Raw genomic sequence first — 56146 nt, 5'->3', positions numbered from 1 at the left:
CCGCCGGGCAGAAGTACGACCGGGCCGGCCTGCTCAAGGTGGTCGAGTCGGCCGCCACCACCGACCTGCGCGGCGCCGAGGTCCTCGACGACGTGCTGCGCGTCATCGACACCGCCCCGGTGACCGACGCCGCCCAGGCGGCCGCGATCGCCAAGCTGCGCGCCTGGCGCACCGCCGGCTCCCACCGGGAGGAGACGGCCGCCGACAGCGAGGTGTACAAGGACGCCGACGCCATCCGCATCATGGACGCCTGGTGGCCGAAGCTGGTCGTCGCGCAGTTCTCCACCGGGCTCGGCGACGGCCTGTTCGACTCGCTCGTCGACGCCCTCCAGATCAACGAGTCACCCTCGGGCGGGCAGACCGGCCCCGTCTCCGACCTGCCCAGCTCGGCCAACGAGTCGCAGGCCCACAAGGGCTCCTCCTTCCAGTACGGCTGGTGGGGCTGGGTCTCCAAGGATCTGCGGGCCACCCTGGGCGACGCCGTGCCGAACTGGTCGCAGAAGTACTGCGGCGGTGGCACGCTCAGCGCCTGCCGCACGGCCCTGCTGAGCAGCCTCACTGCCGCCCTGGCCGAGCCGGCGACCACCACCTATCCCGGCGACGAGCACTGCGCCGCGGGGAACATCTGGTGTGCTGATGCGATTTTGCACAGCCCTCTGGGCGGCATCGAGCACGACCTCATCTCGTGGCAGAACCGGCCCACGTATCAGCAGGTCGTCTCCTTCCCGGCGGCCCGGGGCGACGACGTCTCCAACCTGGCCGCCGGCCGCGCGGTCACCGCGTCCAGCACCCAGTTGGGCTACCCGGCCGGCAACGCCGTCGACGGCAACCGGAGCAGCCGCTGGGCCAGTTCCTGGTCGGACAACCAATGGCTGCGGGTCGACCTGGGCTCGTCCCGCCCGGTCGCCCGCGCCGTTCTGCACTGGGAGAGCGCGTACGCCTCGGCCTATCGGATCGAAACCTCGGCCGACGGCACCACCTGGACCACCGCGGCCACCGTGACCGGCGGCAACGGTGGCACCGATGTGGTCGGCTTCCCCACTACAAACGCCCGCTACCTGCGTGTGGTGGGGCAGACCCGCGCCACCTCGTACGGCATCTCGCTCTACGAGTTGGAGGTCTTCGCGCACTGAGCCTGCAGCCAGCGGTAGGAGTCACGCGGCGTGCGCTCCTGGGTGTCGAAGTCGACGTGCACGAGGCCGAACCGCTGCGAGTAGCCCTCGGCCCACTCGAAGTTGTCGAGCAGCGACCACACGAAATAGCCGCGCACGTCGACGCCGGCCTCGATCGCCGCCCGTACGGCATCAAGGTGTGACTTCAGATAGTCGATCCGGAAGGTGTCGGCGACGCCCTCCTCCGTCGAACAGCCGTTCTCGGTGATGTAGATCGGAGGCAGGGCGTCGCCGTACGTCTGCCGGAGCCCCGTCAGCAGCTCGGTGAGCCCGGCCGGCACCACCGGCCACCCGAACGCCGTCGCCGGATAGCCCTCGATCGGCCGGATCTCGAACGGCAGATCGCCCTCCTCGGTCGCCGGGCCGACCAGCGTCGGGTTGTAGTAGTTCACCCCGAGCGCGTCGATCGGCGTGCGGATGATGTCGAGATCGCCGTCCTGGATGTGTGGTGCCAGGCCGCCCATCAGGAAATCCGGATATGACCCCGACAACACCGGATCGTTGAACAGCCGGTTGTGGAAGCCGTCGTAAACCAGGGCCGCGGTCTCGTCACCCGCCGACCACACCGGCGTGCAGTTGTTGGTGATCCACACTTCGCGCGCGCCCGCGGCCCTCAGCGCCCGCACCGCCAGACCGTGCCCGAGCAGTTGGTGGTGGGCCACCGGCAGCGCGCCCAGGCCGAGCTGCCGCCCCGGCGCGTGCGTGCCCCACGCGTACCCCTGAGCCATGTGCACGACCGGCTCGTTCAGCGTGATGAACCTTCCGACGCGGTCCCCGAGCCGGGCCGCCACGTGTCCCGCGTACTCCGCGAAGCGGTACGCCGTCTCCCGGTTGAGCCAGCCGCCCTCGTCCTCCAGGGCCTGCGGCAGATCCCAGTGGAACAGCGTCGGCACCGGCTCGATGCCGCGCTCCAGCAGCCCGTCCACGAGCCGGTCGTAGAAGCCGAGCCCCTTGTCGTTGACGGCTCCCGCGCCGGTCGGCTGCACCCGCGGCCAGGCGATGGAGAACCGGTAGGCCCCCACACCCAGGTCGGCCAGCAGCGCAACATCCTCGGCCCAGCGGTGGTAGTGGTCGCACGCCACATCGCCGGTGTCACCGTTGCGCACCCGGCCCGGCGTGTGCGCGAACGTGTCCCAGATGGACGGTCCGCGCCCGTCCTCGCGCGCCGCGCCCTCGATCTGGTAGGACGCCGTCGAAGCCCCGTACAGGAAACCCGCCATCGTCTCAGGCTATAGCCTGCGGAGGTGATCGAGGAGCGCGAGCTCACCGCCGAGGTCGACCTCTGCCGCCCCGACGGCCGCCTGAACCCGGACGCCGTCGGCTGGACCCGCCGCCCGTTGCACCGCGCCAACCTGCGCGGCTGGGGCCGCGGAAAACGCTGGGAATACTGGGGAATCGTCACCCCCAGCCACATCGTGGGAGTGGTCGTCTCCTCCCTCGACTACGCCGGCGTCCACGGCATCTATGTGCTCGACCGGGTCAGCGGCCGCGAGACCCGGGCCGACGCCACGGTCCTGCTCGACCGAGCGACGGTCCTGCCCGACCGCAGCGGGTCCGGCCGGGTGTCGGCCCACGCCGGCGACCTGCGCATCGAGATCGACCCGGCGCACCTGAAGGCGTCCGCCCCCGGCATCGAGCTCGATCTGGTCATCGAGAAGGGTGGCGAGTCGCTCGGCGTGGTCGTCCCGTTCAGCGACCGCCTGTTCCAGTACACGGTCAAGGACGTCGGCCGCCCGGTGAGCGGCACGCTGCGCTTGTCCGGCACCGAATACCCCGTACCCCGGGAACGCTCTTTCGCCGTCCTCGACCACGGCCGGGGCCGCTGGCCCTACGCGGTGACCTGGAATTGGGCCGCCGGCGCCGGACCCGGCCGAGCGATCCAGCTGGGCGGCCGCTGGACCGACGGCACCGGCTCCACCGAGAACGCCGTCTTCGTCGACGGCCGCCTCCACAAAATCAGCGAGGACCTCACCTGGGAGTACTCGGATTGGCTCGGCCCGTGGCGCATCCACGGCGAGCGGGCCGACGTCCGCTTCGAGCCCTTCCACGAACGCGTGGCCCGCACCAACCTCGCCGTCCTGTCCTCCGAGACCCACCAGTGCTTCGGCCACTTCACAGGTTGGGCCCTGGACGACCACGACAAGAAGGTCGACCTCGACGGCCTCACAGGTTGGGCCGAGGAGGCCCGAAACCGATGGTGAGCCTGCGTCCGCTGACCGCCTCCGACTACCCAGCGGTCCACAGCTGGGCCCAATTGCCCGAGGTCTGCCGCTTCCAGACGTGGGGCCCCAACACCCTCGCCGAGTCACAGAGTTTCACCACGATCGCCGCGCGGGCTTGGGCCCAAACCCCACAAACGCGTTTCCCGTACGCCGTGAAAGCCGCCGGCCACACAGTAGGCACCGCTGAGCTCAAGCTCCGAGACCCCCACCAGGCCGAGATCTCCTACCTGATCCACCCAGCGCACCAGGGCCAGGGCTTGGCCACAGCCGCCGCCACCCGCCTGCTGAACCTGGCCTTCCACACGTTCGGCCGCCACCGCGTCTACGCGACCTGCGACCCGAGAAACGCCGCCTCGGCCCGGGTCCTCACCAAGCTGGGCATGACCCACGAGGGCCGCCTCCGAGAAACCCTCCTCCTGCGAGACGGCTGGCGAGACTCAGACCTCTACGCCATCCTCACCCACGAGTGGCCCGCCCGGACCTGACCCCGCGCCACGCAGGACGGACAAGCCGACGGCGGCGCGGGTCCGGGCCCAATGATTGGTGTCGGTGAGCAGACTCCGCAGGGCCTCGGCGGCGGCGTCGTGGGACTCGGGTCTCGGTGCGGCCAGGCGGACGATCGCCTCGCCCACGATCGAGCGGACCGCGCTCGACGGGTCGGCGGCCATCGGAATCAGGAGATCCAGCATCGACGCCGGGCCGGACCAGCCCAGGCGGATCACGGCCTCGCGGCGGACCCACTCGTCTGAGTCGCGCAGCGCCTCGACCGCGATCTCTCTCAGGGCCGCGTCGTCGGACAATCCGGTGAGGGTCTGCCGCCGGGTCGACGGGTCAGGGCCGGCCATGCCCTGACGGATCAGACCGAGATCGTCCGGGCCGGCGATGGCGCCGAGCGCCCACAGGCCGGCTCGGTGCAGGTCCGGGTCGGAACTGGCGACGGCGGCGAGAACCGTGGAGCGGCAACCCGCCGGATCCTCGGAGAGCGCACGGCCCACACTCAGCCGGAGCATCTCCGGGTCCTCGAAGTGCTCGTCTCGGAGGACCGGAGCCAGGATGGCCAGCAGCAGCGGAACGGCCTGTGAGCCCTCGACGCCGACCAGAATTCGCGCCATCAGGCCGGCCCCATGCCAGTCGGAGGCGTCGGCGAAGCGCTGCGCCGCCGCGCGCGCCGGGGCGATCAGGGAACGGTCGCCGCTGGCTGCCAGCTCCAGCACGTGGGGGTATGGGTCGTCGTGGGCGAGGACCTCGTCGAGGGTCAGCACGGCCACACTCTGGCCGGTCGCCCGCGCGGCGGCAACCCTGACGTGATCATGATGGTGGGGATGACCCGTACCCGTCTGCTCGCCGTCGCCTCCGCCCTTGCCGTCACCGGGGGTGCCGTCACCATGCTGGTCGCCCTCGTCGCCGCGCCCGGATCCTGGCTGCTCGGCTACGTCAGTGAGGCCGGCACCGCCGGTGTGCCCTTCGCGATCCCGTATCGCATCGGCCTGGTCACCCTCGCCGCCGGCGTCGCTCTCCTCGGCGCCGCCGTCCGGGTCCCGCTGGCCTCGCCGGCCCTCTTCGCCGCCGCCGGTCTCGCCGCCGTCTCCGGCGTCGTGCCCTGCACCAACCGATGCCCACTGCCGCCCTACGAGCCGACCACGCCCGCCGATGTCGTCCACGCGTCCGCCACGATCCTCGGCATGCTCACGCTCGCTGCCGCCATGGCTTCGATTTGGTGGTACGCCAGTGAGCGCACCCTGAAACACCTGGCCGCCGTCGGCGTCGCGCTGACCGTCCCGCTCGGCGGCGCCCTCGGCCTCACCATGCTCCTCGCCGGCCGCGGCACCCTCGGCGCCACCCTGGAACGCCTCCTGCTGGCCGAGGCGGTCGTCTGGCTGGTCGGCACCGCGCTGGTGTCAATGCGCCCCAAGAGCACATAGACTGATTGCACTTTGCAAGCGGTCCCCACGGATGGAGCACCGGGCATGGGCAAGCTGATCTATTCGATGATCACCTCGGTCGACGGCTACGTCAGCGACCGGAACGGCGACTTCGGCTGGAGCGCCCCGGACGAGGAGTCCCACCGCTTCATCGGCGAGCGCACCCGCGCCGTCGGCACCTATCTCATGGGCCGCCGCATGTATGAGGTGATGTCCTACTGGGAGGCCATCGACCCGGCCGAGCCCGAGGTCATGCACGAGTTCGCCGGCGTGTGGCAGGCCGCCGGCCTGGTCGACGAGTATCAGCTCATCCTTGCCCCGGCCCTGGTCGGCGGCGGAACCGCCTTCTTCCCGCCGCAGGTGCGCGCCGGCCTGGAGCTGCTCGAGAGTCACGTGTTCGGCAACGGCGTGGTCTTCCTCCGGTACGCCGTCCGCACATGACACGCCCGGTGACGGCGGGTGCCGTCACCGGGCGTACCCCCGATGGGTGAAAAGCTCAGTTGGTGGTGGTGCTGCTCGGCTTGGCGGGCGTGTTGGAGGTCTTGCCGCCGTCGGGCTTGATGGCGAACCACTTGCCGTTGAGGCCCTGGCCGTTGAGGTCGCCGGGCTTGGCGTCGGCGACGAAGTAGTAGACCGGCCAGCCGTTGATCGTCACCTGGCAGTGGCCGTCGGCGCGCTCGACGTAGCCGACGATCTGCGGGTCGACGCCGTCCGGGAAGATCTTGCCGGGCGACTTGATGAGCAGGGGCGGCCAGGCGGTCGCGCAGTCGCCGTTGCAGTTGGACTTCGGCGGCTTGTTGGTGTCGTTGTCGAAGCGGTAGAGCGTGCGGCCGGCGCCGTCGGTCACGTGCGGGCCGATGCCGCCGTCCTCGGTCACGTTGAGCTCGACGGTCTTGCTGCCGGCCGTGCGCGACTTGGGCGGGGTGATGTCCTGCTGGGACGGACCACTGAAGATCTTGACCCACTTCTGCGTCTTCGCCACCGTGGGGGAGGGAGCGGGGGTGGGCTGCTCGGCCGTGTCTGAATCAGCGGCGCCCGAATTGTCGGCATCGGAGTCGGCGGCGCCGGAATCGTCGGCGTTGGGGTCGGAGGCGTTCTCATCGGCCGCGCCCGCGCTGGTCGCATCCGACGGGGAAGGGTCGGCCTGCTCGACGCCCGCACCGGGAAGGTCCTCCTGCTGCGGATCCGGGCCCTGCGGGTTCAGCGGCGCCTCGGAACCCGTCACCGCCACCGGCACCGCGTCCGCCGCCGCCGGGGGCGCGGAGTTGCCGGCCTGGTTGCCGCAGGCCGCCACGCTCGCCAGCCCGGCGATCATGGCGGCGACGTAGATCGTCCTGCTCCGCTTCATCATGGCTGTCTCCCGTGTAGAGAACCGTCGAATGCCCTCCACACGTCACCGCCGCGGGGAGCGGTTCACCGGGTTGTGCCACTTCTTAGAAAATCTTGATCCGGGGAGCCACCCGCCGCGTACTCCCGGTAGCCGCGGCACAGTACTTTCATCGATGTCGTCTTCGACTTCAGACCCGTACGAAGCGGCGCGAGAAGGTGCCGCGGGGAGAGAGACGGATGCCGTCCAGCAGAACCAGACCACACCGGGAGGTGGCCGATGAAGCACTGGTCAGATCACTGTTCCAGGAACACGGCCGGGCCATGCTCGCGTACGCCACGCAGCTGACCAGAGACCGCGCCGCCGCCGAGGACGTGGTCCAGGAGGCGCTCGTGCGCGCCTGGCGGCACCCGGACAGCCTGAACAACGGGAAGGGCTCCGTGCGCGGCTGGCTGCTCACGGTCGTACGCAATATCGTGCTGGACCAGATCCGGGCCCGGAACCGTCGTCCCCCCGAGGTGGGCGAAAGCCCGCCGGACGCCGCGGTCGAGGGCGACCACGCCGACCAGGTCGTCACGTCGATGGTCGTGGTGGACGCGCTGAGCAAGCTCTCCAACGAGCATCGTGAAGTGCTCGAACAGGTCTATCTCCGCGGTAACACGGTGGCCGAGGCCGCCGAGGCGCTCGGCATCCCCCCGGGCACAGTGAAATCTCGCTCCTTCTACGCGTTGCGGGCCCTGCGCGAGGCCGGCACGGAACGGTTGGCATCATGACGGCGCCGGAGAGCGCGAACCCCCCGACCAACGACCACGTCGACCTGGCCGGATATCTGATGGAGATGCTCACGCCGGAGCAGAAGGCGGCGGCCGACGAGCATCTGGCCGCGTGCGCCGAGTGCCGCGAGGAGATCGAGTCGCTGCGCGAGTGGTCGGCCCAGCTCGGCGAGGTGCCCGAGGCGATGCTGCTCGACGGCCCGCCCGACGACGCCGACCTGCTGCTGCAAAGGACGCTTCGGCAGGTACGGACGGAGAGCGCGGGCAGGCGCCATCGGCGGTGGGCCTCGGTGACGTCCATCGCGGCCGTCGCCGTGGCCATCGCGGTGGCCGGCGGCCTGGTGGTGGGCCGGCAGACCGCGCCCTCGGCGGAGCCGATCGCGCAGGCCACGACCTCGGCCCCGGCCGGTGCGCGCACGGGCTCGGCGACCGACGCCACGACCGGCGCGAAGATGGACGCGACGGTGCTCCCGGCGGCCGGCTGGGTGCGAGTGAGCGCGACGGTCGGCGGCATCCCCGCGGGCGAGAAATGCGTGCTCGAGGTCGTCGGCAAGGACGGCACCCCCGCGGTCGCGGGCAGCTGGCTGGTGTCGCCCGCCGGCGAGGCCGACGGGACGACCCTGAGTGGGAGCGCTCTGATCGACCCCGCCGACGTTGCTTCCGTACGGGTGGTGAACACCACCGGAAAGCAGTTCGTGACCGTGCCGGTCTAGCGCAGGACGGTCATCGCTTCCGCGAGAGCATCGGTCGCGTCGAAGATGTCGACCGGGTTGTGCTGCAGAGGCCCGCCCGGCTCGGTGAGCCGGGCGGTGCCGGCGCCGCCCGCGTAGAACGGCGCGAAGCCCATGTCCCGGATGAGCAGCGTGGTCGCCTTGCGGGCGTCCGTGTGGTCGGTGCAGACGAACTCGGCCAGCAGCGGATCGTGGCCCCGGCGGTCACTGAGCACCGAGGTGGGCAGCGTGTTGAGCGCCTTGGCCCAGTGCGCCTCGGGCGCCCAGGAGATGAGCTGCTCGAAGCCGCTCGGTGCCCCGTCCAGGACGGGGACGACCGGGTTCGTCACGTCGATGATGATCTTGCCGTTGAGGGTGCCTCCGGCCAGATCGATCGCCTCATGTGCGGTTTCCCATGGAGGGGCGAAAAGGACGATGTCGGCGAACGACACCGCTTCCGCGACCGGCATGGCGACGCCGTGGCCGCCGAGATGGTCGACCACGTCGCCCAGCCGCTCCGGATGCCGTGACGTGACCGCTACGTCGTGGCCGCTCTCCGCGCACCACTCGGCGAGCGTTGCGCCGAGCTGACCTGCCCCGATGACGCCGATGTGCATGAAGACAGGGTGCCTCGCCGAATCGACGCAGGAGAGGAGAACCGGCAATTTCAGCGGTACAGCCGCCGGATGCCGGCCCCGGCCGCCACGAGCACCGGCACGGCCCAGGCCGGGTCGAGGCGAGGGCGCAGCGTGGGGGTCCAGCCCGCGTCGGGGCTCAGGTCCGGGTCGTACGCCTCGTTGTAGGCCCCTATGAGGTCGACCGGCTTGGGCGTACGGCCGGAAATCTGCACCAGGTTTCCCCGCGTGGTGATGCGGGTGCCCTTCCAGTACGCGATGACGTCGGCCGGCGTGATGTCGGCGCTGAGCCGGAAGTAGTTGTTCTCGGCGTAGATGCTCGACTCGACGCCGACCCCGAGCGAGTAGATGTACTCCTCGTCGGTGGCCACGTAGAGGTTGTCGTAGACGTCGACCTGACCGAAGCGCACCCGCGGGGCCCGCTGGATGACGTTGCCGAACCGGTTGTGGTGCACGGTGACGCGCAGCTTGCCGACGTCGACGCCCGGGGTGTCGGTCGAGCCGATCAGCATGGTCTTGTCGTGGTCGTAGTAGTCGTTCCACGAGACGGTGATCAGGTCGGAGCCCCGGATGAAGTCGGTGGCGCCGTCGTGCACCTGGTAGGGCCGCCCGAAGTGCAGGGGCTGGTCGGCGTCGTGGTTGTTGCCGTCGCTGAACGTGTTGTGGTCGATCCAGACGTTGCTGGCGCCGCTGAGCGAGACCAGGTCGTAGAGCGAGTTCCAGTTGCCGGCCGACCCGTCGGTCGGATCCCAGGCTGGGAAGCAGTCGGCGGCGTCGGTGACCTCCAGGTTGCGGACGATCACGTTGCTCACGTTGGTGAGCACCAGGCTGCCGTGCTCGAGCCGGGCCCCGTTGACCCCGACGATGGTCGTGTTGCTGCCGACGTTGATTTTGACCTGTTCACCCTGCACACGGGCCGACCGGACCCGGGCGTCCTCGAGCGGCCCGGACGGCTTGGTGGCCCGCCCCCAGACCGCGGGGTCATAGGCGGCGAGGAACGCGTCGAGGTCGTACGCCGGATCGGCGAAGTCGTCGCAGCTCTTGCCCTCGCGCAGATCGATCCGCCCACTGACGACCACGATCTTCGGCGTGGCGTTCTGCCCGTTCGTGGCCGCGTCACCGCCCAGGGCCGCGATGAGCTCGGCCCGGTTGCGCACCACCGCGACGTGCGCGTCATCGGCGGCCGACCCGCCGCTGGTCCCGGCCCCGGCGGCCGCCCAGCCGTCGTCGGCGGGCAGCGTCTGCCGGGCCAGTTGCAGCGCGTTCTTGGGCACGGCGCCGCCGCTGTGCGCGGCGGCGGGCGGCGCGGCGGCGAGAGAGACGAGGATGGCGAGGCCGGCGACGGCAGCGAATCTGGGCATGACAACTCCGCGTTGAGGTGCAGGAAAGCGCTTGCCAGCGACGCTCCCACGGGTGGTGAAGGTCGTCAATGGATCGGGCAACGCAGGTTATTTGCAAAGATCGGGTGCCCAGCCGTCGGTGCCTCGGAGGAAGGCGGCCGGCGTGGCGGCGGCGGCCTCCGCGTGAGTGAGCTGAGGACGATCCGCGCTGACGATCGCGCCCGGTCCGTAGTTGCGGAATTCGGCGAAACGGGCGTCGCGCCACGGCCACGTGCCGAAGTCGCTCCATGCCGTGGCCCCGATGTGGGCGCCGATGTACGACTCGCGGATCACGGTCTGCCCGATCGCCGCCGGGTCGTTGCTCGGATGCCACGGCCGCCCGAGGAAGACCGACCCGTCGGGCGCGTCCGAGGTGAACCGGGTACGGGTGAAGAGCAACCCGTGCGGGTTGGTGATCGAGGTGCTCGGCGCGGTCACGTAGCCGGCCGGCGTCGAGGCGCGGTCGAGCGAGTGGACGCGGCAGCGTTCGAAGACCGCCGTGGCCCGCCCGAAGATGAAGTCGACGTCCCCTTCCACGTAGCAGTCCCGGAAATAGGCGCGGGCGATCGTCGCGGCGTCGGCGCTGTTGACGTAGAGCGTGTCCTGGTTACCGAGGAACCGCACATCACGAAACTCGACCCGGTCGGCCCGGGTCAGCACGGCGACCGCCTGCCGGTTGGTGATCTCCGGATGGGCGGCCTCGTCGAACAGGTTGGCGAACGTCAGATTCCGCGCCCGAAAGCCGGCCCCGTCGATCGTCACCGAGGCGCTGCCGGTCGTCCCCCAGGTGCCCCCGTCCGGCTTGGGCGTGCCGTTCGCCCGATCGTCGGCGATCACCACATCCCGCGGCCGCCGCCCCAGCCCGTACAGCGTGATCCCCGGCTTGCCGGCCGGAACCACCACCTGCCCGTGATAGACCCCGGGCCGCACCCCGATGACCACGTCCCCGCCCGCCGAGGCATCGATGGCCGCCTGAACCGAGACGAAGTCCCCGCTCCCGTCGGCCGCCACGACGACACGCTGTTGTGCGTCGTGGTGCGGTGTGCCGCTTGTTGAAGGTGCGGCAAACGCACCACTCGGCTCGGTGGCGACCACCCCGGCCGAGGTGACCGTGATCGCACCGGCCGAGAGCCGAAGAAACGTCCGTCTGCGCATGCCGCACCGTCCAAACTGCCTGAGGTAAGGGCTTTCCTGTCGGCACGCTAGGCAAGTCGATAGGCGAACGTCAATGAGTAACGGCATTCCTGCAAACGATCCGTTCGGCCTCACCGGATCACCCCAGATGAGAGCCATGATCTGCAACAAGCCCTCACCCGGCTGAAACGGCCACCCAAATCGCCGGCTGGCCGCCCGAAGCCCTCCGGCGATGCTCAACCCGTTCGGCGACACTGGACATTTCGCCTGTGGACAGCGCGCGGCCGGGTCGTCGGCTCGAAGGGCACCCCAGGAGGACGCTCTCGGGCGAGGGGCGAGGGGCGAGGGGCGAGGGGCGAGGGGCGAGGGGCGAGGGGCGAGGGGCGAGGGGCGAGGGGCCGTGGAAGGTGGCTGGTCAGCGTTTCTCTTGCTGGAGTCGGTACTCCCAGCCTTCGCGCCAGTTGAAGTCGGTGGTGGCCAGTTTCTCCAGTGGGATGCCGTCGAGCAGGTGGTCCAAGGCCCAGCGGGTGGCCACGTGGCCTATGACGAGGATGCGGGTGTTGTTCCAGCGGGTCGGTACGTCGGTCAGGAAGCGGCCGGCTCGTTCCACCGCCTGGCGCCAGCTCTCGCCGCCCGGGAACGGGACGTCGATGTGGTTCTGCTTGTGCAGGTCGGCGGCTGGAGTGCCGTTCAAAGAGCCGTAGTCGCACTCTCGAAGGCGCCAGTCGTGCAGGATCGGGATCGGGCTGCCGGCGAAGGCGATCTCGGCCGTCTCCACGGCGCGGCGCAGGTCCGAGGTGAAGACCGCGGCTATGCCGTCGTCGCCGCGGCGGGCGCCCAGCTCGGCGGCCAGTGAACGGCCGCGGGGGGACAGGCGGCCGGGGAGCCAGCCCGTGGCCAGGCCCCGGTCGTTGTCCTCGCTCCAGGAATGGGTCTCGAAGACGATCTCAGTGGACATCCTCTATGCGTACACGAATGTCGCGGTGAAGGGTCTCCCCGGCGGGGATGACCAAGGGGTCGGTGAAGGCCAGGGCCGCGCAGACGCCGATGTAGTCGTCGGTGCGCAGGAACCAGCGGTCGGCGTCGCGTAAGCCGCTGAACGTGAGGCGATAGGAGTCGGTGGTCAGGGTCAGCGAAGGGTCGGCGCTGCCGTTCTCGGCTGAGGCGAAAGCCTTGCCGGGCGGGCAGCGCCAGAAGAAGCCGCCGTAGCCGGCGCCTCCGGTGCGGCCGTTCGTGGCGGGACTCCCCAACGTGACGGTGGAGGGGGCCGTCAAGGCGTACGAGAAAGAAAGCTCCCAACCGCCAGATGAGGGAGTCGCGGCAATCCGCCGGCGTTCGGTCAAAAGCGTGCGGCCCTCGCCGTCCTCCCAGACCAGGTCCTCCGGGGACGTATGGCGGATGCGGCCGTGGTCCTCGCGCCAGACGTAGCCCTCGCCGCGGACGAAAGTGCGGCCGCCCCACAGGTTCCAGCCGTTGACGTCGGCGACGGTGAGGGAGGCGCCGAGATGCCACGGGTGGTCGAACGGCAGCGTGTCGGTGACGACCGTGCCCTTCAGCGTGCGGACCGGATGCAGGTACGGGCGGGGGCCGAGCCGGATGTCCAGGTCCGGCTCGGACACGTAGTCGTACAGATTCACGAGACGGCCGCCCGATATCCCTCGTACGCCTCGGCGAGGACCTCGGCCCCGGGGCGCGACCACACGTCGGAGTGGAACACCTCGACCTCGACCCAGCCGTCGTAGCCGGCGTCGGCGACCGCGCGGTGGAAGCGGCGCATGTCGACCGATCCGGTGCCGGGCAGGCCGCGGCCGAGCAGCACGCCCTCGGGCAGCGGGGTGATCCAGTCGGCCAGCTGGAAGGCGGCGATGCGCGGGCCGGCGTCGGCGATGCCCTGCCACACTTTGTCGTCCCACCACAGGTGGTACGTGTCGATGACGACGCCGACCGCCTCGACCGGATAGGGCGCGGCCAACTGCAGCGCCTGGTCCAATGTGGAAACGACGCAGCGGTCGGAGCAGAACATCGGGTGCAGCGCCTCGATGGCCAGCCGCACACCGGCGTTGCGGGCGTCCGGCACGAGCGCGCCGATCGCGTCGCCGACGTGGCGCCGGGCGCCGTCGAGGTCGCGGCTGGTGCCGGGCAGGCCGCCGCTGACGAGCACGAGCGTGTCGGTGCCGAGCGTGGCCGCCTCGTCGATGGCGCGCCGGTTCTCGTCGTACCAGCCGGCCTCGTGGAAGAAGCCGCTGCGGCACAGCGACGACACGGTCAAACCCGCGTCTCGCATGAGCTTGGCGGTTTTTTCGAGGCCGTACGCGGCCACGTCCTCCCGCCAGAGCCCGACCGCGGCCACGTCGGCGGCGACGCATCCGGCCACCAGATCCTCCAGCGGCCACCGTTTCGTGGTGGCCTGATTGAGCGAGAACCCCTTCATCGGCTCATCCCCACAGTCGTGAGCCACGCGCCGGCGCGATGGGTGGCGAGGTCGGCGTCGGGCAGGATGCCGGCCTCGTCGGCCAGCCGCATCAGCGCGAGCAGGTGCCGCGGCGAGCGTCCGGACTGGGCGCCGTTGACCATCGTGAAGTGGTCCTGGTGGCCGGCCAGCCAGTTGAGGAAGACGATGCCGGTCTTGTAGTGGTAGGTCGGCGCCGCGAACAGGTGCCGGGCCAAAGGCAAAGTCGGACCCAGGATTTGCTCGTACGTGGTGACGTCGCCCCCGTCCAGCGCGCGGAACGCCGCGGCGGCGGGTGGGGCGATCACGGCCAGCACGCCGAGCAGGGCCTCGGAGTGGCCCCGGTCGTCGCCGAGGATCAGGGACGGGTAGTTGAAGTCGTCGCCGGTGTACATGCGTACACCCTCGGGAAGTTGGCGGCGGAGCTCGACCTCGTAATCGGCGTCCAGCAACGAGATTTTGATGCCTTCGACCTTCGCGGCGTGCTCCTGGATGATGTCGAGCACCGTGTCGTCGCCGCCCCAGTAGCCGGCCAGCAGCGGGTCGAAGGCCTCGCCGAGCCAGTGCAGCAGGACCGGATCGTCCGATTGGGACAGAAGCGTGCCGTAGACACGGCGGTAGTCGTCGGCGTCGCGGGCGGCCGCGGCGAGGTGCCGGGAGCACATGATGACCGGGGTGGCACCGGCCTCGCGGACGTCGCTCAACTGTTCCAGGTACGCCTTGGTGATGTCGTCGATGGTGGCCGGGCCGGCCGGAAGCTGGTCGGTGCCAACGCCGGCGACGATGGGGCCGGTTGCTTCGGCGGCACTCCGTCTGATCAACTCGCGAGTGGCCGGATAATCGAGGCCTGCTCCGCGCTGTGCCGTGTCCATCGCCTCGGCAACGCCGAAACCGTGGTCCCACAGGTGGTGCCGGAAGCGCAGCGTGGTGTCCCAGTCGAGGGCCGCCGGGGCGCCCGGAATGTTCTCGGCGCTTGGATCCGCGGTCACTGGTGCGGCCGCATAGGCGATGCGAGATCGGAAATTTCGCTTTAGTCGGAATTGCTCACCATAGCCGCTGAAGATCATCGGTCGAGCTCCGGGATCTCCAAGCGGCGACCTTCTCGCGACGACTGCAAGCCCAGCTCGGCCACCTGGACGCCGCGCGCGCCCGCCCACAGATCGCCGGTGTACGGGGCGTCTTCGGCGACGTACAACAAGAACTGCTCCCATTGCGCGCGGAAGCCGTTGGCGAAGATCTCGTTGTCGGGCACCTGCTGCCACTGGTCGCGGAAGCGTTGCGCCGTCGGCACATCGGGGTCCCAGACCGGCTTGGGCGTCGCCGCGCGCGGCTGCACGCGGCAGTGGTGCAGGCCCGCGACAGCGCTGCCGTGCGTGCCGTCGACCTGGAACTCGACGAGCTCGTCGCGGTTGACCCGCACCGCCCATGAGCTGTTGATCTGGGCCATGATGCCGCCGTCGAGCTCGAACAGCCCGTAGACCGCGTCGTCGGCCGTCGCGTCGTACGGCGAACCGCTCTCGTCCCAGCGCCGGTCGATGTGTGTCACCGAGCGGGCGGTCACGGCTCGTACCGGCCCGAAGATCTGCTCCAGCACGTAGTGCCAATGCGGGAACATGTCGAGCGTGATGCCGCCGCCGTCCGCCGCCCGGTAATTCCACGACGGCCGCTGCGCGGACTGCCAGTCACCCTCGAAGACCCAATAACCGAATTCCCCGCGTACGGAGAGAATGCGCCCGAAGAAGCCGCCCTGCACCAGCCGCGCGAGCTTGCGCAGGCCGGGCAGGAACAGCTTGTCCTGCACCACGCCGTGCTTGACGCCGGCCGCGTCGGCGAACCGGGCCAGCTCGACCGCCTCGCCGAGGCTCTCGGCCACCGGCTTCTCGGTGTAGATGTGCTTGCCGGCCTCGATGGCCTGGCGCAGCGCCTTGACCCGGGCGCTGGTGACCTGGGCGTCGAAGTAGACGTGGACGTCGGGCCGGGCGAGCGCGCCCGGCACGTCGGTGGTCCACTGGGTGAGACCGTGCCGGTCGGCGAGGGCGCGGAGCTTGGCCTCGCTGCGCCCGGCGAGGATCGGCTCGGGCCAGAGCACGGTGCCGTCGCGCAGCGGCAGACCCCCGTCCTCGCGGATCGCGAGGATCGAGCGGATCAGGTGCTGCCGCAGGCCCATCCGGCCGGTGACGCCGTTCATGACGATGCCGATGGTGGTTCGATCCATGCTGGTTGCCTCCGGGGCCTTGAAAAGTCCTGAGGTAAGCGCTTTCCTGAGACCGTACTCGGCGTGCTGCCGAGCGGGCAAGAGCGCGGGCGGTATCCTCCGGGCAACTGTCGGTGCCGTCGTGACGTGAGGAGGCTTATGGCGACCCTGGCCGATGTCGCACGCCACGCCGGAGTGTCCACCGCGACCGCGTCCCGCATCATCAACGGCAGTCCGAAACCGGTCACCGAGGAGCTGCGCGCCCGCGTCCTGGCCGCGGTGGCCGAGCTGCGCTACGTGCCCAACGCGCACGCCCAGATGCTGGCCAGGTCGAACCGGAACGCGGTGGGCGTGATCGTCCACGACGTCTCCGACCCGTACTTCGCCGAGATCACCCGGGGCCTGCAGCGCGTGGCCACGGCCAACGGCCGCCTGGTCATCATCTGCAACAGCTTCCGCGACCCCGGCCGCGAGATGGAATACATCGACCTGCTCCACGCCCACCAGGTGGCGGCCATCGTGATCGCCGGCTCGGGCTACCTGGACAGCACGGCGGCCTCAGAGCTGGACGACCGCATGCGCGCCTTCGAGGCCACCGGCGGCCGCATCGCCGTGATCGGCCGCCACCAGCACCCCGGCGACGCGGTCCTGCCCGACAACGAGGAGGGCGGCTACCTGGCCGGCCGCCACCTGTTCGAGCTGGGCCACAGGGCGATCGCCGCCATCGCCGGCCCGCCGTCGCTGACCACGACGGTCGACCGCCTGGCCGGCCTGCACCGGGCCGCCACCGAGCAGGGCGCCACGATCCACGTGACCCATTCCGACTTCACCCGCGACGGCGGCGAGGCCATCACGGCCAAGCTGCTGGCCGAGGATCCTTCCGTGACGGCGATCGCCGCCCTGAACGACTCGATGGCCGTGGGCGCCCTGGCCGCCATGCGCGCGGCCGGCCGCCGCCTGAGCGTCATCGGCTTCGACGACATGCCGATCGCCCGCGACGTGACCCCCGCCCTGACCTCGGTCCGCCTGCCGTTGACCGAATTGGGCGAGCGAGCCATGACCCTGGCCCTCGACCCGGCCGCCGACGGCACCCCACGCACCGAACACGTCCCGGCCGAGCTGATCCTCCGCGAGAGCACCTGGTCGCCCTAGTCGGGCGCAGGTCCCCGCGAAGAACGAGACGGTTGCCCTGGTCGCTGGCCGGCCCTGCTCTTCGACCTTGATGGGGACGCATTTGTGGTCGGGGACTTCGAAGCCGCCGAAGTAGACGGTGTCGAAGTCTTCGCAGGCCTCGAAGGTGATGGACTCCGCGGCGGCGTAGCCGGCCTGCTGGCCGTACTCGAGGCGGAGGGCGTCCCGGTCCGGGTCGGCGATGGAGACCGTGGCGGTCGTGCCGGCCCTGATGACCAGGCCGATCTTGTAGGTGTCGGCGAAGTCCTCCGGGTCGGCGGTCGCCCAGGTCTTCAGGCCCGGCCAGGTGATCGGGCCGATGGTCACGTCGGTCTCGGCGGGTGCGGCCGCGGTCTTCGCGTGGGCCTCCTCGTCCACGCAGGTGACCAGGCGAGCCGGCTCGTCGGCGGAGCAGCCGGCCAGGCCGAGGATCAGGGCGGTCAAGCAGATGAGGCGCGCGACGGGCATGAGCTCTATGACAGCATCCGGGCGGCGATCGGCAAGTGGTCGCTTCCCGTTCTCGGCAAGGTGTGCAGGTCGGTGACGGTCAGGCCGCGGGCGAGGATCTGGTCGATGCGGGCCACGGGAAAGCGGGCCGGCCAACTGAAGGCGAAGTCCCGGGAGGTCGTCACGTGGTCCAGGACGGGGGCGAGGCCGCGGTCCTGGACCGTGCTGTTGAGGTCGCCCAGGACGATCACCCGGGGCAGCGGCTCGGCTTTCAGCAGAGCGCCCAGCTTGATGGCGCTCTCGTCGCGAGCGGCGGACTCGAGGCCGGAAACGCCGATGCGGATCGACGGCAGGTGGGCCACGTAGACGGCGACGGGACCGTGCGGGGTCTGTGCGACGGCTCGCAGGCCCCGGTTCCAGTCGGGACCGAAGCTGGCGGGGCGGATGTCGGCCGGGGCCGCCTCGGTCAGCGGATAGCGGGACCACAGGGCGACCGTGCCCTGGACGCTGTGATGGGGATAGGCGGCGGCGAACGTGGTCTCGTAGTCGGTGACCGCCGGGAACGTGACCTCCTCGAGGGCGATGAAGTCGGGGTTGGCCTCCATCAGGGCCCGGGCCGTGCCGGAGGGGTCGAGGTTCTCGTCGCTCGCATTGTGCTGGACGGCGATCAGGCCGGCTGATCGATCACCCGCCGGCACGAGGTAACCGCCGAAGACGGCGAACCAGGCGATCAGGGGCAGCAGTACGGCGGGGAGCGCGAGCCGGGGGCGGCGCCACCACGCCAGGGCGGCCAGCACGGGGACGGCCAGGCCCAGCCACGGCAGGAAGGTCTCCAGCAGGCTGCCCAGGCGCAGGCCGAAGCCGGGCACCCAGCGGTGCAGGGCCAGCAGGCCGGCCAGCAGCACGGACATCGCGATGATCAAGTAGCCCCGCATCGCACGAATGCTCTCAGGGGCGCGCAAGGGGGATGACACGGTCGGGCGGGGCCGCGGGGCGCGGACGTACGTGCAGAGCGCCGTCCACCAGGTCGACGCGCGGGTCGGTCCACTGCTCATCGGGCGCGGGGTCGAGGACGTGCTCGATCGCGCGGTCCGCGTCGTAGACGACCACCGAGTTGATGGTGGTGACCAGATACCCCATCGTGTATTCCTGGGCCGGGTGGTCGTCCGGGCCGTCGGCCTGCACGACGTAGAAGCGGTTGCCCAGCCACCACCCGTACGGCTCCATGGTCTGGTCCTCGCCGACCGGTCTGTCGTCGATCCGCAACCGCCCGTCGGAGAAGACGGCCCGATGGCGGTTGTCGGCGGTGAAGCGGACCCAGAATCCCCGGCCGTCGGTGAACGTGTCGCAGCCGCCCGGCACCGGGCCCTCGCGGCCGCCCTCGCCCCGCGGGAACTGCAAGCAGATCTCGGGAGCCCGGCACGGCCGGTCGAGGCGGCGGGTGCAACCCAGGCCGGCGGCGACGCAATCGTGGCGATCGGCGAACACGTCAGCCCCCAGGGTCGTTGATCGGACAGGATCTTAGCGGTCGCACCGGCCCTACGCTGGGGCGATGACACAGGCGGACAGCGCCCTGGCGGCGACCGTGTCGCTGCCGGAGTTCCTCGCGACCAGTGAGGTCGGGCGGCTCACGCTCGACGAGCGGCGGCTCATCGTGCGGCAGGCGCTGCTCCTCCTCGAGCACAACTACGCGCTGCTGGCGTTCAAGGTGGCCCGCTACGGCATCAACCCGTTGCAGCGGCTCCGGCTCCTCGACCAGCGGCTGGCCCGGCAGGAGGACGATCCGGGGCGCGAGTGGCGGCTGCACGAGGAGCTCATCGAGATCTTCAACTCGCTGCGTGACCTGCACACCCGGTACACCCTGCCCGAGCCGTTCAACGGCGCCGGGGCGTACCTCCCGTTCCTGTTGAAAGAGTTCGTGGAGGACGGCCGGCACCGTTACCTGGTCGGGCGGATGAAAGCCGACCTCGGCGACGACGCGTTCGGCTTCGGGGTCGAGGTCACCCACTGGAACGGCGTGCCCATCCATCGCGCCGTCGAACGGTTCGCCCAGTGCCTGCCGGGCGCCAACCCGGAGGCGCGGCATGCCCGCGCGGTCAGCATGTTCACCGTGCGCTCGCTCGCTTTCGGGCCGCCGCCCGACGAGGACTGGATCATCATCCGGTACGTCGGCCGGGACGGCCAGGTTCGCGAGACACGTCAGGTGTGGACCGTGGTGCCGATCGCCACCACCGCCGAAGGGCCGGTCTCCTCGATCGACACCCCGCTCGGCGTCGACGCCGAGGGCGCCCAGCTGGCCTGGCTGCGTGCCGCCCTGTTCGCGCCGGAAGCGCTGGCCGGCGACCCGACCGGTCCGGGGATTCCCTCCGAGACGCCGACCATCTTCGAGGCGCGCCGGGTGCCGGTCGGCGACCGGGTCGTCGGGCATCTGCGCCTGCGCACCTTCCTGCCGACCGGCAGCGGCGTGCTCGGCTTCGTCCGCGAGTTCATCCGGCTGCTCGGCCTCCTGCCCGCCGACGGCCTGGTGCTCGACATCCGCGGCAACGGCGGCGGCGCCGTCCTCGCCTCCGAGATGTGCCTGCAGGCGCTGGTGGCCCGCCCGGTCGAGCCGGAGCCGGCCCAGTTCGCGGCCACCCCGCTCAACCTGCGCATCGCCCGGGTGAACGACCAGCTGGCGCCCTGGCGCAAGTCGCTCGACCAGGCGATCGACTCGGGCGCCCTCTACTCGGCCGGCATCCCGCTCACCGGCCGCGACATGCTGGAGGTCGTCCCGCAGTCGTATTTCGGCCCGATCGTGCTGCTCACCGACGCCCGCTGCTACTCGGCGGCCGACATCTTCGCGGCCGGCTTCCAGGACAACGGCATCGGCCTGGTCCTCGGCGTCGACAACAACACCGGCGCCGGCGGCGGCAACATCTGGCAGCTCGGCGACCTGCTGGCCCGGCTGCCCGACGCGGCCGACTCGCCCTATCGCGAGCTGCCGCACGGCGCCAACCTGTCCCTGGTGATCCGCCGTGTGCTGCGGGTCGGCCCGAACGCCGGCACCCCGCTCGAGGACTACGGCGTCGTGCCCCGCACCCTGCACCGCCCGACCCGCCGCGACCTGCTGGAGGACGACGCCGACCTGTTCGCCGAGGCGGTCAAGCTGCTCGACGAGTTGCCGCGGCGCCGCTTCGACGTCGAGCTGAACGAGGTGGACGGCCGCCTGACCGCCGCCTTCACGGTGTTGGGCGTCGACCGGGCCGACGTCGTGGTCGACGGCCGCCCCCGCTGCACAACCGACCTGGGCGGCGGCGAGGGTCCCCTGGAGATCCCCGGCGCCGCCGGCGGCCGGGAGGTCCGCATCCTCGGCTTCGACCGTGGTGACCTCGTAGCTCTGCGCACCTTCGTCCGCAAGCCCCCGGGCCTTCGGCTGCGCCGGACCTTGGGCGATTAACCTGGGTGCCGTGACCGACCTTGACGAGACCACCGTGCAGCCCGACCTCATCGCCACCCACTACCTGACCAGCATCGACGAGGTGACCGAGCACCTGCGCGCCGCCAACCAGCTCGGCCTGGGCGTCCGCGTCCGCAGCTACCTCGAGGCCGACGAGGAGACCGAGGGCCTGACCGAGCACTGGGAGGTCGAGCTCCTCACCGCCTCCCCGGTTCTCGAAGAGGAGACGGCCGCGGAGCCCGAGCCGGCGGACGCCGTCAGCTGAGCAGCAGACAGTTCTCCCGAGCGGAGGCCGAGCAGCGCTTCGGGGCCGCCGTCCAGCAGTGGGAGACCGCGTTCGAGGTTCCCTGCCGGCTGGACGCGACGGGCCGCAAACGTGTACCTCAGCTGCCGACGGCCGCCCACGAACCCGAGCGCGTCAGCCGGAACCTCTACCTTTGGGCGCACGTCCGCCTGGGCTCCCACGACAAGCACCCCGTGAGCGCCGGCCTCGAACCCCACTCGGAGGAACCGGCGGAGCTCGACCCGAGCGAGGTCGTGGGCCGGCTCCCGGAACGGCACTTGGCGGCTGTTCGACGCTTTCGGCTCAGCTGGGCAGGCGGCGGCGGTAGGGCGGGACCGCCCAGGACAGGCCGAGCTCTGACGGCAGGGACAGGGTGGCGGCGGCCTTCACCAGCACCTCGTTGATGCCGGGGATCGTGCGGTGCGGGCCGTCGACGGCCACCGTGTCGCCGCTGAGCAAGTGGGGGAGAGGGGCGCCGGCCAAGGTTTCCAGCACCGCGGTGAAGTCGGCGGTGGCCGACAGGGGGACCAGCAGCGGTTTGCCGTCGGCCCGGTGATTGATCAGGTTGGTGAGCAGGTCGGCCCGGCCCGGCACCGAAGCCAGGGTGGCCGCGCCGGGCAGGGCCAGGCGGTCGGTCGGGTACTCCAGGAGGGCCCGGCCGCCGGGGCCCCGCGCCTCGATCTCGCCCGCGATGAAGTCCTCGCCGGCCAGCGTGACGGCCACCAGCAACTGCAGGCCGGTGTCGAAGGTGATGCGGGCGAAAGCGGTGTCGTCCACCTCGATCTCGCGGGTGCGGTAGCGCTCCACCGCCAGCTGCCGGGGCCGGCCGGCGCCGGCCGCGGTGCCGGTGGCCAGGGCCTGCATGACGGCGTGAGCCAGCGGGTTGACCAGTGCCCCGTCGACGCCCCGGCGGCCCGCCCACGACGCGCGGGCGTAGTAGGTGTCGTCGCGTTTCCACGACGCCACCGCGCTGATGCCGGTCAGCGGGGTGGGCAGAGCGTCGCGAAAACGGGACCACGCGGCCGAGCCCAGAGCCTGGAAGCCGACCTGACAGACGCGCCCGGACGCCGTCAGGGCATCGGTGAGCGTGACATGGTCGGCCAGCGATAGCACCGGCGGTTTCTCCAGGAGCAGGTCACAGCCGTACGACAGCGCGTCCAGGGCGATCGGCAGGTGCGTCGGCGGCGGCGTGCAGATCACCACCACGTCGGGCCGGGTCGCCGACAGGAGCGTGCGGTGGTCGGTGAAGACCGGCGCCTCCGGCGAAGAGACCGGCTGGGGATCGGCCATGCCCACAAATAGCAAATCCGATTTCTCGGAAATGTTTCGGCGATGCCAAGCCCCATGACCGTTGGCGCCGACGAGAGCGACCTTCATCGCACACCGGTCAGCGTGTCCGAGACGCCGTGTTTCGTCAGGGCCGTGAGCCATGTGACGATCTCGGCGCGCAGCTCGGAATCCCCGGCCAGGTCGGCGGCGAAGACGGTGTCCAGTCCCAGCAGCGCGTCGACCACCTCGGAAGGAGACGAGCCGGTGGCGGCGAGCCGCGCCCGGATCCGGTCGGCGAGGGGGTCGTCCAGGGGCAGCTCGCGGCCGTCGTCCGCGGTGCCCTGCACGAAGCGCATCCACGCGGCGACCACCAGCGCGCCCCAGCGCGGCATCGAGCCGGCCTTGCGGCAGTCCTGGATGGTGTGCAGCACCCGCTGCGGCAGCTTCTGCGAGCCGTCCCCCGCCACCTGCAACGTGCGATAGGCGATGGCCGGATTCTCGAAGCGGGTCAAGACCTCTTCCCCGTACGCCGAGGTGTCGACCCCGGGCGGCGGCGACAGGCACGGGGTGATGTCGTCGGCGATGAAGTGCCGCATGGCCGGGAGCATGCCCGGCATCTGAAGGGAGGCCGCGATGGTCTCCCGGCCCGCGAGCGCGCCCAGATAGGCGATGGCCGAGTGCACGCCGTTGAGCGTGCGGATCTTCAGCCGCTCCCAGGGCTGCGCGTCGCCGGTCAGCACCGCCCCGGCCTGGTCCCAGGCCGGGCGCCCGGCCGGGAAGTCGTCCTCGATGACCCATTGCCGGTACGGCTCGCCGCTGACCGCCGCGTTGTCCCGCACGCCCAGGGCCCGCTCCGCGATCGCGTACGTCTCGGCCGTGCTGGCCGGGACGATCCGGTCGACCATCGTCGACGGGAAGGTCACGTTGGCCGCCACCCACTCGGCCGTTCCGGTCGCCGCCGCCAGGTGGTGCACCAGCCCGCGCAGCCGGTGGCCGTTGGACGGCAGGTTGTCGCAGCTCATCAGGGCGATCGGCCCCGCGTCGGCCCGGCGCCGCGCGGCCAGCCCACGGATCAGCAGGCCGGGCACGGTCCGCGGCGCCCGGTCCGCCTCCAGGTCGGCCCGCAGGTCGTCGTCGAGCAGCAGCCGCCCGGTGGCCGGGTCGAGCTTGTAACCCTTCTCGGTGACGGTCAGCGTGACCACCCGGATCGCCGGGTCGGCCAGCAGCGCCACCACCGCCGCCGGGTCGGCCGAGGCCGGTATCGCGCCGGACAGCGCGCTGATCACCCGGGTGCTGGTGCCGGACGGGCCGAGCGTGGTGACGCTGTAGAGGCAGTCCTGGGCGCGCAGCGCGTCGACGATGGTGCGCGAGCGCGGGGCGACGCCGACGATGCCCCAGTCGCCGCCGGCCGCGGCCAGCGCGTCCTCGGTGTAGACGGCCTGGTGGGCCCGGAAGAAGGCGCCGAGTCCGAGGTGGACGATGCCGGGCGCGGGCAGGGAGGCTCGGCTCAGTTCCATGCCGGCCCCTGCGGGAAGGAGAACTCGGCGATCGACTCGGGCTTCAGGTCGGAGCTGTAGCCGGGCTTCTCGGGCACGAGATAACGGCCGTTCCGAGTTTGTACGGGGTCGGTGAAGTGCTCGTGGAGATGGTCCACGTATTCGACCATGCGGCCCTCCAGCGACGTGCCCACCCGCAGGTAGTCGAAGATCGCCAGGTGCTGGACCAGCTCACAGAGGCCGACCCCGCCCGCGTGCGGGCAGACCGGCACGCCGAACTTGGCCGCCAGCAGCAGCTCGGCCAGCACCTCGGGGATGCCGGCGACCCGGCACGCGTCGATCTGCATGACGCCGATCGCCTCGGCCTGCAGCAGCTGCTTGAAGATGACCCGGTTGGCCGCCACCTCGCCGGTGGCGACCCGGACCGGCGTGACCGCCCGCTGGATGCGGGCGTGGCCGAGCACGTCGTCCGGGTGGGTCGGCTCCTCGATCCAGTACGGGTCGAACTCGGCCAGCCGGGCCATGTTGGCGATCGCCTCGTCGACGCCCCAGATCTGGTTGGCGTCCATCATGAGCAGCGCGTCCGGCCCGATCTCGCCGCGGATGATCCGGGCCCGGCGTACGTCGTCCTCGATCGGCCCGCCGACCTTCATCTTCATGGCCCGCCAGCCTTCGGCGTACGCGGTGCGGGTCAGCTGCCGCACCTTGTCGTCGGGATAGCCGAGCCAGCCGACGCTGGTGGTGTACGAGGGGAAGCCCTCCGAGCGCAGCCGGGCCAGCCGGTCGGCCATGCCGTCGCGGCCCTTGTCGAGGATGGCGGCGGCCTCGCCGGGGGTGAGCGCGTCGTCGATGTGCCGGAAGTCGACGCAGGCGACCAGATCGGCGGTGGGCATCTCGGCCAGCAGCTGCCACATCGGCTTGCCCTCGGTCTTGGCCCGCAGGTCCCAGACCGCGTTGACGAGGGCGCCGGTCGCCATGTGCAGGGCGCCCTTCTCGGGCCCGATCCACCGCAGTTGGACGTCGGCCGTGAGGGACCGGAGGAACTCCAGGGGATCCTCGCCCATGGACAGGACGGCCGGCGCCAGCGCCCGTACACAAGCCGCGGTTATCTCGTTGCCCCGGCCGTTGGTGAAGGTGAATCCGGTGCCCGTGTGAGGTCCGTCGGTGAGCAGCTCGACGTAGGTGGCGGAGTAGTCGCCCTTGTTGATGGAGTCGGAGCCGTCGCCGGCGGCCGCGGTCGGGAAGCGGACGTCGTGGACCCGTACGTCAGTGATCATGCGGTCCTGCCGATCTTGAAGATGCGCTTGGGGAGGTGGTACGCGAGGTCGGCCATCGTGGCGGCGGCCTCGTCGAGCGGCAGCCGGTCCTGCACGACCAGCGACGCGAGATAGGCGGCGTCGACCCGGCGGGCGATGTCGTGGCGGACCGGGATCGAGCAGAAGGCGCGCGTGTCGTCGACGAAGCCGGCCGTGTTGTAGAAGCCGGCCGAGTCGGTCACCGCCTCACGGAAGCGCAGCATCGCGCCCGGCGTGTCGAGGAACCACCAGGGCGCGCCCAGGAACAGCGCCGGATAGCCGCCGGCCAGCGGCGCGAGCTCCCGGCTGAACGCCTGCTCGTCGAGGGTGTACAAAACCACTGTCAAATTCGGTTCCATGCCGTACGCGTCCAGGAGCGGCCGAAGCGCATCCACATAGGACGTGGCCTGCGGGATGTCCCCGCCCACGTCGGCCCCATGCGCCGCGAACAGCCGCTTGTTGTGGTTGCGGACGGCCCCGGGGTGCAGCTGCATGACCAGACCGTCGTCGAGCGACATCCGTGCGAACTCCAGCAGCATGTGCCCGCGGAAGGCCTCCGCGTCCGCCGCGGTCGCCTCGCCGTGCAGCGCCCGGTCATAGAGGGCGGCGGCGTCGGCGGGGGAGAGGGCGACCGTCCGCGCCGTCGGGTGCCCGTGGTCGGACGAGGTCGTACCGGCCTCGATGAACGCCCCCCGGCGCCGGCGCAGGGCCTCGAGAAAGCCCGCGTATGTGCCGGTGTCCTCGCCGGCCAGCTCGCCCATCCGGGCCACCGCCTCGGCCCAGTCGTCGCGGTCGAGGTCGACCACGTTGTCCGGCCGGAACGTGCTGATGACCCGTCCGCCCGGCCCGCCCCAGCCGTCGGCGGCCAGCTTGGCGTGCCGGCTCAGGTCGTCGGTCGGGAACTCGGTGGTGGCCAGCACCTCGATGCCGAAGCGCTCGAACAGGGCCCGCGGCCGGAACGCCGGCTCGGCCAGGCGGGCGGCGATCTCGTCGTACATCTCGTCGGCCGTCTCGGCGCTGAGCTTTTTCTCCACGCCGAAGACGGTGCTGAACGTCTGCTCCAGCCACAGCCGTGACGGCGTACCCCGGAACAGATGCCAGTTGTCCGCGAGCAGCCGCCAGATGACCCGGCCGTCGGTCTCGACCGGACCGCCGTCGCGGCGCGGCACGCCCAGCCGGTCGGGTGGGATGCCCTGGCTCAGCAGCATCCGCGTCACGTAGTGGTCGGGCACGATCAGCAGCCGGGCCGGGTCTCCGAACGACTCGTCGTCGGCCAGCAGGCCCGGATCGACGTGCCCGTGCGGGCTGAGCAGCGGCAGGTCGCGCGCGGCCGCGTACAGCTCGCGGGCGATGCCGGCCTGCGCCGGGTCGATGGCGAAAACGGGGTCGGTCACGCGGTAACTCCCTCTCCGAGCAGGCCGGCCACCTTCACCGGGGCCGACTGCTGCAGGCTGCGGTTCGCGGCCAGGCCGGTGAGCAGCGCCAGCGCGCCGTCCCGGGCGGTCGCGGAGCGGTGCATCGGGTCGGTGCGGCCGCCCAGCAGCACGCCGGTCATCCGGGCGTCGGCCCCGCCGTGCCCCTCGCGGCTGTGCGGCTGCAACTCCACCGCGTACGGCGGCGCCCAGAACGGCCGGATGGTCAGCGTCACCGACCCCGCCTCGGGGGAGGCGCCCTGCTTGACCTCGCCGGCGGCGGCCGGGCTGACGTGGTCGCTCTCGACCACCTCGAGCTCGAGCCGGCCCTTGCTGCCGTTGACCATCAGGCGGTAGCCCTCCCAGGGCGCGTACGCCGTGAGGTGATAGGTCATGGTGGCGCCGGTGTCGTAGCGGACCAGCACGGCCAGGTCGTCCTCGATGGTGATGCCGGGGTCGAAGACGTTGCGGTCGCGCAGATAGCCGTCGTCGCCCTCGGCGTCGAGGTAGAGCGCCTTGAGCTTGTCGTTGCCGGCCAGGTCGAGCGCGAACGGGTCGCCGGCCGCGCCGGGGCTGCCGGTCGACCGCTCGTACTCACGCGCGTAGCCGTGGCGGCGGCCGTCCTCGCCGTAGAAGAAGAGCCGGCCCTGGGCGTAGACCTCCTGCGGTGTGGCGCCCAGCCACCAGTTGACGAGGTCGAAGTGGTGGCCCGACTTGTGCACGAGCAGACCGCCCGAGTTGGCCTTGTCGCGGTGCCAGCGGCGGAAGTAGTCGGCGCCGTGCCGCACGTCGAGCAGCCACTCGAAGTGCACCGAGCCGATCTCGCCGATCTCGCCGCGGGCGAGCAGCGTGCGGACCATCTCGTGCACCGGGTTGAAGCGGTAGTTGAAGGCGACCTGGACCTTCTGTCCCGTCCTCTTCACCGCGTCGAGGATCTTGGCGCAGCTTTCCGCGTCGACGGTCATCGGCTTCTCGGTGATGACGTCGCAGCCGGCCTCGAGGGCGGTGACGATGTGCCCGGCGTGTGTGCTGTCGACGCTGGTCACGATCAGCTCGTCGACGCGCTCCTTGGCCAGCATGGCGGCCAGGTCGGCGGCCTGATAGGTGGGTACGGGGCTGTCGAGCCAGCCGTTGTGCGCGTCCATGCGCGACTGGTTGACGTCGGCCAGCGCGACGAGCTCGGCGTGGGGTTCCGCGGTGATCGCTCTGATGAACATCTCGGCGCGCGAGCCGGCGCCGACGACGGCGAAGCGTCTCATTCGGGAGTCCTCCCGGGCAGCAAAGGTTTGCAGGGAAGTTAGACAGATCGATACCGGGTCGTCAACGACCCGTGGGTATTTGTCCGCTTAAGAGCGCCTTCTCAGTATCCGTTCGTCATCTGCCTGCAACACAAAGACATTGACACGAGTGCAACCGCTTGCATTAATGTTCGTCAACCAGTGACGGCGACCACAGCGATCGCCGCCGATGAGATAGCAGTCGTTTTTTCGACGCCCGCGGGGTTTGCGGGTGGCGGAAAAACGCCTGCTATCTCATCGGTTACAAGGCGATCGCCCGCGGAGCGAAGCGAAGCCAGAAGTAGAGGGGTGGAGCATGGCCGTGACGATTCGCGACGTCGCCAAGGCTTCCGGCGTGCACATCTCGACGGTGTCGCGCACCTTCTCGGCGCCGCATCTGGTCAACCCGAACACGCGCAGCCGGGTGCTGGCCTGCGCCGAGCAGCTCGGCTACCGCCCCAACCGGGCGGCCCGGGCGCTGATCACCGGCCGGACGTACAACATCGGCCTGATCGTGGCCGACATCGCCAACCCGTTCTTCCCGCCGCTGATCAAGGCGGCCGAGAGCCAGGCCCGCAAGCACGACCACCACATCTTCGTCGCCGACACCAACGAGGACCCGGCGCTCGAGGAGGAGGTCGTGCGCGCGCTGGCCAAGCAGGTCGACGGCGTCCTGCTGTGCAGCCCGCGGATGAGCAACGCGCTGATCGAGCAGCTCAGCCGCGAGGTGCCGCTGGTCGTGGTCAACCGGCAGATCACCGGCATCCCGGCCGTCGCGATGGACGTGGCCGGCGGCGCCCGCCGCGCCGTCGACCACCTCGCCGGGCTCGGCCACCGGCACATCGCCCTGGTCAGCGGCCCCCGCGGGTCGTGGACCAGCCGTGAGATCCGCCGCTCGGCGACCTCCACCGCGCGCGCCGCGAACGCCGAGCTCACCATCATCGGACCGAACCCGCCGACCGAGGTCGGCGGCCTGACCGTGGCCGAGGACGTGCTGCGGGCCGGCGCCACCGCGGTGCTGGCCTACAACGACCTCATGGCCATCGGTCTCATCGAGGGTCTGCTGGCCGCCGGTGCCCACGTGCCCGGCGACGTCAGCGTCGTCGGCATCGACGACATCATGCTCAGCCGGCTCACCCGCCCGAAGCTGACCACGGTGGCGACTCCCACCGCCGCCGCCGGTCGGGCTGCCGTCGACATGCTGCTCGCGCATGGCGACGACCGCCGTACCACCGCTCACGTCCATCTGCAGACCGAACTGGTCATCCGCGACTCGACGGGGCCGGGCCCGGGTCCGCACAGCCCTGCGGACCCGGGCGACGTGATCGCCCCCGGAGGTGTCGCCTCCTAAAAAGGAGTACGCGTCATGGAGCCCATCACGAGGGGTCTCACGCCCGCCAAACGTACCCGACGCCGCCTGCTCGCCGCCGTTCTCACCCTGCCCCTGCTCCTCGGAGCGGCGGCCTGCGGTGGCGACGACGACAGCGGCGGCTCGGGCAATGACAAGATCGAACTGTCGTTCTTCTGGTGGGGCGCCGAGAAGCGCGCCGAGCTCACCGAGAAGGCGCTCGACCTCTACACGTCCAAGCACCCCAACGTGACCTTCAAGAAGACCTGGCAGGCCAACCAGGGCTACTTCGACAAGCTGGCCACGCTCACCGCGGGCGGCAACGCCCCGGACATCTTCCAGATCGACGACAACTACATCTCCGAGTACGCCGAGCGCAACGTCACGCTCGACCTCAAGCCCTACACCGAGAGCGGCAAGCTCGACATCACCAAGATCTCCAAGGGCCTCATCGACTACGGGACGGTCGACGGCAAGCTCGCCGGTCTTTCCATGGGAGAGAACACCCAGGGATTGGTGTACGACAAGACGCTGCTCACCAAGAACAAGCTGCCCGAGCCGACGACGGGCATGAGCTGGGAGGACTTCATCTCCTGGGCGGCGACCGTCTCCAAGACGGCCAAGGTGCCCGGCACCCAGGACCCGAGCGCGGTCTACCAGGCCCTCTGGGTCTACCTGCGGCAGAACGGCAAGGACCTGTACAAGGACAAGACGCTGGCGTTCGACGAGGCCGACATCACCAAGTGGTTCACGCTCTGGAAGGGCGCCCGCGACACCGGCGCGACGCCGACCCCCGACGTGATCCACGAGGGCAACGCCACCGACATCAGCAAACAGCTGGTGGTCACCGGCAAGGCCGGCACGTCGTGGGTCTGGGTCAACCAGATGCCCGAGCTGAAGAAGAACACCGAGAGCGACCTCGGCGTCATCGCGTACCCGGGTGACCCGAGCGCGCAGTGGGCCCGCGCGTCCATGTACTTCTCGGCCTTCCGCGGCACCAAGCACAAGGACGCCGCGGTCGACGTGCTCAACTTCATGGCCAACGACCCCGAGGCCGGCAAGATCCTCGGCACCGACCGGGGCCTGCCGCCGAACCTCGACGTGCGCAAGACGGTGGCCGAGACCGCGACCGACCCGGCCATGAAGCAGACCATCGCCGTGCAGGACGAGCTGAGCAAGAAGTTCGGCCCGACCTCGCCCAGCGTGCCGCCGGCCGGCCACAGCAAGGTCAAGACCGAGCTGGTCCGCATCGCCGAGGAGGTCCAGTACGGCCGTCAGACGCCCGAGCAGGGCGCCGCGGCCTTCGTCACCGCCGCCAAGGCGGCCATCGGACAGGGCTGAGAACACACAGTGACCACCGCTCAGATGCCGGTCCGTCCGACCGAGCCGGTGCCCCCGCCCCCCGCCGCCACGCGGCGGGGCGGCCGGGCCCGCCGGCGCCGCGAGGACCTGGCCGGATACGTCTTCCTCTCACCGTGGCTGCTCGGGCTCCTGGGCATCACGGCGATCCCGATGCTGCTCTCGCTCTACCTCAGCTTCACCGACTACAGCCCGCTGATCGACGTCGGTGAGGCGCAGTGGGTCGGGTTCGACAACTACCGCGAGATGTTCACGGCCGACCCGTCGTACTGGCACGCGGTGCGCGTCACCGTCACCTTCGCGCTGGTCGCCGTGCCGCTCAAGCTGGCCGCCGCGCTCGGCGTGGCCCTGCTGCTCAACAAGGCGTTCAAGGGCATCGCGGTCTTCCGCGGCCTGTTCTACCTGCCCTCGCTGCTCGGCGGCAGCGTGGCCGTGGCGATCGTCTGGCGCAGCATGTTCAACCGCGAGGGCGCCTTCAACTCGTTCCTGGCCCTGTTCGGGATCGAGGGCGCGCCCTGGGTGAACGATCCGCAGTGGGCGCTCGAGACGCTGATGCTGCTGGCCATCTGGCAGTTCGGCGCCCCGATGGTGATCTTCCTGGCCGGTCTCAAGCAGGTGCCGACCGAGCTGTACGAGGCGGCCTCGGTCGACGGGGCCGGCGCCTGGCGCCAGTTCACCCACATCACGCTGCCGATGCTGTCGCCGGTCATCTTCTTCAACCTGGTGCTGGAGACGATCCACGGCTTCCAGGGCTTCACGTCGGCCTTCGTGCTCAGCGGCGGCACCGGCGGCCCGGTCGACTCGACGCTGATGTACACGCTGCACCTCTACAACAAGGGCTTCGTCGAGCTGAACATGGGCTACGCGTCCGCCATGGCCTGGGTCTTCCTGCTCGTGGTCGGCCTGATCACCGTGCTGCTGTTCAACACCGGCAAGTTCTGGGTCCACTACTCCGACAACGAGGAGCGGTGATGACTCGCCCCTATGTGCGCCTGACCGCCCTGATCATCATCGTGGCGATCGTGCTCTACCCGCTCGTGTGGATGGTCGGCACGTCGTTCAAGTCGCCCGAGGAGATCGTCAACAACATCGGGCTGATCCCGCGCGAGTTCACGCCGTCGAACTTCAGCGAGGGCTGGAACAAGTTCGACGTCGCCTTCGGCCGGTTCTTCCTCAACAGCGCCATGGTGGCCGTGCTGACGGTCGTCGGCAACACGCTGAGCTGCCTGCTCGCCGCGTACGCCTTCGGCCGCCTGCGGTTCCGGATGCGCGGGGTCTGGTTCGCCATCATGATCGGCACCCTGCTCCTGCCCGGGCACGTGCTGATCATCCCGCAGTACATCCTGTTCCGGACGCTGGGCTGGGTCGGCGGCGACTGGCCGTACCTGCCCCTGCTGGTGCCGCACTTCCTGGCCACCGAGGCGTTCTTCGTCTTCCTGATGGTGCAGTTCATGCGCGGGATCCCGCGCGAGCTGGACGAGGCCGCGGTCATCGACGGCGCCTCGCCGTACTCGATCTTCCGTCATGTGATTCTGCCGTTGAGCCGCCCGGCGCTGGTCACGACGGCGATCTTCTCGTTCATCTGGACCTGGAACGACTTCTTCCGGCAGCTGGTCTATCTGTCCGAGCTCAAGGACTACACGGCGCCGGTCGCGCTGACGCTGTTCATCGACTCGACCAGTGAGAGCTCGGTCGGCCCGATGTTCGCGATGTCGCTGCTGTCGCTCGTGCCGGTCTTCCTGTTCTTCGTGGCCTTCCAGCGACTGCTGGTCGAGGGCATCAACACGAGCGGACTGAAAGGATGATCTTTTGAAGGGCGATTCGTGGCGGGTGGCCGGCGACCTGGCCCTGCTCGGCATCGTGGTGTCGCTGGTCTCGCTGCCGGTCTTCACTCTGGGTGCGGCGTTTCTCGTCGCGGGGGCCACGATTCAACACCACATTGTGTACGGCCGGTGGCTTACCTTCGCGGAATCGTGGGCGCTGTTCCGCGCCCGTTTTGTCCACGGGCTGTGGGCCGGCCCGCTGCTCCTGGCGGTGGGCTGGCTGATCGCGGTCGACGTGGCGGCGCTCTCGCGCGGCACCGTTCCGGGCGGCCGGCTCGCCATCCTCGCGGTGCTGCTGGTCGCTTCCGGACTTGTCGGATTCGCGGCGCTGGTGGCGGCGCTCGGGTCGTTGCGCCAGGCGCGGGCCGCGGTCGCGGCCCGGCCGGCGATACTCGCCCCGCTCGGCGGGATCGTGGTGATCGTCGCCGTGCTGGGGATGCTCGTACACCCCGTACTCGTACCCGTCCTTGTGGGTTTTGCCCTTTTCGCCGTTCAGTCCTTCTTGTCGACGAAGTCGAGGGCGACCGCCGCGAACAGGGGGGAGTCGACGACGTTGTAGTGGGTCAGGCCCGGCAGGATGGCGAGCGCGTGCCCGCCCTTCGGCCGGCCCTCACCCATCCAGCCGCCGTCCCGGTGACCGCCGTCGAGCAGCCCGAACACCTCGACGAAGTGGCTCGGCGGGCACATGTCGGCGTCGGCCGCCACGATCTGCGTCGGCACGCTGATCTTCTTGACCTCCTCGGTGTAGTCGAAGTCCTGCGCCATCGCCTGGCCGATCTTGTCGAGCAGGCGCGGGAAGTCCTCCGGCCGTGGGGCGACCCGCTGGTACAGCTCGTACATCGGGGTCTCCTTCATGAACTCGGCCGCCGCCGCGCCCACCTGCCCCTGCTGATCGAGGATCTCCTTGTACGTGGCGCTGCGCCGGATGCCGGCCGACCCGGAGACGACACGGCCGACCTTGTCCGGGTGGCGCATCGCGAGGAGCAGGGCGACGCCGCCGCCGAGCGAGAAGCCGACCACGTCCGGCTTCTGAAGTCCCAGGTGGTCGATCAGTGCGGCGATGTCGTCGGCCATCGCCGGGATGCTCAACGGCCGGTCGATGTCGGCCGTGCGCCCGTGGCCCTGCAGATCGGGCAGGATCACCCGGTGGTGCTCGGCGAACAGGGGCAGCGTGGCCGCGAACATCTCGCCCGAGCCGAGGCCACCGTGGAGCAGGATCAGCGGCGTGCCCTCGCCGTGCGTCTCGTAGTAGAGGTTGAGCCCGTTGACCTCGGCGTACATGATGTCTCCTCTTTCCGTGCGTCTTTGCCCGGTCAGACTCGCCCACGCTCCGAAACTCATCGCGGCCCGCCCGGCATTTTTCGGCTAAGTTCGTCGGGGTGAGCGATGTCGCTACCCCGATCGAGGCTCAGCTGGAGGCTTTCCGGCCCGAGCTGACCGGATATTGCTACCGCATGCTCGGCTCCGGCTTCGAAGCCGAGGACGCGGTGCAGGACACGATGGTGCGCGCCTGGAAGAGCTACGACCGCTTCGAGGGGCGGGCGGCGCTGCGGTCCTGGCTCTACCGCATCGCCACCAACGTCTGCCTGACCATGCTCGGCAGCGCCCAGCGCCGCGTTCGGCCGATGGACCTGGGCCCGGCCGGCTCCGGCCACGCGACCGACCCGGGCGAGCCGAGGCCCGACCAGATCTGGGTCGGCCCGGTCCCCGACGACAAGGTGGTCGACCCGGCCAACGTGATCGCCGAACGCGAGTCGATCCGCTTGGCCTTCGTGGCGGCCCTGCAACACCTGCCGGCCAAGCAACGGGCGGTGCTGATCCTGCGCGAGGTGCTGGCCTGGTCGGCCCAGGAAGTGGCCGACCTGCTGGAGACGTCGGTGGCGGGGGTGAACAGCGCGTTGCAGAGGGCCCGCGCGACGCTCTCCGCGGTGGACACGGCCGACGTCTACAAGCCCCTGGATGAAGATCAGAAGTCGTTGCTGTCGCGCTATGTGAGCGCGTTCGAGGCGTACGACCTCAAGGCGTTGACCTCGCTCCTCCACGAGGACGCGACACTGAACATGCCGCCGCTGCCGCTCTGGTTGCGGGGCGCCGACGACATCACGGCCTGGATGAGCGGCACGGGCTCCGGTTGCCGGGGTTCCCGCCTGGTGCCGGTGGTGGCGAGCGGTCTGCCGGCCTTCGGGCAGTACCGGGTGTCGTCCTCGGGGGAGGGGCACGACCCGTGGGCCCTGATAGTCCTGGAGATCTCAGAGGGCCGGATCGCCCGAGTCACCAACTTCCTCGACACCCCGCACCTGTTCCCCCTCTTCGGCCTCCCGGCGCACCTCGAGTAGAACGCTCTCCGGGTCCGCTTCGAAGAGCACGCCGTGCAACCCCATCAGCGACGCGAGCTCCCTTAGCCGGGGGCTCGCGCCCTGAACGCGCAGCCCGCGGCCGTGCCGCCGCGCGGCAAGCGTGAGCCGCGCAAGAGCTTCCACAGCAATCACAGTCGGCTCAACAACAGCACTGACATCAACAACAACCGCCCCGTCCTTCCCGGCCGCGCCGTCGTTCCCGGCCGCCCCGTCCTTCCCAGCCGCCCCGGCTGTCCCGGGCCGACGGGCGCCCTCGGGCCGTCCTTCCGCCCTCTCAGGCCCTTCCGCCCCCACGGGCCGCCTATCCCTCTCGGCCTGCCCGCCGACCTCGGCCCGCCTAGCGCGTCCGGGTCGCCCAGTGCCCTCGCGCCCTCCCGTTTCCTCCGGCCCTTCCGCCACCTTGGCCCGCCTAGCGCTCCCGGGTCGCCCGGCGCTCTCGGGTCGCCCGGCGCTCTCGGGTCGCCCGGCGCTCTCGGGTCGCCCAGCGCCCTCAGCCCGCCCAGCGCCCGCGGGCTGCCCGGCTTTCTCAGGGCCTTCCGCTTCCTCGGGCGCCACCTGCTCTTCGAGGGCAAATCCGATTTTTTGGCACAAGAGTGGAATGTCGGTTCTTGTGAGTCTCGCGGGCAGGGCGAAGGACGTCATAAACGGTACGACCGGTTATGCGCCCGAAACTCATCGTCATGGCGTACAGGTAAAAAGTTGATCTTTAAGTTCGGCGCGGTTCCTCCTACGCTGGGCTGATGAGCGAGCAAGTTACGAACTGGGCCGGCAACATCGTTTTCGGCGCGCGGCGGGTCCTGCGCCCCACGTCCGTCGACGAGGTGGCCGAGATCGTCACGGCCGGCGGCCCGATCCGCGTCCTCGGCAGCGGTCACTCCTTCAACCGGATGGCCGACACCGACGGCACCCTCGTCTCGCTCGCCGGCCTGCCCCGCGTCCTGGAGATCAGCGCCGACCGCCGGTCCGTGCGCGTCGACGGCGGTGTCCGCTACGGCGAGCTGGCCGCCTTCCTCTACGACAACGGCCTGGGCCTGGGCAACATGGCCTCGCTGCCGCACATCTCGGTCGCCGGCGCGATCATGACCGCCACCCACGGCTCGGGCCAGCGCAACAAGAACCTGGCCGCCGCCATCTCCTCGGTCGAGCTGATCGACGGCACCGGCAAGCCGGCCACGTTCCACCGCGGCGACGCCGACTTCGAGGGCGTCGTGGTCGGCCTGGGCGCGCTCGGCATCGTCACCGCGCTCACCCTCGACGTGGTTCCTTCTTTCGAGCTGCGGCAGTACGTCTACGACGGCCTGACCCGGGCCGAGCTCGGCGCCCACTTCGACGAGATCATGGGCAACGGCTACAGCGTCAGCCTGTTCACCGACTGGACCAGCGCCGACATCAACCACGTCTGGCTCAAGCGGGCCGAGGCGATGGAGGGCCCGTGGTTCGGCGCCACGCCGGCCCCCGAGAAGCGTCACCCGGTCCCCGGCATGCCCGCCACGAACAGCACCGAGCAGGCCGGCGTCCCCGGCCCCTGGTACACCCGCCTGCCGCATTTCAAGCCCGAGTTCACCCCGAGCAACGGCTCCGAGCTCCAGTCGGAGTACCACGTCGCCCGCGCCGACGGTCTGGCCGCCCTCGACGCCGTGGCCGCCATCCGCGACCAGGTGGCCCCCGTCCTGCAGGTCTGCGAGGTGCGCACCATCGCCGCCGACGACCTGTGGCTGAGCCCCAACTACGAGCGCGACAGCGTGGCCCTGCACTTCACCTGGATCGCCGACACCGACGCGGTACTGCCCGTGGTCGGCGCCTTGGAGGCCGCGCTGGCCCCCCTCGACCCGCGCACCCACTGGGGCAAGGTCTTCACGACGGACCCCGAGGTGATCCGCGCCCAGTACCCGCACTTCGCCGACTTCCAGGCCTTGGCCCAGCGCCTCGACCCGAACGGCACCTTCCGCAACCCGTGGCTGAACGCCCTCCTCGGGGCCTGACCGCCCAGCGTGAGGGTCAACCGGCGGCGGCCGAGCTGAGCGTCCCGGGCTCGGGCTTCTGACGCCCGAGCACCCGGGACATCTCCAGGGCCTTCGCCCGATGCCGGCGGGCCGCGGCCTTGTCGCCGGCTCTCTCGGCGAGCTCGCTGAGCTGCTGGTGGGTGTCGGCGACGCCCTGACTGCTCTCGATCTCCAGGTAGATGCCCAGGGCCAGGCCGAGCCGATTCCGCGCCTCGGTGAACGCGGAAAGATCGGTCTCGAGACGGGCGAAATGCCGATGGACGTACGCGGTCTGGAGGCGATCGCCCATCTCCTCGTCGAGGGCGAGCGCGCGTTCGAAGTTCCGGCGGGCCTCGGTGTAGCGGCCCTCCAGCCGATCCAGCGTCCCGGCCTGGGTGCGGGCGTCCGCCTCGAGATCACGCTGGCCGGTTTCGACGGCAACCTTCAGCGCGGCGTCCGCTCTCGCTCGCGCCGCGCCGAGGTCGCCGCCCTTGCGGTCGAGCGCGCACAGCAGTAGCTGGATCGCCGCCCAGTCGGTTGTGTCGCCGAGCTCGTCGTATCGGCCCAGGGCGTCCTGAAGGTGCACACGGGCCGACGCTAGGTCTCCGGTGTGCTTGTCGATGCGGCCCAGATTCGACACTGCGTGCGCGCAGCCCATCGGGTCGCCGACCGCCGTGAACGTCTCGAGCGCCCTGGTCGTCAGAATGGTCGCGTCGGCGTACCGCCCGGTGAGCCACGCGCAGATGCCCAGCTCGCGCAGGATCTCCGCCGAGACCGCGGGGTCGTCGGTGGCCGCCTCGGCTGCCTGGAGGAGGTCGGACAGCAGCGCGATGCGGTCGCGGACGCGCAGATATTGCGCCGCGGTCAGTGGCAGTTCCCAGGTGAACGGATGCTCTTCGGCCTGGATCGCGTGGCGCGCGCACATGACGATGTTGTCGATCTCCGCGTGCCACCAGGACAGGTCTGCCATCACCGGCGTGCCGGCGCCGGCGTCCCGGTAGTGCCGCATGAGGTCGCCTATCGCGTCCGCGCGCAGTCCGGCGAATTCGCCGTGCCGCATCACGCTTTCGCGGACCAGGTCGTGAATGGTGAAACGGCCGGCGACGGGCTCACTCAGCAAATTGCGGTCGCACAGGGCATCGAGTACGGCCTGCGTCTCGGGCGGCGACATCCGCAGGAGCGCGGCCGCGCTGTCCGCCGTTACGTCGGCCGTCGGCGCGAACGCGACCAGGGCCAGCGCCTTGCGGGCCGGCTCGTCCAGGGCGCGGTAGGCCAGTAGGAAGACCTCACGTACCGACGCCAGCGGTGTATCGAGCCGCCTCATCAGGTCGTCGCCGGAGAGCTCGGGATGATGCCGGAGCCACGCCGCCGCGAGCCGGATGGCCAGCGGCAGGTGTCCGAGGCGGGCGACGATCGACGCCGCGTCCGGCGCCGGCCGGCCCAGCACGATCCGGAAGAGTTCGCTCGCCTCGGCCGGGCTCAGCACGTCGAGGGAGACGGTCTCGACGCCGTCCAGATCGAACAGCCGCCGCCGGCTGGTGACGATGACCAGCGAGGAGGAGGCGCCGGGCAGCAGGGGCCGGACCTGGTCGGCGCCGGCCGCGTTGTCGAGAACCACGACGGCCTTGCGGGCGCCGAGCTCGGCCCGCCACAAGTTCACCCGCGCGGCGGTGGCTGCCGGGATCTGGTCGGCCGGCACCCCGACCGCGAGCAGCAAGATCTCCAGCGCCTCCGGGAGCGGTAGCGGCGGCTCGCCCTCGCTGAAGCCACGCAGGTCGAGGAAGACCTGGGCGCCGGGATAGGAATCGGCGAGCCGGTGAGCCGCGTGAACGGCCAGCGACGTCTTGCCGATCCCGCCCATGCCGTCCACTGAGTAGATCGGGGAACGCGCCGAGACGATGCGGTCGAGGTCCTTCGCTCGCCCGGTGAAGTCGGTCAGATCACGCGGCAGGAGGTTCCGTCCGCGGGCGGCGGGTGCCGCAGGACTCGCGTCGGTGGCCACGACGATCGCTACCGCGACGCCGACCAGGGCCGCCAGTCCGGCGATCAGCCACCAGTTCCATCGCGTGGTGGCGATGTTGGTCAGGGCGCCGATCAGCGCGCCGACTATCGGCCCGGCGGCGAGGACGAGGGAACGGCGGCGCTTGGCCATGGCTGCTCCTTCTCACCTGAGGAGACGAGAGCAGTGTGGCAGTTTCAGTAGCGCTCGCGCTGCACCACGTGGCTGTCGATCAGGTCGAGGAAGGCCTTTGTCGCCCTCGTGGGTGCCATCGACAGTGCCGTCGCCACCGCCAGGGTCCAGGACTCGGCGGGTGGGTCGAGGGGGACCGCGACGACCGTCGTCATGGTCTCGGTGACCAGGGGTGGCACCAGGGCTATGCCGATGCCGGACTCGACGAAGCTGGGGACCGTGCTCAGGTCGCTGACCTCGACCGCTATCTGGCGGGTTATGCCCGCTCCGCGGAAGTCGGTGTCGGTGCGGGAGCGGTTGCAGAAGCCGGCCGGCAGGTCGATGAACGGTTCGGCCGCCACCTCGGCCCGGGTGACGCTGTCGCGGGTGGCCAGCGGATGGTGGGCCGGGACCAGCAGGCGCGGCTGGAAGGTCGTGATCGGGTCGAGGCGTACACCCGGAACCGGGTTTTGAACGCCGACGAAAGCGACGTCCAGCGTGCCCGTGCGCACGCCCTCCAGGAGGCCGTCGGTGCCGGCCGCGTCGATGCTCAGGCTCAGCTGGACCTCGGGGTAGCGCTCGCGGAAGTCGCGGACCAGCGAGCGCAGGTCGACCACGGTCAGGCCGCTCAGCGTGCCCACGCGCAGGCTGCCGGTGACCCCGCCGAGCACGCCGTTGACCGCCTCGCGGGCCTGGTCGAGGGAGTCCAGGGCGCGGCGGGCCTGGGGGAGCAGGGCCTTGCCGGCCTCGGTGAGCGTGACCTTGCTGGTGCTGCGCTCGAACAGTGGGGCGCCGAGGTCGCGCTCCAGCGCCCGGACGCTGGCCGACACCGTCGACTGCACCGCGTGGGTGCGGCGGGCGGCGCGGGTGAAGCTGAGCTCTTCCGCGACGGCGACGAAGAACTGGAGCTGGCGCTGTTCCACGCGGCCAGCTTATCGCCTGAGGCGATGAGTGGGATCACAACTATTCGTTGGTGGCGGATAGCTGGCGCGGGTACTTGTTGACGCATGAAGATTCTTCTGGCCGGCTCGACCGGCTACATCGGGTCGGCGCTGCTTCCGGCCCTGGTCACGGCGGGTCACTCGGTCACCGCGCTGGTGCGCGGCGAGGACAAGGCTTCGGTGGTACGGGGTAAGGGTGCGGCCGCCGTCGTCGGTGACATCACCGACGGCCCGCTGGTCACGAAGCTCGCTTCGGAGGCCGATGCGGTGATCACCGTGGCGTCGCCGGGCGGGGCGGACAGCAAGGACGCCGAGACCGCCTTCGCCGACGCGGTTCTCGAGGGTCTGGGTTCGGGCAAGACATTTGTCCGTACGGGCGGGATCTGGGTTCATGGCGCGGGCGTCGTCGACGAGGACACGCCGCGGGACGCGCCGGCCCTGACCGCGTGGCGCGAGGCGGTCGACACGAAGGTGCTGCGGGCGCCGGGCGTCCGGTCGATCCTGATCGAGCCGGGCGTCGTCTACGGCCACGGCGGCGGCATCCCCAACGTGGCGGTGGCCGCGGCGCGGGCCGGCACCTTCGTCGGGCCGGGCACGCAGCACTGGACCACCGTGCACGTCGACGACCTGGCCGAGCTCTACGTGGCCGCGCTGGAGCGGGCCGAGGCGGGCTCGACGTTCCTCGGGGTGAGCGGCGACAACCCGGCGACGAGCGAGATCGGTGAGGCGCTGGCGGGCCGGCTCGGCCTCGGCACGGTCGTTCCCGAGACTTCCGAAGCGCTGGTGGAGCGTCTCGGCGCCTTCGGTGAGGCGCTGCTGCTCGACCAGCAGGCGTCCGGCGAGAAGGCGCGCACGGTGTTGTCGTGGAAGCCGTCGCGGCCCTCGTTGCTGCAGGACATCGCGAACGGGTCGTACGACGGCTGAGCCGGTCTTCCGAAACCCACATGGCCGGAAGCTGGGTGCGGCCTCGCGCCGCACCCAGCCGATGCCGAGTGGCGGGAGCCGCGATCTTGCGGTGGGGTGCCCGCTGCCGAGTACAAAATCCTGGAAAAAATTCTCTTGGCGTTGATCCGCCCGTGGGAGCGCTCCCGTATGGACGGGAGAAGCACGTTGGTTCTCCCATGGCGGAAGGCGCAGTCCCAATGTACAGATCCCGATTCAACAAGTCCCGTGCCAACACGCGCCGCTGGCAGATCGGCGCGGGAGTGGCGGGAGTCGCGGTGGTTCTCACGGGCGTCGGGCTCGGAGTGGCATCGGCGGCGGAGACCGTGCCGACGGTGAACTGTCCACAGGTGAACAATCTCCCGGCCGTTCCGGCGCAGGCCCAGGCCGAAGTCAAGCAGAACCTGGAACTGCTCAACACGCAGATCCGGGAGGCGAACAACCGGATCGCCTCGACGGTGGGCCAGGGCGGGCCGAACTTCATTCAGAACGCCATTCTCGGGCCCCTGAAGGACAAGCGTTTCGCGACCATCAACCGCATCGAGACGGCGATCGGGCGCAACGCGGCCAAGCCGAACCTGAACGCCGAAGGGCTTTCCGGCTGCTCGCTGAACCAGAACGGCGGATCGTCGGCGCAGCAGCCGGTCGATGTCCCGGCCGCGGGTTCGGGCAACACCGGCAACGCCGGTGGTGGCGGGAACAACGCGGCTCTGCCGACCGTCAACTGCCCGCAGCTGAACAACCTGCCGGCCGTTCCGGCGCAGGCCCAGGCCGAGGTGCAGCGCAACCTGGAACTGCTGAACACGCAGATCAAGGAAGCCAACAACCGGATCGCCTCGACCGTCGGCCAGGGCGGCGCGAACTTCATCCAGAATGCGATTCTGGGCCCGCTGAAGGACAAGCGTTTCGCGACCATCAACCGCATCGAGACGGCGATCGGGCGCAACGCGGCCAAGCCGAACCTGAACGCCGAAGGGCTTTCCGGGTGCTCGCTGAACCAGAACGGCGGGGCCTCGACCGAGCAGCCCGTCGAGGTGCCCGCGGCCGGAAACGGTGGAAACGGCGGGAATGTGGCGGTCGCCACCGTCAACTGCCCGGCTCTGAACAATCTGCCGGCCATTCCCGCTCAGGCCCAGGCCGAGGTCCAGCGCAACCTGGAACTGCTGAACACGCAGATCAAGGAAGCCAACAACCGGATCGCCTCGACCGTCGGCCAGGGTGGCCCGAACTTCATCCAGAACGCCATTCTCGGGCCGCTGGAGGACAAGCGTTTCGCGACGATCAACCGCATCGAGACGGCGATCGGGCGTAACGCGGCCAAGCCGAACCTGAACGCCGAGGGCCTCGCCCCCTGCTCGCTGAACAGCTGAATCACCCCTTCCCGGCCGGCGTTCCCGCCGGCCGGGAAGTCACGCTCATCACGTGAACGCATTCCCGTCATTCGGCGGGGGTAGCTTCGCGAACATGCCCGCCGACAAGCCGCCGCAGAACCAGCCGCACCGCCCCCACCCGTGGAAGGTGGAGGGCGCGCCGCCCGCGCCCCCGCCCGAACCGCAGAAGCCGCAGCGGTCGTCGTGGGTCCGGTTCGGCGTGACGCTGGTGATCCTGCTGGCGCTCAACTGGATCATCTCGTCGGTGCTGCTGGCGCCGCCGGAGCGTACCGCGGTGTCGTACACGTACTTCCTCACCCAGGTCCAGGCCGACAACGTCTCCGAGATCACCTCGACCGGGGAGACGATCGAGGGCCAGTTCAAGAAGGAAGTGGCCTACACGCCGAGCGGCGAGACGAAGTCGGAGCAGGTCGAGCGGTTCAGCACCGAGCGGCCGTCGTTCGCCGACGACAACCTCTTCGCCCAGCTCCAGGCCAAGAACGTGCCGGTCAACGCGAACCCGCCGGACGCGCCGGCGCCGCTGTGGCAGCAACTCCTCGTCGGTTTCGGGCCCACGCTGCTGCTGGTCGGCATCTTCGTCTGGATCGCGCGGCGCTCGGCGGGCGCGCTCTCCGGCGGCGGGCTCGGCGGATTCGGCAAATCCAAGGCCAAGTTGTACGAGCCGGAAGGCGGCCCCCGGACGACGTTCGCCGACGTGGCCGGCATCGAATCGGTCGAGCAGGAGGTCACCGAGATCGTCGACTTCCTGCGCGAACCCGGCAAGTACCGCAAGCTCGGCGCGCAGATCCCGCACGGCGTGCTGCTGTCCGGCCCGCCCGGCACCGGCAAGACGCTGCTGGCCCGCGCGGTGGCCGGCGAGGCCAAAGTGCCGTTCTTCTCGATCTCGGCCTCCGAGTTCATCGAGGCGATCGTCGGCATCGGCGCCAGCCGCGTCCGCGACCTGTTCGACCAGGCCAAAAAGGTCGCCCCGTCGATCATCTTCATCGACGAGCTCGACGCGATCGGCCGGGCCCGCGGCGGGTCGGCGTCGCTGGGCGGCAACGACGAGCGCGAGCAGACCCTCAACCAGATCCTGACCGAGATGGACGGCTTCACGGGCAGCGAGGGCGTGGTCGTGCTGGCCGCCACCAACCGCACCGAGATCCTCGACCCGGCCCTGCTGCGCCCCGGCCGCTTCGACCGCCGGGTCACGGTGAGCCCGCCCGACCTGGCCGGCCGCCGCCAGATCCTCGAGGTGCACACCCGGGGCGTGCCGGTGGCCCCCGGCGTCGACCTGCAGGGCATCGCGTCGTCCACGCCCGGCTTCGTCGGCGCCGACCTGAAGAACCTGGTCAACGAGGCGGCCCTGCTGGCGGCCCGGCGCGGGCACGAGCAGGTGGCCAACAACGACTTCACCGACGCCCTCGAGAAGATCACGCTGGGCACGGTCCGCGGCCTCATGCTGACCCCGGAGGAGAAGACCCGTACGGCCTACCACGAGTCGGGCCACGCCCTGCTGGGCATGCTGACCCCCGGCGCCGACCCGGTCCGCAAGATCTCGATCATCCCGCGCGGCCAGGCCCTGGGCGTCACCTTCCAGAGCCCGAACACGGACCGCTACGGCTATTCGGCCGAGTACCTGCGCGGCCGCATCATCGGCGCCCTGGGCGGCCGGGCGGCCGAGGAGGTCGTCTTCGGCGACATGACGACAGGCGCCGAGAGCGACCTCGACCAGGTCAGCAACATCGCCCGCCAGATGGTCGGCCGCTGGGGCATGTCCGACGCCATCGGCCCGGTCACGGTCCTCCCGCCGCCCGGACAGGAGTCACCGTTCGGCTCGGACAACATCGCCCCGGCGACCCGGGAGCTGATCGACGCCGAGGTCCGCAAAATCGTCGAGGAATGCCACGCCGAGGCCCTGTCGGTCCTGCGCGCCCACCGGGACCAACTGGACCGCCTGGCCCACCGCCTCCTGGACACGGAGACCCTGGACGAGGCCGACGCCTACGCCGCGGCCGGCGTGGACCGGGACACGGCCCCCGGCGCGGTGGCCCGGGGCGAGGCCCCCGGCACCAGCCCGGCCCCCGGCCTCCCGGTCTCGGTCTCCCCGGAGTCGGCCCCCGTCTCGGTCGCCGCCGACGCGACCTCAGCGTCGTCCCCGTCCGACTGACCCCTCCGCCTCTCTCGCCTCAAGCGGCCGGCGCCCACTCGGGTGCCGGCCGCTTTCGCCTTCGCCTTACGCCGGGCGCCCGGCATCGCTTCCCCTGACGATCCGCGAGGCGATAGCCGCCACGTCGGGTTCGGTAGGGCGGGTCGGTCACGCCGCCGCGGACTCGGTGGGCGACTTCGCGGCGGCGCTCTTCTGCAAGCGGGCCTCCTCGACACCGGCCGGGCCGAGGTCCGCCCGATGGCGCCGGCGCACGTGGCTGCAAAAAACCTGCAAATCATTTGCATTGACGAGTGTGTATTGGCGGTGACATATTTCGGCTGTGTTGCGGTTGTGGGAGGCTGCAAATACGCGGGCAGATGTTGCAGAGATCGGCTGTAATTTTCCGCGCCTGGGCTATCGCGGAGTCGTCTATCGCTCCAAGGAGAAAAGCTCATGTCAACCTCCCCTCGTGTGCGCTGGGCTGCCGGCGCCGGATTCACGGCCGCGGTGGTGGCGGCGGGAATCATGATTTCCGTGGCCGACGCGCAGGCGGCCACGCTCTTCTCGGCCGACTTCGAGTCGGGGGCCAGTGGATGGTCGAAGTCGGGCGGCACCTGGTCGGTGGTCGCCGACGGGTCGCAGGTGCTGCAGCAGTCGGACGCCGGCAGTCAGCGGGCCCGCGAGTTCGCGGGTGACACGGCGTGGACGAACTACGCGGTGCAGGCGCGGGTCAAAGCGACGTCGTTCGGGTCCGCCGCGGGCGTGGTGGCGCTGACGGCGCGGGCGGCCGGGGCGACCAAGATGTACCGGCTGTCGCTGACCGGGGGCAACCGGGTGCAGCTCGAGGCGATGAACGGCAGCACGGTCAAGGTGCTGGGTGGCATCAGCCAGACGATCTCGGCGAGCACCTGGTACACGCTGCGGCTGGCGGTCAACGGCAGCACCATCAGCGGGACGGTCAACGGGACGAGCGTGGGCTCGGCCACCGACACGTCGATCGCCTCCGGGCGCATCGGGCTGCTCACTGAGTCGGCGGCCGGGCGCTTCGACGACGTGGTGGTCGACTCATCAGGTGGCACGACACCCACAACGCCGCCGGTCACGTCCCCGCCGGCCACGACACCACCGCCCACGACCCCGCCGCCCACGAGTGGCGCTCTTTACGTGGCACCGGGTGGCAGCGCGTCGGCGCCGGGCACGCAGGCGGAGCCGACGACGCTGGCCAGTGCCATCACGCGGATCGCGGCGGGCGGGACGATCTACCTGCGCGGCGGGACCTACGCGTTCGCGCAGACGGTGACGATCGCGGCCGGCAACAATGGGACGTCATCCGCGCGGAAGGTCCTCACCGCGTACCCCGGAGAAACCCCGGTCCTGAATTTCTCGGCGCAAGCCGAAGACCCGGCCAACCGCGGGCTCGCCGTGAACGGCAACTACTGGCATGTGCGGGGAATAGTCGTCGAGAGGGCCGGTGACAACGGCATTTTCGTGGGCGGAAGCAACAACATTCTCGAGCGTACGATCACGCGTTTCAACCGCGACAGCGGCCTGCAACTGTCGCGGATCGCGTCGGACACGCCGAACGCGCAATGGCCGGCGAACAATCTCGTGCTCAGCGCGGAATCGCACGACAACGCGGACTCCGACGGTGAGGACGCGGACGGTTTCGCGGCCAAACTGACGGTCGGCGGAGGCAACGTCTTCCGGTACGCGGTGTCGCACAACAACATCGACGACGGCTGGGACCTTTACACGAAGACGGACACGGGACCGATCGGGGCGGTGACGATCGAGGACTCGCTGTCGTACAACAACGGAACGCTCAGTGACGGCAGCCAGGCCGGGGCGGGCGACCGCAACGGCTACAAGCTGGGCGGCGAGGACATCGGCGTCAACCACACGATCCGGCGGAACATCGCGTACCGCAACGGCAAGCACGGGTTCACCTACAACCGGAACCTCGGCACGATGACGATCTCGAACAACATCAGCATCGACAACACGGAACGCAACTTCTCGTTCGACGGCGGAACGTCAGTCTTCCGTACGAACACGTCGTGCCGTTCCGGCAGCGGCTCCAACGACAAGATCGTCGGGGACAGCGACAGCTCCAACCAGTTCTGGAGCGGCACGAACGGCTCCCGGTGCGGCACGCTGTCGGGCGCGCTGGGCTGGTCCTACGCCGCCGACGGCAAGCTGGTGGTGACCTTGGGCGGCCGGGTGGTCACGCCGTAGCGGAATCGATGTCGGGCCGCCAGCCATCCACAGTGGTGACGGCGGCCCGCGCCGACTCGGTGAGGCGGGTCAGGGGGTCCAGCCGGCCAGGTTGCCGCCGGTCTCGCGGGTGATCGTGGAGTCGCGGCCGGGCCGGGCGCCGAAGCGGTCCTCGTGGAGGTGGGCGAAGAAGTAGCACATCTCCTCGCAGTCGGCGTCGAGGACGGCGAGGGCGGGATCGCGCTGGACGGCCTCGTAGAAGTCGCGGCCCAGGGCGACGATGAAGCCTCGGGCGTACAGGAAGCCGTCGTCGGAGCCGTCGGTCACCTCGTGGATGTCGGCGCGGTCGATGTCGTGGAGCTTGCGTTCGAGGACGCGGTCGAGGTCGGCCAGGTCGGCGCTGGACAGCTCGGCGGACAGCTCGGTCAACGTCCGCAGGAAAGGCGCCAGCCAGCCGTCGAGGGCGTACAGCTCGAAATCCTCGTCCCCGGGGCCGCGGCCGATCAGCGCCCGGCGCAGCGCGAGCGGTTCGGGGCCGAGGCGCTGCCAAGCCGACTCGATCAGGGTCCAGAACCGGTCTTCCTCGGCCGCCGTCGGCACGCGGCCGGGCTTGTTCAGCGTCTCGTCCACGCGCGGGATGCTATCGCGCGTCCAAACTGGACGGACGGCGGCTCCATGAACTCAGCGCCCACCACCACCGGACCGTCTCGGGAACCGACAGGGACCCGGTGAAACCGGTGAGCTCGGTCAGGCGGTGCAGGCGGTAGCGGACCGTGTTCGGGTGCAGATGCAGCGCCGCGGCGGTCAGGTCGAGGCGGTGGCCGCGGTCGAGGTAGGCCAGGGCGGTGCAGGCGAGCTGCCGGTGGAACTCGTCGGCCGGGTCCAGGGCGGCCAGCAGTTCCGCCGCGAGCATCGAGCCCAGCAGGGGCTGGGCGGCGAGGGCGGTCTCCGCGGCCAGGTCGGTCACCCGGCACACGCCGGTGTGCTCCCGCGTGCGGGCCGCATGCAGGGCGGTCAGGCAGAGGCGGTGGGCGGCCGGCGCGTCGGTGAGCGGCACCGGCGGTGTGGCGACGATCAGCACGGGCGGGTCGATCGCGCGGCCCGTGGGCAGGCGCGGGGTCAGGCCGCTGATGCGGCCGTCCACCGGGGCCAGGACGCCGCCGCAACGAGCCACCGCCTCCTCGAGGGCGCGCACCCGGGCCGGGTCGGCCACGTCCGAGATCAGGCAGTGGTAATGCCCGTCGTCGCGCAGCCCGAAGCGGGCGGGGTCGTCCTGGGCCGACGTGTCGTCGAGCAGCACGCGCCGCAGCACGCGCATGCGGGCGGCGCGGTCGTCGCGGTCGAGCCCGCTCGCGGCCGACCGGTGGCCGTCGATGACATGGCGTTCGAGCGCCCGGCCGTACGTCTCCAGTTTGAGCAGCCCGCGCAGCAGCGCCTCGTCCGCGATGCCGGCCGCGCGGCCACGGTCGACCGCGATCTCGAGCAGGCGGCTGCGCCCGGCGTGCACCCCGGCGATCAACCCGGCCACCGGCACTCCCCGCGCGGCCAGCTCGGCCCCGAACCGGCACGCCGCACTGAAGTCGACCACAAACCCGAACTCGGTATCGACCGAGGAGCCCGTGGCCGTCGCGGGTGCGTCGGGGGTGCGGAGGAAAGCTTCGCAACCGGCGACCAGCAAGGTGGCCACCTGGGCGCGGGTGGCGGCGGTGGGGCCGCCGGCGGCTCGGAGGATCTCGTCGACCAGGGTGTCGTCGGTGGCGAGGCCTCGGATCAGCTCGGCCAGCATCGGGGCCTCCCTGGTCGTTGTGGGTGGGGCACAACGCGGCGGCCCCGGCTTGGCCACCGGCCTCTATCGATGCGAGAGATTCTCGTGTTTCGATGTCGTTACCGCAAGGTAACCCCCGGGAGGATGGCATGTTTGCCGGTCGATTCGTCGGGGCGGCCACGGCCGCCCTGCTGACGTTGGTGCCACTAGCGAAACAGGACGAGCTGCGAGAAGTCATGTTCGTCGGCAACAACTGGGAGGGCACGGTCGACGTCATCCGGTCGAGCGGCGACTACGCGAAGATCGGCCGGCTGAACGTCGTCCCGGACAAGAACCAGCGCCTCACCGAGATCGCGCTCAACCCGATCCGCCTGGCCTTCTTCCTCGGCATCCGGTCCGGGCCCGGCGAGGGGCACGACCAGCTGGTCGACGACATGTACACCACGCCCGACGGCACCGCGCTGGTCGCCTCGCGGCCCAGCTTCGCCGACGTGGTCTCGATCGACCTGGCCACCGGCGCGCTGAAATGGCGCTTCGGTGTCTCCGGCTTCCGCAGCGACCACATGGCCGTGTCGCCCGACGGCCGTTCGGTGGCCGTCTCGGCCTCGACCTCCAACACCGTGCACGTGCTCGACATCGTCACCGGGCGTCAGCTCGGCTCGTTCGCGGCCGGTGACAAGCCGCACGAGAACATCTACACCGGCGGCGGCCGCTACCTCTGGAACTCCTCGATCGGTGAGGTCAACACGGCGCTCGACGACCCGTGGCTCGACTGGACCAAGGGCGACCGCAAAATCACGATCGCCGACACCAAGACCTTCCAAGTTGTACGGACCATCGACATGCGCCAGAGACTCGACGCGTTCGGGCGCGGCGACCTCTCCGACGCTGTGCGCCCGGCCGTCTTCACGCCGGACGAGTCGAAGCTGTACTTCCAGGTCTCCTTCTTCGCCGGCCTGATCGAGTACGACGTCGCCACCGACCGGATCACCCGGGTCAAGGCGCTGCCGCTGAACCCGGCCACCAGCACCGACCGCACCACCTGGGTCAACGACTCCCGTCACCATGGCCTGTCGATCAGCCCGGACGGCGCCAAGCTCTGCGTGGCCGGCACCATGGACGACTACGCGACCGTCGTCAACCGCGCCACGTTGACCGAGGGCCCACTGGTGCAGGCCTCGAAGCCGTACTGGGCCACGGTCAGCGGCGACGGCAAGGACTGCGTCATCTCCGAGTCCGGCGCCGACCGGGTCAGCGCCATCAGCTTCGCCACCGGTCAGCGGGTCGCCACGGTCGCGGTCGGCGACCATCCCCAGCGCGTACGCATCGGCCACCTCCCGGCGAGCTGGCAATCCCCGTCGTAGCGGCAGAAGGGGAAGCCCCCGGCGGAATAGCCGGGGGCTTCCTGGTCGGTCGGCGGGATCAGTGGCGGCCGACCAGCTCCGGGGTGGGTGCGGCGGGGGAGACCGGCGCCGCGTGACGGCCCCGGGGGCGCATGAAGCGGGGCGCCCACCAGTTCTTGTTGCCCAGCAGGGTCATCAAGGACGGCAGGACCACGGCGCGGATGATGGTCGCGTCCAGCAGGATCGCTGCGGCCAGCCCGATGCCCAGCTGCTTCATGTCGATCGTGCTCAGCGTGGCGAAGATGGAGAACACCGCCACCATCACCAGGGCCGCGCTGCTGACCGTGCCGGCCGAGCCCGTGATGCCCTCGGCCACCGCCTCGCGGGTCGGCACGCCCCGCTGCACCGCCTCGCGGATGCGGCTCACCACGAAGACGTGGTAGTCCATCGACAGGCCGAACAGGACCACGAACAGGAACAGCGGCAGCCACGAGACGATGGCGCCCATCGACTCGAAACCGAGCAGGCCTTCGGCCCAACTGCCTTGGAAGACCAGGACCAGCAGGCCGTACGCCGCGGCGGCCGACAGCAGGTTCAAGGCGATCGAGGTCAGCGCGACGACCACCGAACGGAACGTCCACGCCATCACCAGGAACGTCAGCACCAGCACGAACCCGGCCACCAGCGGCAGTGTCCGCCAGACGTGGGCCGCGTAGTCCTCGGACTCGGCCACGCCACCACCCACGGCGTACTTCGCACCGGGCACGCCGGACAGGGCGGCCGGCGCCAGCGTCTCCCGGAGCTTGTGCAGGGAGTCCGCGGCCTCCTCGCTACGGGACGAGTACGGCGTCGCCACGTCCAGGACCGTGATCGTCTTGTCGGCCGACACCTTGATGTCCGGGCCGGTCTCCTCGAGCGGGGCGAACAGGGAGTCGCCCTGGGTGCTCTGGGCGAGCTTGGTCAGCGCCGTCTTCACCTCGGCCGCCGAGGAGGCGGGCGCCTCGACGACGACGTCGTGTGCGGTGCCGTTGCTCGGGTAGGCGGCGGTCAGACGGTCGTACGCCTGCATCGCCGGTGTCGTCCTCGGAAGGTCCTCGGTGCCGGGGAACTTGAGCTTCATGCCCAGCGCGGGCGCGGCCAGGGCGAGCAGGGCCAGGACGCTGACCAGGAGCGTGGCCGCCGGCCAGCGCAGGGCCGGGTGCAGGATGCGGCGCCAGACGCGGCTGCCGGACGACGACGTCGAGCGGGCCGAGAGGCGCCACAGCAGCGGCACCCGCGGCCGGTCGACCCAGCGGCCCAGCTTGGCCAGCAGGGCGGGCAGCACGGTGAGCGAGCCGATGACCGCGACCGCCACGACCAGGATGGAGCCGACGGCGAGCGAGGAGAAGACGGCGTCGCGGGCCAGGAACAGGCCGGCCATGGCGATGATGACGGCGGTGCCGGAGACGACCACGGCATGCCCCGAGGTCTCGGCGGCGATCTCGACCGCGTCGACGTGGCCGCGGCCCTTGGCGCGTTCCTCGCGTTCGCGGCGGACGTAGAACAGTGAGTAGTCGACGCCGACGGCCATGCCGATCAGCAGGATGACGCTGTTGGTGGTGTCGGTCGACGGGATCACGTGCGAGGCCAGCGTGGACAGGCCCATCGCGGCCGCGACCGACATCAGCGCGAGCAGCACCGGCACGCCGGCGGCGATCAGCGCGCCGAAGACCAGGATGAGGATGGCCAGGGTGACCGGCAGGCTGAGGATCTCGGCCCGCTGGAAGTCCTTGCCGAGGGTGTCGTCGAGCGCCTTGCCGATGGTCGGCCCGCCGACCGATTCGACGCGCAGCTCGGGGTGCTTCTCCTGCACCGTGGCGACGGCCGCGTGCAGCGGCTCGACCCGGTCGGAGGCGGTGTCGGGGTCGCCGCTCATCGTGATCGGCACGAGCAGCGCCGAGCCGTCACGGGCCGGGACCGGCTCGCCCACGGCGGAGACGCCGGTGACGTTGCGCAGGGCGGCGGCCGTGTCGGCGGCCGCGCGATCGCCGGCGGCCTTGTCCAGGGCCCCGGACCGGGCGGTGATGAGGACGTTGTCCTCGGCCGGGGCCGAGTCGAACCCGCCCTTGTCGATCATCACGTAGGCCTGGCCGGCCTCGCCGATCGCGCTGTCCTCGGCGGTCGCCTCCTTGGCCCCGGCCATGTTGCCGGCCATGAAGCACACCGCGACGAAGGCCACCCACAGCGCGATGGCGCGCCACGGATGCTCGGCGCTCCACCGCGCCACGCGTACTGTTATCGGCCGCTTACTCATTCGAGAGCCCCCCAGAAAGTTTTCTGTGTCGAACCTGAAATTAGGCAGTCATCCAGCTGGGAACATCCGGGCCGAACCCCCGTCGTCCCCCGAGGGCCGAGTGGCGGACAACTGTCGGATAAGCAGCAGGAACGCGCCTGGAAAACGGACTGAACGGGCGTGTCGGCCGGAAAAGTCTCAGGGCTTTCCCCGGAATGCCCCTGATGCGGGCGTGGACTAGCGTCCTCCACATGAGACAACGAATAAGGTCGATGCTCGTTGCCGCGGCAACGATCGGCGGCGTTCTGTTCGGCGTCACGGGACCCGCGAACGCCGTGGCGAACGGCGAGCCCGTACCGATCGGCAAGTACGCCTTCTCGGTCAAACTGACCATGACCGGCATTCCCACGGCTGACGGCGGCAAGCGGAACAGCGCCTGCTCGGGCGCCCTGATCTCGTCGCGCTGGGTGATCACCGCGGGGCACTGCTTCCGGGACGCCGCCGGCGTCCGCGTGGAACGCCCGGTCGCCGACCTGACCACCGCCACGGTGGGCCGCACCGATCTGACCGACACCACGCGCGGCCACGAGATCGAGATCGTGGCGGTCCGCCAGTCGCCGACCGCCGATGTCGCGGTGGCCAAGCTGGCCGAGCCGGTGCGCGACATCCGCCCGATCAAGATCGGCCGCACCGCGCCGGAGATCGGCACGATCGTCCGCCTCACCGGCTACGGCTCCACCACCAGCGTCAACCCCGCCCCGGTGACCCGTCTGCAGACGGGCCTGCTCGAGGTGGTCGAGCTGAGTGCCAACGTGACGGGCCTTCAGGGGTACGCGCCCGAGCGCGACACGACACCATGCCCGTACGACTCCGGCGCGCCCTTCTTCACCAAGCGCGGCGAACTGGTGGCCGTGGTGAGCACGGGGCCGTCCTGCCCGCACACCGGCGTCGAGACCGCGGCCCGGACCGACAACATCGCCACCTGGATCAGGCAAGCCATCCGCTGAGCCCCGATTGAAAGGCCGGCCGTGGGGAACAAACCCCTCGGCCGGCCTTTTGCCATGTGAGGACCGACACGGTCGGTTACCGACCGAAGTGGTCCGCAACCGACTAGTCTGGTCCGCATGCCGCGCCCGACCAAGCAGCAGATCGACGACGAGATCCTCGAGGCCGCCGCCAGTCTCTTCGCGCGGCACGGCTTCAAGGAGACCTCCGTCCAGCGCATCGCCGACGCGGTCGGCTACTCCAAGACCGGCCTGCTGCACCGCTATCCGACCAAGGAGTCGCTGCAGCAGGCGGTGGTCGACAAGGCGTTGAGCGCGGTCCGCGAGATCGTCGCCCAGGTCGAGGGCATGCCGGCCGGCCCCGCCCGCGACCGCGCGGTGCTCAGCGAGATCGCCCACCTGGCCATGGACTTCCCCGGCACGGTCGCCCTGCTCCTGTCGGGCCTGCAAGCCGACCCCGAGTCCGATCTCGGCCTCGCGCTGGAGGAGCTCGGTCAAGGCATCTTCGCCGCCTTCGCGCTCGACCCCGAGTGCGACAACGCGCGCGCCATCCGCGTGATCGGCGCCCTCGGCGCGCTGGTCCTGCTCGGCATCACCATGCGGGAGAAGCCCCTGGTCGTCACCCACGACGACCTCATCGCCGTCAGCTACGACACGCTCGGCCACAAGTAAAAGGGATTCGCTAATGGCAACCTTGCTGCATCGCCTGGGACTGGGCTCGGTACGACACAAGGCCATAGTCATGGTCGTCTGGCTGGCGGCGCTGATCGCGCTCGGCGTGGGCGCGGCGACACTGTCCGGCAAGACCGTGAACACGTTCGAGATTCCGGGCCAGGAGTCGACGGTCGCGCTCAAGCTGCTGCGCGAGCGGTTCGGCGCCGCCTCGGCGGGCGCGTCGGCCCAGGTGGTGTTCGAGGCACCCAGCGGCAGCAAGATCACCGACCAGGCCAACGCGGCCAAGGTCGCGGCCGCCGTCGAGAAGCTGGGCAAGCTGCCCGGCGTGCTCGCGGCCAGCAACCCGCTCGACCCGAAGTCGCCGACCGTCTCGCGCGATCAGAGCACGGCGTACAGCACCGTGAGCTACGGCGTGCAGAACTCGGAGATCACCGAGGAGGAGCGCACCGCGCTGACCGCGGCGGTCGACGAGGCGCGCAGCGGCGGCCTGACCGTCGAGGCGCGCGGTGACGCGACGCAGGAGTCCGGCGCCGACATCGGCGGCACGGGCGAGATCCTGGGTGTCGTCGTCGCGCTGGTGGTGCTCGCGGTGACGTACGGCTCCCTGGTCCTGGCCGGTATGAACCTGCTGACGGCGCTGGTCGGCGTGGCCATCGGCGCGCTCGGCATCACCACCCTGACCGGCTTCGTCGACCTTCAGTCGACCACCCCGATCCTCGCGATCATGCTGGGCCTGGCCGTCGGCATCGACTACGCCCTGTTCATCGTCACCCGGCACCGGCAGGAGCTCAGGCGCGGGCTGCCACCGGCCGAAGCGGCGGCGCTGGCGGTCGGCACGGCCGGATCCGCCGTGGTCACGGCCGGTCTGACCGTGGTGATCGCGCTGGCCGGCCTCGCGGTCGCCGGCATCCCGTTCCTCACCGAGATGGGCCTGGCCGCCGCGGCCACCATCGTGGTCGCCGTGCTCGTCGCGATCACCCTGCTCCCGGCCATCCTGGGCGCGCTCGGCATGCGCGCGCTGCCGAAGAAGGCCCGCTCCAACCCGGCCGCGGCGCCGGTGCGCGACCGCGGCTTCTTCCGCGGCTGGGCCGCCCTGGTCACCGGCCAGCGGGTGATCAGCCTGGTGCTGGCGGTGGCGGCGCTGGCCGTCGTGTCGATCCCGTTCTTCTCGTTGCGCACCACGCTCATCCAGAAGTCACCCGACGGCAGCAGCGCGGCCAAGGCCGACGCCATCATCGCCGAGCGTTTCGGCGCCGGCTTCGCCGGTCCGCTGCTGGTCCTGGTCGACGGTTCCGGTTCCTCGGCGTACGCGGCCACGGTCCAGCAGAAGGTGCAGACTCTCCCGGGCGTCGCGGTCGTGGCCCCGCCCCAGCCCAACCAGGCTCAGAACGCGGCCCTGATCACGATCATCCCCACCTCCGGCCCGGAGGACACCGCCACGATCGACCTGGTCCATGCCATCCGCGACGACGTGGCCGACGGCCCGGACGCCAAGGTCTACGTCACCGGCACCACGGCGGTCAGCATCGACGTGTCGCAGAAGCTCGACGAGGCCCTGCCGCGCTACCTGATCCTGGTCGTCGGCCTCGCCTTCATCCTGCTGGTGCTGGTCTTCCGGTCGCTGCTGGTCCCGGTCGTCGGCGTGCTCGGCTTCCTGCTGACCATCGGCTCCGCGCTCGGCGCGACGGTCGCGGTCTTCCAGTGGGGCTGGCTGTCCGACCTGGTCAACGCCCAGACGACGGGCCCGCTGCTGAGCCTGGCCCCGATCATCATCGTCGGCATCCTGTTCGGCCTGGCCATGGACTACCAGGTCTTCCTGGTGTCACGCATGCACGAGGCCCACGCGCACGGCGCCTCCCCCCGCGACGCGGTGGTGACCGGCTTCAAGCAGGCGGCCCCCGTGGTGGTCGCGGCGGCCACGATCATGTTCTCGGTCTTCGCCGGCTTCGTCCCCGAGGGCAACGACACGATCAAGCCGATCGCCTTCGCCCTGGCCATCGGCATCCTGTTCGACGCCATCGTGGTCCGCATGATCCTGGTCCCGGCCGCCATCGCCCTGCTGGGCCGCTCGGCCTGGTGGCTCCCACGCTGGCTGAGCTGGCTCCCGGTGGTCGACGTCGAGGGCGCCGCCTTGGAGCGCGAGGCCCCCACCAAGCGCACCGAGGAGCAGGCCCTGACCACGTCCTGACCCTCACCGGGCGCCGCCCCACCGGCGCCGCCCGTCAGCACCCGCCGAGCCGGCGCCCGAACTTCCGGGCGCCGGCTCCGCTGTCCACCGGCCCCAGCCCACACGAACGGCGCTGGCCACCCCCGATCCGCCACACCGCGGCCCGGTCTGGGTGGCTGCGGGTCGCTGCGGCCCGGCCTGGGTGGCTGCGGGTCGGTGCGGCCCGGCCTGGGTGGCTGCGGGTCGCTGCGGCCCGGTCTGGG

50 protein-coding genes (1 of these 50 running past the window's edge) are annotated in these 56146 nt (G+C 70.5%); 25 read left to right on the top strand and 25 right to left on the bottom strand.

Going from position 1 to position 56146, the window contains the following annotated elements; translation table 11 throughout:
- Positions 1-1133 carry the 3' portion of a penicillin acylase family protein gene (locus CRP55_RS29180; RefSeq protein ID WP_097323415.1) on the top strand. Its footprint begins 2029 nt before the window's first position, so the window shows 1133 of its 3162 coding nt (coding positions 2030-3162); its start codon lies off the left edge, out of view; its stop codon occupies positions 1131-1133.
- On the opposite strand, the gene CRP55_RS29175 is transcribed toward CRP55_RS29180, so the two are convergent.
- Complete coding sequence (locus CRP55_RS29175; RefSeq protein ID WP_097323413.1) at positions 1106-2392, bottom strand: GH1 family beta-glucosidase; 1287 nt, start codon at positions 2390-2392, stop codon at positions 1106-1108. The two genes, CRP55_RS29180 and CRP55_RS29175, sit on opposite strands and share 28 nt — an antisense overlap.
- A 24-nt stretch (positions 2393-2416) precedes the next feature.
- On the opposite strand from CRP55_RS29175, the gene CRP55_RS29170 reads away from it, so the two are divergent.
- Positions 2417-3373: a DUF2804 domain-containing protein gene (locus tag CRP55_RS29170; RefSeq protein WP_097323410.1), complete on the top strand. Its 957-nt coding sequence runs from the start codon at positions 2417-2419 to the stop codon at positions 3371-3373.
- Positions 3367-3879: a GNAT family N-acetyltransferase gene (locus tag CRP55_RS29165; RefSeq protein ID WP_097323407.1), complete on the top strand. Its 513-nt coding sequence runs from the start codon at positions 3367-3369 to the stop codon at positions 3877-3879. Before CRP55_RS29170 ends, CRP55_RS29165 begins: the two co-directional genes overlap by 7 nt.
- Here the strand turns inward: CRP55_RS29165 and CRP55_RS29160 are convergent.
- On the bottom strand, positions 3832-4656 hold the full coding sequence (locus CRP55_RS29160; protein ID WP_143234967.1) for a HEAT repeat domain-containing protein: 825 nt from the start codon (positions 4654-4656) through the stop codon (positions 3832-3834). The two genes, CRP55_RS29165 and CRP55_RS29160, sit on opposite strands and share 48 nt — an antisense overlap.
- A gap of 60 nt (positions 4657-4716) precedes the next feature.
- On the opposite strand from CRP55_RS29160, the gene CRP55_RS53295 reads away from it, so the two are divergent.
- Both CRP55_RS53295 and CRP55_RS29150 read left to right on the top strand, forming a co-directional pair.
- Positions 4717-5316, top strand: a complete 600-nt coding sequence (locus tag CRP55_RS53295; protein ID WP_097323403.1) for a DUF998 domain-containing protein — start codon at positions 4717-4719, stop codon at positions 5314-5316.
- Positions 5317-5361: 45 nt separating this feature from the next.
- Positions 5362-5757: a dihydrofolate reductase family protein gene (locus tag CRP55_RS29150; protein WP_097323401.1), complete on the top strand. Its 396-nt coding sequence runs from the start codon at positions 5362-5364 to the stop codon at positions 5755-5757.
- Between the two features lie 55 nt (positions 5758-5812).
- On the opposite strand, the gene CRP55_RS29145 is transcribed toward CRP55_RS29150, so the two are convergent.
- Positions 5813-6667 carry a hypothetical protein gene (locus tag CRP55_RS29145; RefSeq protein ID WP_097323399.1) on the bottom strand — a complete coding sequence of 285 codons (855 nt, stop codon included), beginning with the start codon at positions 6665-6667 and terminating at the stop codon, positions 5813-5815.
- A gap of 215 nt (positions 6668-6882) precedes the next feature.
- Here CRP55_RS29145 and CRP55_RS29140 point away from each other — a divergent pair, with 215 nt between their 5' ends.
- Positions 6883-7416 (top strand): sigma-70 family RNA polymerase sigma factor, encoded by a 534-nt coding sequence (locus CRP55_RS29140; RefSeq protein ID WP_097323397.1) that lies wholly within the window; start codon positions 6883-6885, stop codon positions 7414-7416.
- Positions 7413-8129 (top strand): anti-sigma factor, encoded by a 717-nt coding sequence (locus CRP55_RS29135; RefSeq protein WP_097323395.1) that lies wholly within the window; start codon positions 7413-7415, stop codon positions 8127-8129. The genes CRP55_RS29140 and CRP55_RS29135 overlap by 4 nt, the downstream gene beginning before the upstream one ends.
- Here CRP55_RS29135 and CRP55_RS29130 read toward each other — a convergent pair.
- The 8 genes from CRP55_RS29130 to CRP55_RS29095 all read right to left on the bottom strand — a co-directional run bounded on the left by CRP55_RS29130 (position 8126) and on the right by CRP55_RS29095 (position 15938).
- Entirely contained in the window at positions 8126-8743 is a 618-nt protein-coding gene (locus CRP55_RS29130; protein ID WP_097323393.1) for an NADPH-dependent F420 reductase, read from the bottom strand. The genes CRP55_RS29135 and CRP55_RS29130 overlap by 4 nt on opposite strands.
- A gap of 50 nt (positions 8744-8793) precedes the next feature.
- Complete coding sequence (locus tag CRP55_RS29125; RefSeq protein ID WP_097323390.1) at positions 8794-10122, bottom strand: pectate lyase family protein; 1329 nt, start codon at positions 10120-10122, stop codon at positions 8794-8796.
- Between the two features lie 87 nt (positions 10123-10209).
- A complete protein-coding gene (locus tag CRP55_RS29120) occupies positions 10210-11295 on the bottom strand; it encodes a pectinesterase family protein (protein WP_097323388.1) in 1086 nt (361 codons plus the stop codon).
- A gap of 394 nt (positions 11296-11689) precedes the next feature.
- Positions 11690-12232 carry a histidine phosphatase family protein gene (locus CRP55_RS29115; protein ID WP_097323386.1) on the bottom strand — a complete coding sequence of 181 codons (543 nt, stop codon included), beginning with the start codon at positions 12230-12232 and terminating at the stop codon, positions 11690-11692.
- The gene (locus CRP55_RS29110) at positions 12222-12911 is read right to left on the bottom strand and encodes a DUF6807 family protein (RefSeq protein ID WP_245923446.1); all 690 of its coding nucleotides are present in this window, start codon (positions 12909-12911) and stop codon (positions 12222-12224) included. The genes CRP55_RS29115 and CRP55_RS29110 overlap by 11 nt, the downstream gene beginning before the upstream one ends.
- Positions 12908-13705, bottom strand: a complete 798-nt coding sequence (locus tag CRP55_RS29105) for a sugar phosphate isomerase/epimerase family protein (RefSeq protein ID WP_097323384.1) — start codon at positions 13703-13705, stop codon at positions 12908-12910. Before CRP55_RS29105 ends, CRP55_RS29110 begins: the two co-directional genes overlap by 4 nt.
- Positions 13702-14790 carry a DUF993 family protein gene (locus tag CRP55_RS29100; RefSeq protein ID WP_097323382.1) on the bottom strand — a complete coding sequence of 363 codons (1089 nt, stop codon included), beginning with the start codon at positions 14788-14790 and terminating at the stop codon, positions 13702-13704. The genes CRP55_RS29105 and CRP55_RS29100 overlap by 4 nt, the downstream gene beginning before the upstream one ends.
- A complete protein-coding gene (locus CRP55_RS29095) occupies positions 14787-15938 on the bottom strand; it encodes a Gfo/Idh/MocA family protein (protein ID WP_097323380.1) in 1152 nt (383 codons plus the stop codon). Before CRP55_RS29095 ends, CRP55_RS29100 begins: the two co-directional genes overlap by 4 nt.
- A 138-nt stretch (positions 15939-16076) precedes the next feature.
- Between CRP55_RS29095 and CRP55_RS29090 the strand changes: the two genes are divergently transcribed.
- Entirely contained in the window at positions 16077-17069 is a 993-nt protein-coding gene (locus tag CRP55_RS29090) for a LacI family DNA-binding transcriptional regulator (protein WP_097323378.1), read from the top strand.
- A 491-nt stretch (positions 17070-17560) separates the two neighbouring features.
- Here the strand turns inward: CRP55_RS29090 and CRP55_RS29085 are convergent, their stop codons facing one another.
- A complete protein-coding gene (locus CRP55_RS29085) occupies positions 17561-18469 on the bottom strand; it encodes an endonuclease/exonuclease/phosphatase family protein (protein ID WP_097323376.1) in 909 nt (302 codons plus the stop codon).
- Between the two features lie 13 nt (positions 18470-18482).
- Complete coding sequence (locus CRP55_RS29080) at positions 18483-19022, bottom strand: hypothetical protein (protein ID WP_097323374.1); 540 nt, start codon at positions 19020-19022, stop codon at positions 18483-18485.
- Positions 19023-19086: 64 nt separating this feature from the next.
- Between CRP55_RS29080 and CRP55_RS29075 the strand changes: the two genes are divergently transcribed.
- Complete coding sequence (locus CRP55_RS29075; RefSeq protein WP_097323373.1) at positions 19087-20970, top strand: S41 family peptidase; 1884 nt, start codon at positions 19087-19089, stop codon at positions 20968-20970.
- Positions 20971-20980: 10 nt separating this feature from the next.
- Positions 20981-21235: a hypothetical protein gene (locus CRP55_RS29070; RefSeq protein WP_097323371.1), complete on the top strand. Its 255-nt coding sequence runs from the start codon at positions 20981-20983 to the stop codon at positions 21233-21235.
- A gap of 321 nt (positions 21236-21556) precedes the next feature.
- Here CRP55_RS29070 and CRP55_RS29065 read toward each other — a convergent pair whose 3' ends face one another.
- The 5 genes from CRP55_RS29065 to CRP55_RS29045 are packed head-to-tail and all read right to left on the bottom strand — an operon-like array spanning position 21557 to position 27984.
- Entirely contained in the window at positions 21557-22630 is a 1074-nt protein-coding gene (locus CRP55_RS29065; RefSeq protein ID WP_097323370.1) for a Gfo/Idh/MocA family protein, read from the bottom strand.
- A complete protein-coding gene (locus CRP55_RS29060; RefSeq protein WP_097323368.1) occupies positions 22627-24039 on the bottom strand; it encodes a mannitol dehydrogenase family protein in 1413 nt (470 codons plus the stop codon). Before CRP55_RS29060 ends, CRP55_RS29065 begins: the two co-directional genes overlap by 4 nt.
- Complete coding sequence (locus CRP55_RS29055; protein ID WP_097323367.1) at positions 24030-25295, bottom strand: enolase C-terminal domain-like protein; 1266 nt, start codon at positions 25293-25295, stop codon at positions 24030-24032. The genes CRP55_RS29060 and CRP55_RS29055 overlap by 10 nt, the downstream gene beginning before the upstream one ends.
- A complete protein-coding gene (uxaC, locus tag CRP55_RS29050) occupies positions 25292-26707 on the bottom strand; it encodes a glucuronate isomerase (protein ID WP_097323365.1) in 1416 nt (471 codons plus the stop codon). Before uxaC ends, CRP55_RS29055 begins: the two co-directional genes overlap by 4 nt.
- A complete protein-coding gene (locus CRP55_RS29045; RefSeq protein WP_097323363.1) occupies positions 26704-27984 on the bottom strand; it encodes a Gfo/Idh/MocA family protein in 1281 nt (426 codons plus the stop codon). Before CRP55_RS29045 ends, uxaC begins: the two co-directional genes overlap by 4 nt.
- Before the next feature lie 334 nt (positions 27985-28318).
- On the opposite strand from CRP55_RS29045, the gene CRP55_RS29040 reads away from it, so the two are divergent.
- The 5 genes from CRP55_RS29040 to CRP55_RS29020 are packed head-to-tail and all read left to right on the top strand — an operon-like array spanning position 28319 to position 33091.
- On the top strand, positions 28319-29353 hold the full coding sequence (locus tag CRP55_RS29040; RefSeq protein ID WP_097323361.1) for a LacI family DNA-binding transcriptional regulator: 1035 nt from the start codon (positions 28319-28321) through the stop codon (positions 29351-29353).
- Positions 29354-29368: 15 nt separating this feature from the next.
- The gene (locus CRP55_RS29035; protein WP_097323359.1) at positions 29369-30691 is read left to right on the top strand and encodes an ABC transporter substrate-binding protein; all 1323 of its coding nucleotides are present in this window, start codon (positions 29369-29371) and stop codon (positions 30689-30691) included.
- Positions 30692-30715: 24 nt separating this feature from the next.
- The gene (locus tag CRP55_RS29030) at positions 30716-31681 is read left to right on the top strand and encodes a carbohydrate ABC transporter permease (protein WP_097323725.1); all 966 of its coding nucleotides are present in this window, start codon (positions 30716-30718) and stop codon (positions 31679-31681) included.
- Complete coding sequence (locus CRP55_RS29025) at positions 31681-32514, top strand: carbohydrate ABC transporter permease (RefSeq protein WP_097323356.1); 834 nt, start codon at positions 31681-31683, stop codon at positions 32512-32514. Before CRP55_RS29030 ends, CRP55_RS29025 begins: the two co-directional genes overlap by 1 nt.
- Positions 32515-32518: 4 nt before the next feature.
- Positions 32519-33091, top strand: coding sequence for a hypothetical protein (locus CRP55_RS29020; protein ID WP_143234965.1), 573 nt, complete (start codon positions 32519-32521; stop codon positions 33089-33091).
- Here the strand turns inward: CRP55_RS29020 and CRP55_RS29015 are convergent.
- On the bottom strand, positions 33025-33816 hold the full coding sequence (locus tag CRP55_RS29015) for an alpha/beta fold hydrolase (RefSeq protein WP_218854731.1): 792 nt from the start codon (positions 33814-33816) through the stop codon (positions 33025-33027). The two genes, CRP55_RS29020 and CRP55_RS29015, sit on opposite strands and share 67 nt — an antisense overlap.
- Positions 33817-33911: 95 nt before the next feature.
- Here CRP55_RS29015 and CRP55_RS29010 point away from each other — a divergent pair, with 95 nt between their 5' ends.
- Positions 33912-34868, top strand: coding sequence for a sigma-70 family RNA polymerase sigma factor (locus tag CRP55_RS29010; RefSeq protein WP_097323350.1), 957 nt, complete (start codon positions 33912-33914; stop codon positions 34866-34868).
- Here the strand turns inward: CRP55_RS29010 and CRP55_RS56295 are convergent.
- Positions 34782-35531: an STAS domain-containing protein gene (locus tag CRP55_RS56295; RefSeq protein WP_097323349.1), complete on the bottom strand. Its 750-nt coding sequence runs from the start codon at positions 35529-35531 to the stop codon at positions 34782-34784. The genes CRP55_RS29010 and CRP55_RS56295 overlap by 87 nt on opposite strands.
- A gap of 98 nt (positions 35532-35629) precedes the next feature.
- Between CRP55_RS56295 and CRP55_RS29000 the strand changes: the two genes are divergently transcribed.
- Positions 35630-36871 (top strand): FAD-binding protein, encoded by a 1242-nt coding sequence (locus CRP55_RS29000; protein ID WP_097323347.1) that lies wholly within the window; start codon positions 35630-35632, stop codon positions 36869-36871.
- Positions 36872-36887: 16 nt separating this feature from the next.
- On the opposite strand, the gene CRP55_RS28995 is transcribed toward CRP55_RS29000, so the two are convergent.
- Both CRP55_RS28995 and CRP55_RS28990 read right to left on the bottom strand, forming a co-directional pair.
- The gene (locus CRP55_RS28995; RefSeq protein ID WP_097323345.1) at positions 36888-39023 is read right to left on the bottom strand and encodes a tetratricopeptide repeat protein; all 2136 of its coding nucleotides are present in this window, start codon (positions 39021-39023) and stop codon (positions 36888-36890) included.
- Between the two features lie 44 nt (positions 39024-39067).
- On the bottom strand, positions 39068-39964 hold the full coding sequence (locus CRP55_RS28990; RefSeq protein ID WP_097323343.1) for a LysR family transcriptional regulator: 897 nt from the start codon (positions 39962-39964) through the stop codon (positions 39068-39070).
- 84 nt (positions 39965-40048) lie between these two features.
- Here CRP55_RS28990 and CRP55_RS28985 point away from each other — a divergent pair, with 84 nt between their 5' ends.
- The 4 genes from CRP55_RS28985 (at position 40049) to CRP55_RS28970 (ending at position 46678) form a co-directional block, all read left to right on the top strand.
- On the top strand, positions 40049-40906 hold the full coding sequence (locus CRP55_RS28985) for an NAD-dependent epimerase/dehydratase family protein (RefSeq protein ID WP_097323341.1): 858 nt from the start codon (positions 40049-40051) through the stop codon (positions 40904-40906).
- Between the two features lie 197 nt (positions 40907-41103).
- Positions 41104-42294 (top strand): hypothetical protein, encoded by a 1191-nt coding sequence (locus tag CRP55_RS28980; RefSeq protein ID WP_245923445.1) that lies wholly within the window; start codon positions 41104-41106, stop codon positions 42292-42294.
- Positions 42295-42388: 94 nt separating this feature from the next.
- Positions 42389-44464 carry an ATP-dependent zinc metalloprotease FtsH gene (gene ftsH / locus CRP55_RS28975; RefSeq protein ID WP_097323337.1) on the top strand — a complete coding sequence of 692 codons (2076 nt, stop codon included), beginning with the start codon at positions 42389-42391 and terminating at the stop codon, positions 44462-44464.
- A gap of 432 nt (positions 44465-44896) precedes the next feature.
- Positions 44897-46678, top strand: coding sequence for a right-handed parallel beta-helix repeat-containing protein (locus tag CRP55_RS28970; protein ID WP_097323335.1), 1782 nt, complete (start codon positions 44897-44899; stop codon positions 46676-46678).
- 69 nt (positions 46679-46747) lie between these two features.
- On the opposite strand, the gene CRP55_RS28965 is transcribed toward CRP55_RS28970, so the two are convergent.
- Positions 46748-47287 (bottom strand): DUF4240 domain-containing protein, encoded by a 540-nt coding sequence (locus CRP55_RS28965; RefSeq protein WP_097323333.1) that lies wholly within the window; start codon positions 47285-47287, stop codon positions 46748-46750.
- 10 nt (positions 47288-47297) lie between these two features.
- A complete protein-coding gene (locus CRP55_RS28960) occupies positions 47298-48443 on the bottom strand; it encodes a helix-turn-helix domain-containing protein (protein ID WP_097323331.1) in 1146 nt (381 codons plus the stop codon).
- 128 nt (positions 48444-48571) lie between these two features.
- Between CRP55_RS28960 and CRP55_RS28955 the strand changes: the two genes are divergently transcribed.
- Positions 48572-49786 (top strand): YncE family protein, encoded by a 1215-nt coding sequence (locus tag CRP55_RS28955; protein WP_097323329.1) that lies wholly within the window; start codon positions 48572-48574, stop codon positions 49784-49786.
- A 58-nt stretch (positions 49787-49844) separates the two neighbouring features.
- On the opposite strand, the gene CRP55_RS28950 is transcribed toward CRP55_RS28955, so the two are convergent.
- Positions 49845-52058 (bottom strand): MMPL family transporter, encoded by a 2214-nt coding sequence (locus CRP55_RS28950; protein WP_097323327.1) that lies wholly within the window; start codon positions 52056-52058, stop codon positions 49845-49847.
- A gap of 230 nt (positions 52059-52288) precedes the next feature.
- Between CRP55_RS28950 and CRP55_RS28945 the strand changes: the two genes are divergently transcribed.
- The 3 genes from CRP55_RS28945 to CRP55_RS28935 all read left to right on the top strand — a co-directional run bounded on the left by CRP55_RS28945 (position 52289) and on the right by CRP55_RS28935 (position 55904).
- Positions 52289-53044 carry a S1 family peptidase gene (locus tag CRP55_RS28945; RefSeq protein WP_245923443.1) on the top strand — a complete coding sequence of 252 codons (756 nt, stop codon included), beginning with the start codon at positions 52289-52291 and terminating at the stop codon, positions 53042-53044.
- A gap of 117 nt (positions 53045-53161) precedes the next feature.
- Positions 53162-53713, top strand: a complete 552-nt coding sequence (locus tag CRP55_RS28940) for a TetR/AcrR family transcriptional regulator (RefSeq protein ID WP_097323324.1) — start codon at positions 53162-53164, stop codon at positions 53711-53713.
- A gap of 13 nt (positions 53714-53726) precedes the next feature.
- Positions 53727-55904, top strand: a complete 2178-nt coding sequence (locus CRP55_RS28935) for an MMPL family transporter (RefSeq protein WP_097323322.1) — start codon at positions 53727-53729, stop codon at positions 55902-55904.
- Positions 55905-56146 lie beyond the last annotated feature (242 nt).

Source organism: Paractinoplanes atraurantiacus (assembly GCF_900215205.1).
GTDB lineage: Bacteria > Actinomycetota > Actinomycetes > Mycobacteriales > Micromonosporaceae > Actinoplanes > Actinoplanes atraurantiacus.
Note: the sequence above shows the minus strand (reverse complement) of the source record. Positions and strands in the feature narration are given on the sequence as shown.

What these genes read in the sequence shown, in the direction of transcription:
- CRP55_RS29175 (WP_097323413.1), bottom strand. Translation starts at nt 2,392, where the DNA reads ATGGCGGGTTTCCTGTACGGGGCTTCGACGGCGTCCTACCAGATCGAG.
- CRP55_RS29165 (WP_097323407.1), top strand. Translation starts at nt 3,367, where the DNA reads ATGGTGAGCCTGCGTCCGCTGACCGCCTCCGACTACCCAGCGGTCCAC.
- CRP55_RS53295 (WP_097323403.1), top strand. Translation starts at nt 4,717, where the DNA reads ATGACCCGTACCCGTCTGCTCGCCGTCGCCTCCGCCCTTGCCGTCACC.
- CRP55_RS29150 (WP_097323401.1), top strand. Translation starts at nt 5,362, where the DNA reads ATGGGCAAGCTGATCTATTCGATGATCACCTCGGTCGACGGCTACGTC.
- CRP55_RS29145 (WP_097323399.1), bottom strand. Translation starts at nt 6,667, where the DNA reads ATGATGAAGCGGAGCAGGACGATCTACGTCGCCGCCATGATCGCCGGG.
- CRP55_RS29140 (WP_097323397.1), top strand. Translation starts at nt 6,883, where the DNA reads ATGCCGTCCAGCAGAACCAGACCACACCGGGAGGTGGCCGATGAAGCA.
- CRP55_RS29135 (WP_097323395.1), top strand. Translation starts at nt 7,413, where the DNA reads ATGACGGCGCCGGAGAGCGCGAACCCCCCGACCAACGACCACGTCGAC.
- CRP55_RS29130 (WP_097323393.1), bottom strand. Translation starts at nt 8,743, where the DNA reads ATGCACATCGGCGTCATCGGGGCAGGTCAGCTCGGCGCAACGCTCGCC.
- CRP55_RS29125 (WP_097323390.1), bottom strand. Translation starts at nt 10,122, where the DNA reads ATGCCCAGATTCGCTGCCGTCGCCGGCCTCGCCATCCTCGTCTCTCTC.
- CRP55_RS29120 (WP_097323388.1), bottom strand. Translation starts at nt 11,295, where the DNA reads ATGCGCAGACGGACGTTTCTTCGGCTCTCGGCCGGTGCGATCACGGTC.
- CRP55_RS29115 (WP_097323386.1), bottom strand. Translation starts at nt 12,232, where the DNA reads ATGTCCACTGAGATCGTCTTCGAGACCCATTCCTGGAGCGAGGACAAC.
- CRP55_RS29105 (WP_097323384.1), bottom strand. Translation starts at nt 13,705, where the DNA reads ATGAAGGGGTTCTCGCTCAATCAGGCCACCACGAAACGGTGGCCGCTG.
- CRP55_RS29100 (WP_097323382.1), bottom strand. Translation starts at nt 14,790, where the DNA reads ATGATCTTCAGCGGCTATGGTGAGCAATTCCGACTAAAGCGAAATTTC.
- CRP55_RS29095 (WP_097323380.1), bottom strand. Translation starts at nt 15,938, where the DNA reads ATGGATCGAACCACCATCGGCATCGTCATGAACGGCGTCACCGGCCGG.
- CRP55_RS29090 (WP_097323378.1), top strand. Translation starts at nt 16,077, where the DNA reads ATGGCGACCCTGGCCGATGTCGCACGCCACGCCGGAGTGTCCACCGCG.
- CRP55_RS29085 (WP_097323376.1), bottom strand. Translation starts at nt 18,469, where the DNA reads ATGCGGGGCTACTTGATCATCGCGATGTCCGTGCTGCTGGCCGGCCTG.
- CRP55_RS29075 (WP_097323373.1), top strand. Translation starts at nt 19,087, where the DNA reads ATGACACAGGCGGACAGCGCCCTGGCGGCGACCGTGTCGCTGCCGGAG.
- CRP55_RS29065 (WP_097323370.1), bottom strand. Translation starts at nt 22,630, where the DNA reads ATGAAGGTCGCTCTCGTCGGCGCCAACGGTCATGGGGCTTGGCATCGC.
- CRP55_RS29060 (WP_097323368.1), bottom strand. Translation starts at nt 24,039, where the DNA reads ATGGAACTGAGCCGAGCCTCCCTGCCCGCGCCCGGCATCGTCCACCTC.
- CRP55_RS29055 (WP_097323367.1), bottom strand. Translation starts at nt 25,295, where the DNA reads ATGATCACTGACGTACGGGTCCACGACGTCCGCTTCCCGACCGCGGCC.
- CRP55_RS29045 (WP_097323363.1), bottom strand. Translation starts at nt 27,984, where the DNA reads ATGAGACGCTTCGCCGTCGTCGGCGCCGGCTCGCGCGCCGAGATGTTC.
- CRP55_RS29040 (WP_097323361.1), top strand. Translation starts at nt 28,319, where the DNA reads ATGGCCGTGACGATTCGCGACGTCGCCAAGGCTTCCGGCGTGCACATC.
- CRP55_RS29035 (WP_097323359.1), top strand. Translation starts at nt 29,369, where the DNA reads ATGGAGCCCATCACGAGGGGTCTCACGCCCGCCAAACGTACCCGACGC.
- CRP55_RS29030 (WP_097323725.1), top strand. Translation starts at nt 30,716, where the DNA reads ATGCCGGTCCGTCCGACCGAGCCGGTGCCCCCGCCCCCCGCCGCCACG.
- CRP55_RS29025 (WP_097323356.1), top strand. Translation starts at nt 31,681, where the DNA reads ATGACTCGCCCCTATGTGCGCCTGACCGCCCTGATCATCATCGTGGCG.
- CRP55_RS56295 (WP_097323349.1), bottom strand. Translation starts at nt 35,531, where the DNA reads ATGACGTCCTTCGCCCTGCCCGCGAGACTCACAAGAACCGACATTCCA.
- CRP55_RS29000 (WP_097323347.1), top strand. Translation starts at nt 35,630, where the DNA reads ATGAGCGAGCAAGTTACGAACTGGGCCGGCAACATCGTTTTCGGCGCG.
- CRP55_RS28995 (WP_097323345.1), bottom strand. Translation starts at nt 39,023, where the DNA reads ATGGCCAAGCGCCGCCGTTCCCTCGTCCTCGCCGCCGGGCCGATAGTC.
- CRP55_RS28985 (WP_097323341.1), top strand. Translation starts at nt 40,049, where the DNA reads ATGAAGATTCTTCTGGCCGGCTCGACCGGCTACATCGGGTCGGCGCTG.
- CRP55_RS28980 (WP_245923445.1), top strand. Translation starts at nt 41,104, where the DNA reads ATGGCGGAAGGCGCAGTCCCAATGTACAGATCCCGATTCAACAAGTCC.
- ftsH (WP_097323337.1), top strand. Translation starts at nt 42,389, where the DNA reads ATGCCCGCCGACAAGCCGCCGCAGAACCAGCCGCACCGCCCCCACCCG.
- CRP55_RS28970 (WP_097323335.1), top strand. Translation starts at nt 44,897, where the DNA reads ATGTCAACCTCCCCTCGTGTGCGCTGGGCTGCCGGCGCCGGATTCACG.
- CRP55_RS28960 (WP_097323331.1), bottom strand. Translation starts at nt 48,443, where the DNA reads ATGCTGGCCGAGCTGATCCGAGGCCTCGCCACCGACGACACCCTGGTC.
- CRP55_RS28955 (WP_097323329.1), top strand. Translation starts at nt 48,572, where the DNA reads ATGTTTGCCGGTCGATTCGTCGGGGCGGCCACGGCCGCCCTGCTGACG.
- CRP55_RS28950 (WP_097323327.1), bottom strand. Translation starts at nt 52,058, where the DNA reads ATGAGTAAGCGGCCGATAACAGTACGCGTGGCGCGGTGGAGCGCCGAG.
- CRP55_RS28945 (WP_245923443.1), top strand. Translation starts at nt 52,289, where the DNA reads ATGAGACAACGAATAAGGTCGATGCTCGTTGCCGCGGCAACGATCGGC.
- CRP55_RS28940 (WP_097323324.1), top strand. Translation starts at nt 53,162, where the DNA reads ATGCCGCGCCCGACCAAGCAGCAGATCGACGACGAGATCCTCGAGGCC.
- CRP55_RS28935 (WP_097323322.1), top strand. Translation starts at nt 53,727, where the DNA reads ATGGCAACCTTGCTGCATCGCCTGGGACTGGGCTCGGTACGACACAAG.